General features: G+C 66.6%; 57 protein-coding genes and 1 pseudogene (1 of these 58 cut by a window edge). 25 read left to right on the top strand and 33 right to left on the bottom strand.

Features of this window, described 5'->3' with window-relative positions; genetic code table 11:
- Positions 1 to 1196, top strand: partial view of an exopolyphosphatase gene (gene ppx / locus EWH21_RS02615; RefSeq protein WP_037052866.1) — the 3' portion only. The gene continues 307 nt to the left of window position 1, outside the view; the window shows 1196 of its 1503 coding nt (coding positions 308–1503); the start codon falls outside the window, past its left edge; the stop codon is at positions 1194 to 1196.
- Positions 1197 to 1263: 67 nt separating this feature from the next.
- Here ppx and EWH21_RS02610 read toward each other — a convergent pair whose 3' ends face one another.
- The 3 genes from EWH21_RS02610 to EWH21_RS02600 form a co-directional block, all read right to left on the bottom strand.
- Positions 1264 to 2157, bottom strand: a complete 894-nt coding sequence (locus tag EWH21_RS02610) for an alpha/beta hydrolase-fold protein (protein ID WP_277699718.1) — start codon at positions 2155 to 2157, stop codon at positions 1264 to 1266.
- A complete protein-coding gene (locus EWH21_RS02605) occupies positions 2147 to 2446 on the bottom strand; it encodes a DUF2218 domain-containing protein (protein ID WP_150607565.1) in 300 nt (99 codons plus the stop codon). The genes EWH21_RS02610 and EWH21_RS02605 overlap by 11 nt, the downstream gene beginning before the upstream one ends.
- A gap of 288 nt (positions 2447 to 2734) precedes the next feature.
- A complete protein-coding gene (locus EWH21_RS02600; RefSeq protein WP_277699717.1) occupies positions 2735 to 4948 on the bottom strand; it encodes a TonB-dependent siderophore receptor in 2214 nt (737 codons plus the stop codon).
- Positions 4949 to 5106: 158 nt separating this feature from the next.
- Here EWH21_RS02600 and EWH21_RS02595 point away from each other — a divergent pair, with 158 nt between their 5' ends.
- Positions 5107 to 6075, top strand: a complete 969-nt coding sequence (locus EWH21_RS02595; protein ID WP_037052856.1) for an AraC family transcriptional regulator — start codon at positions 5107 to 5109, stop codon at positions 6073 to 6075.
- A gap of 85 nt (positions 6076 to 6160) precedes the next feature.
- Here EWH21_RS02595 and ppk1 read toward each other — a convergent pair whose 3' ends face one another.
- Both ppk1 and hemB read right to left on the bottom strand, forming a co-directional pair.
- Positions 6161 to 8347, bottom strand: a complete 2187-nt coding sequence (gene ppk1 / locus EWH21_RS02590; protein WP_175254410.1) for a polyphosphate kinase 1 — start codon at positions 8345 to 8347, stop codon at positions 6161 to 6163.
- 19 nt (positions 8348 to 8366) lie between these two features.
- Positions 8367 to 9380: a porphobilinogen synthase gene (gene hemB, locus EWH21_RS02585; RefSeq protein ID WP_037052854.1), complete on the bottom strand. Its 1014-nt coding sequence runs from the start codon at positions 9378 to 9380 to the stop codon at positions 8367 to 8369.
- A gap of 196 nt (positions 9381 to 9576) precedes the next feature.
- Between hemB and EWH21_RS02580 the strand changes: the two genes are divergently transcribed.
- Positions 9577 to 10131, top strand: a complete 555-nt coding sequence (locus EWH21_RS02580) for a DedA family protein (protein ID WP_047588833.1) — start codon at positions 9577 to 9579, stop codon at positions 10129 to 10131.
- Here the strand turns inward: EWH21_RS02580 and EWH21_RS02575 are convergent.
- Positions 10099 to 11343, bottom strand: coding sequence for a sterol desaturase family protein (locus EWH21_RS02575; protein ID WP_277699716.1), 1245 nt, complete (start codon positions 11341 to 11343; stop codon positions 10099 to 10101). The two genes, EWH21_RS02580 and EWH21_RS02575, sit on opposite strands and share 33 nt — an antisense overlap.
- Before the next feature lie 174 nt (positions 11344 to 11517).
- On the opposite strand from EWH21_RS02575, the gene elbB reads away from it, so the two are divergent.
- Both elbB and EWH21_RS02565 read left to right on the top strand, forming a co-directional pair.
- The gene (gene elbB / locus EWH21_RS02570) at positions 11518 to 12177 is read left to right on the top strand and encodes an isoprenoid biosynthesis glyoxalase ElbB (protein ID WP_152487593.1); all 660 of its coding nucleotides are present in this window, start codon (positions 11518 to 11520) and stop codon (positions 12175 to 12177) included.
- A 118-nt stretch (positions 12178 to 12295) separates the two neighbouring features.
- Positions 12296 to 12763: a thioesterase family protein gene (locus tag EWH21_RS02565; protein WP_037052841.1), complete on the top strand. Its 468-nt coding sequence runs from the start codon at positions 12296 to 12298 to the stop codon at positions 12761 to 12763.
- 42 nt (positions 12764 to 12805) lie between these two features.
- Here the strand turns inward: EWH21_RS02565 and EWH21_RS02560 are convergent, their stop codons facing one another.
- The 6 genes from EWH21_RS02560 to EWH21_RS02535 all read right to left on the bottom strand — a co-directional run bounded on the left by EWH21_RS02560 (position 12806) and on the right by EWH21_RS02535 (position 18941).
- A complete protein-coding gene (locus EWH21_RS02560) occupies positions 12806 to 13255 on the bottom strand; it encodes a YaiI/YqxD family protein (protein ID WP_004373364.1) in 450 nt (149 codons plus the stop codon).
- Between the two features lie 52 nt (positions 13256 to 13307).
- Entirely contained in the window at positions 13308 to 13643 is a 336-nt protein-coding gene (locus tag EWH21_RS02555; RefSeq protein WP_277699715.1) for an enhanced serine sensitivity protein SseB C-terminal domain-containing protein, read from the bottom strand.
- Between the two features lie 122 nt (positions 13644 to 13765).
- The gene (locus EWH21_RS02550) at positions 13766 to 15655 is read right to left on the bottom strand and encodes a cytochrome c/FTR1 family iron permease (protein ID WP_152487591.1); all 1890 of its coding nucleotides are present in this window, start codon (positions 15653 to 15655) and stop codon (positions 13766 to 13768) included.
- A 128-nt stretch (positions 15656 to 15783) separates the two neighbouring features.
- Positions 15784 to 16416, bottom strand: a complete 633-nt coding sequence (locus EWH21_RS02545; protein ID WP_277699714.1) for a LysE family transporter — start codon at positions 16414 to 16416, stop codon at positions 15784 to 15786.
- Between the two features lie 75 nt (positions 16417 to 16491).
- On the bottom strand, positions 16492 to 17031 hold the full coding sequence (locus EWH21_RS02540) for a mechanosensitive ion channel family protein (RefSeq protein WP_037052833.1): 540 nt from the start codon (positions 17029 to 17031) through the stop codon (positions 16492 to 16494).
- Positions 17031 to 18941, bottom strand: coding sequence for an ATP-binding cassette domain-containing protein (locus tag EWH21_RS02535; RefSeq protein WP_277699713.1), 1911 nt, complete (start codon positions 18939 to 18941; stop codon positions 17031 to 17033). Before EWH21_RS02535 ends, EWH21_RS02540 begins: the two co-directional genes overlap by 1 nt.
- A gap of 38 nt (positions 18942 to 18979) precedes the next feature.
- Here EWH21_RS02535 and EWH21_RS02530 point away from each other — a divergent pair, with 38 nt between their 5' ends.
- Positions 18980 to 19423: a TIGR02444 family protein gene (locus EWH21_RS02530; RefSeq protein ID WP_277699712.1), complete on the top strand. Its 444-nt coding sequence runs from the start codon at positions 18980 to 18982 to the stop codon at positions 19421 to 19423.
- Here EWH21_RS02530 and EWH21_RS02525 read toward each other — a convergent pair.
- Positions 19420 to 20412: an AlgP family protein gene (locus tag EWH21_RS02525; RefSeq protein WP_277699711.1), complete on the bottom strand. Its 993-nt coding sequence runs from the start codon at positions 20410 to 20412 to the stop codon at positions 19420 to 19422. The genes EWH21_RS02530 and EWH21_RS02525 overlap by 4 nt on opposite strands.
- A gap of 184 nt (positions 20413 to 20596) precedes the next feature.
- Here EWH21_RS02525 and EWH21_RS02520 point away from each other — a divergent pair, with 184 nt between their 5' ends.
- Positions 20597 to 21244, top strand: a complete 648-nt coding sequence (locus EWH21_RS02520; RefSeq protein ID WP_277699710.1) for an FKBP-type peptidyl-prolyl cis-trans isomerase — start codon at positions 20597 to 20599, stop codon at positions 21242 to 21244.
- Positions 21245 to 21292: 48 nt separating this feature from the next.
- Here the strand turns inward: EWH21_RS02520 and EWH21_RS02515 are convergent, their stop codons facing one another.
- The 9 genes from EWH21_RS02515 to EWH21_RS02475 form a co-directional block, all read right to left on the bottom strand.
- Positions 21293 to 21766: an Rsd/AlgQ family anti-sigma factor gene (locus tag EWH21_RS02515; RefSeq protein WP_037052822.1), complete on the bottom strand. Its 474-nt coding sequence runs from the start codon at positions 21764 to 21766 to the stop codon at positions 21293 to 21295.
- Positions 21767 to 21862: 96 nt separating this feature from the next.
- The gene (locus EWH21_RS02510) at positions 21863 to 22069 is read right to left on the bottom strand and encodes a hypothetical protein (RefSeq protein ID WP_134677865.1); all 207 of its coding nucleotides are present in this window, start codon (positions 22067 to 22069) and stop codon (positions 21863 to 21865) included.
- 2 nt (positions 22070 to 22071) lie between these two features.
- Complete coding sequence (locus EWH21_RS02505) at positions 22072 to 22563, bottom strand: disulfide bond formation protein B (protein WP_037052820.1); 492 nt, start codon at positions 22561 to 22563, stop codon at positions 22072 to 22074.
- A 151-nt stretch (positions 22564 to 22714) separates the two neighbouring features.
- Positions 22715 to 23962: a heme biosynthesis HemY N-terminal domain-containing protein gene (locus EWH21_RS02500; protein WP_037052818.1), complete on the bottom strand. Its 1248-nt coding sequence runs from the start codon at positions 23960 to 23962 to the stop codon at positions 22715 to 22717.
- Positions 23959 to 25089: a uroporphyrinogen-III C-methyltransferase gene (locus EWH21_RS02495; RefSeq protein WP_037052816.1), complete on the bottom strand. Its 1131-nt coding sequence runs from the start codon at positions 25087 to 25089 to the stop codon at positions 23959 to 23961. Before EWH21_RS02495 ends, EWH21_RS02500 begins: the two co-directional genes overlap by 4 nt.
- A gap of 12 nt (positions 25090 to 25101) precedes the next feature.
- Entirely contained in the window at positions 25102 to 25875 is a 774-nt protein-coding gene (locus tag EWH21_RS02490) for a uroporphyrinogen-III synthase (protein ID WP_150607547.1), read from the bottom strand.
- Positions 25872 to 26810, bottom strand: coding sequence for a hydroxymethylbilane synthase (hemC, locus tag EWH21_RS02485; RefSeq protein WP_037052811.1), 939 nt, complete (start codon positions 26808 to 26810; stop codon positions 25872 to 25874). Before hemC ends, EWH21_RS02490 begins: the two co-directional genes overlap by 4 nt.
- Positions 26811 to 26903: 93 nt before the next feature.
- A complete protein-coding gene (locus tag EWH21_RS02480) occupies positions 26904 to 27650 on the bottom strand; it encodes a LytTR family DNA-binding domain-containing protein (RefSeq protein ID WP_037052808.1) in 747 nt (248 codons plus the stop codon).
- Positions 27647 to 28729, bottom strand: a complete 1083-nt coding sequence (locus EWH21_RS02475; RefSeq protein WP_047584422.1) for a sensor histidine kinase — start codon at positions 28727 to 28729, stop codon at positions 27647 to 27649. The genes EWH21_RS02480 and EWH21_RS02475 overlap by 4 nt, the downstream gene beginning before the upstream one ends.
- A 233-nt stretch (positions 28730 to 28962) precedes the next feature.
- Between EWH21_RS02475 and argH the strand changes: the two genes are divergently transcribed.
- From argH to EWH21_RS02430, 9 genes are all read left to right on the top strand, one after another.
- Entirely contained in the window at positions 28963 to 30357 is a 1395-nt protein-coding gene (gene argH / locus EWH21_RS02470; protein WP_277699709.1) for an argininosuccinate lyase, read from the top strand.
- 27 nt (positions 30358 to 30384) lie between these two features.
- On the top strand, positions 30385 to 30627 hold the full coding sequence (locus EWH21_RS02465; protein ID WP_210390180.1) for a hypothetical protein: 243 nt from the start codon (positions 30385 to 30387) through the stop codon (positions 30625 to 30627).
- 61 nt (positions 30628 to 30688) lie between these two features.
- Positions 30689 to 31216: a shikimate kinase gene (locus EWH21_RS02460; RefSeq protein ID WP_277699708.1), complete on the top strand. Its 528-nt coding sequence runs from the start codon at positions 30689 to 30691 to the stop codon at positions 31214 to 31216.
- Between the two features lie 11 nt (positions 31217 to 31227).
- Positions 31228 to 31707: a GNAT family N-acetyltransferase gene (locus EWH21_RS02455; protein ID WP_037052794.1), complete on the top strand. Its 480-nt coding sequence runs from the start codon at positions 31228 to 31230 to the stop codon at positions 31705 to 31707.
- A gap of 73 nt (positions 31708 to 31780) precedes the next feature.
- Complete coding sequence (locus tag EWH21_RS02450) at positions 31781 to 32533, top strand: endo alpha-1,4 polygalactosaminidase (protein ID WP_277699707.1); 753 nt, start codon at positions 31781 to 31783, stop codon at positions 32531 to 32533.
- Between the two features lie 27 nt (positions 32534 to 32560).
- A complete protein-coding gene (locus tag EWH21_RS02445; RefSeq protein ID WP_037052791.1) occupies positions 32561 to 32836 on the top strand; it encodes a hypothetical protein in 276 nt (91 codons plus the stop codon).
- Between the two features lie 98 nt (positions 32837 to 32934).
- A complete protein-coding gene (locus EWH21_RS02440; RefSeq protein WP_230622659.1) occupies positions 32935 to 33741 on the top strand; it encodes a transporter substrate-binding domain-containing protein in 807 nt (268 codons plus the stop codon).
- Positions 33738 to 33992, top strand: a complete 255-nt coding sequence (locus tag EWH21_RS02435; protein WP_037052786.1) for a TIGR02647 family protein — start codon at positions 33738 to 33740, stop codon at positions 33990 to 33992. The genes EWH21_RS02440 and EWH21_RS02435 overlap by 4 nt, the downstream gene beginning before the upstream one ends.
- Before the next feature lie 175 nt (positions 33993 to 34167).
- Positions 34168 to 37026: a class I adenylate cyclase gene (locus EWH21_RS02430; RefSeq protein WP_277699706.1), complete on the top strand. Its 2859-nt coding sequence runs from the start codon at positions 34168 to 34170 to the stop codon at positions 37024 to 37026.
- Here EWH21_RS02430 and EWH21_RS02425 read toward each other — a convergent pair.
- The 5 genes from EWH21_RS02425 to EWH21_RS02405 form a co-directional block, all read right to left on the bottom strand.
- Positions 37023 to 37823, bottom strand: coding sequence for a lipase family protein (locus EWH21_RS02425; RefSeq protein WP_047584428.1), 801 nt, complete (start codon positions 37821 to 37823; stop codon positions 37023 to 37025). The two genes, EWH21_RS02430 and EWH21_RS02425, sit on opposite strands and share 4 nt — an antisense overlap.
- Before the next feature lie 58 nt (positions 37824 to 37881).
- On the bottom strand, positions 37882 to 38289 hold the full coding sequence (rnk, locus tag EWH21_RS02420; RefSeq protein WP_037052780.1) for a nucleoside diphosphate kinase regulator: 408 nt from the start codon (positions 38287 to 38289) through the stop codon (positions 37882 to 37884).
- Between the two features lie 119 nt (positions 38290 to 38408).
- Positions 38409 to 38606 (bottom strand): DUF1289 domain-containing protein, encoded by a 198-nt coding sequence (locus tag EWH21_RS02415; protein WP_037052778.1) that lies wholly within the window; start codon positions 38604 to 38606, stop codon positions 38409 to 38411.
- Positions 38596 to 38928: an iron donor protein CyaY gene (cyaY, locus tag EWH21_RS02410; RefSeq protein WP_037052776.1), complete on the bottom strand. Its 333-nt coding sequence runs from the start codon at positions 38926 to 38928 to the stop codon at positions 38596 to 38598. Before cyaY ends, EWH21_RS02415 begins: the two co-directional genes overlap by 11 nt.
- A gap of 67 nt (positions 38929 to 38995) precedes the next feature.
- Positions 38996 to 40033, bottom strand: coding sequence for an AraC family transcriptional regulator (locus tag EWH21_RS02405; RefSeq protein WP_277699705.1), 1038 nt, complete (start codon positions 40031 to 40033; stop codon positions 38996 to 38998).
- Between the two features lie 181 nt (positions 40034 to 40214).
- On the opposite strand from EWH21_RS02405, the gene EWH21_RS02400 reads away from it, so the two are divergent.
- The 6 genes from EWH21_RS02400 (at position 40215) to EWH21_RS02375 (ending at position 44807) form a co-directional block, all read left to right on the top strand.
- Positions 40215 to 40340: a lipoprotein gene (locus tag EWH21_RS02400; RefSeq protein WP_017361215.1), complete on the top strand. Its 126-nt coding sequence runs from the start codon at positions 40215 to 40217 to the stop codon at positions 40338 to 40340.
- Between the two features lie 12 nt (positions 40341 to 40352).
- Positions 40353 to 41600 carry a diaminopimelate decarboxylase gene (lysA, locus tag EWH21_RS02395; RefSeq protein WP_134677871.1) on the top strand — a complete coding sequence of 416 codons (1248 nt, stop codon included), beginning with the start codon at positions 40353 to 40355 and terminating at the stop codon, positions 41598 to 41600.
- Positions 41601 to 41610: 10 nt separating this feature from the next.
- Positions 41611 to 42441, top strand: a complete 831-nt coding sequence (gene dapF / locus EWH21_RS02390) for a diaminopimelate epimerase (RefSeq protein WP_277699704.1) — start codon at positions 41611 to 41613, stop codon at positions 42439 to 42441.
- A complete protein-coding gene (locus EWH21_RS02385) occupies positions 42438 to 43136 on the top strand; it encodes a DUF484 family protein (protein ID WP_277699703.1) in 699 nt (232 codons plus the stop codon). The genes dapF and EWH21_RS02385 overlap by 4 nt, the downstream gene beginning before the upstream one ends.
- A 73-nt stretch (positions 43137 to 43209) precedes the next feature.
- Positions 43210 to 44112: a tyrosine recombinase XerC gene (gene xerC / locus EWH21_RS02380; protein WP_152487578.1), complete on the top strand. Its 903-nt coding sequence runs from the start codon at positions 43210 to 43212 to the stop codon at positions 44110 to 44112.
- A complete protein-coding gene (locus EWH21_RS02375) occupies positions 44109 to 44807 on the top strand; it encodes an HAD-IA family hydrolase (RefSeq protein WP_277699702.1) in 699 nt (232 codons plus the stop codon). Before xerC ends, EWH21_RS02375 begins: the two co-directional genes overlap by 4 nt.
- A 52-nt stretch (positions 44808 to 44859) precedes the next feature.
- Here EWH21_RS02375 and sutA read toward each other — a convergent pair whose 3' ends face one another.
- The 4 genes from sutA to glnK all read right to left on the bottom strand — a co-directional run bounded on the left by sutA (position 44860) and on the right by glnK (position 47715).
- Positions 44860 to 45186, bottom strand: a complete 327-nt coding sequence (gene sutA / locus EWH21_RS02370; RefSeq protein WP_037052757.1) for a transcriptional regulator SutA — start codon at positions 45184 to 45186, stop codon at positions 44860 to 44862.
- A 77-nt stretch (positions 45187 to 45263) separates the two neighbouring features.
- Positions 45264 to 45689: a secondary thiamine-phosphate synthase enzyme YjbQ gene (locus tag EWH21_RS02365; protein ID WP_134678331.1), complete on the bottom strand. Its 426-nt coding sequence runs from the start codon at positions 45687 to 45689 to the stop codon at positions 45264 to 45266.
- Positions 45690 to 45787: 98 nt separating this feature from the next.
- Positions 45788 to 47041, bottom strand: a complete 1254-nt coding sequence (locus tag EWH21_RS02360) for an ammonium transporter (protein WP_037052751.1) — start codon at positions 47039 to 47041, stop codon at positions 45788 to 45790.
- A gap of 335 nt (positions 47042 to 47376) precedes the next feature.
- Positions 47377 to 47715: a P-II family nitrogen regulator gene (glnK, locus tag EWH21_RS02355; protein WP_003096476.1), complete on the bottom strand. Its 339-nt coding sequence runs from the start codon at positions 47713 to 47715 to the stop codon at positions 47377 to 47379.
- A gap of 409 nt (positions 47716 to 48124) precedes the next feature.
- Here glnK and EWH21_RS02350 point away from each other — a divergent pair, with 409 nt between their 5' ends.
- Together EWH21_RS02350 and EWH21_RS02345 are read left to right on the top strand one after the other, a co-directional pair.
- Complete coding sequence (locus tag EWH21_RS02350; RefSeq protein WP_037052746.1) at positions 48125 to 48385, top strand: accessory factor UbiK family protein; 261 nt, start codon at positions 48125 to 48127, stop codon at positions 48383 to 48385.
- Between the two features lie 70 nt (positions 48386 to 48455).
- On the top strand, positions 48456 to 49949 hold the full coding sequence (locus tag EWH21_RS02345) for a YifB family Mg chelatase-like AAA ATPase (RefSeq protein ID WP_277699695.1): 1494 nt from the start codon (positions 48456 to 48458) through the stop codon (positions 49947 to 49949).
- 7 nt (positions 49950 to 49956) lie between these two features.
- On the opposite strand, the gene EWH21_RS02340 is transcribed toward EWH21_RS02345, so the two are convergent.
- Positions 49957 to 51933 (bottom strand): methyl-accepting chemotaxis protein, encoded by a 1977-nt coding sequence (locus EWH21_RS02340; protein ID WP_277699694.1) that lies wholly within the window; start codon positions 51931 to 51933, stop codon positions 49957 to 49959.
- Between the two features lie 166 nt (positions 51934 to 52099).
- Positions 52100 to 53020 carry a LysR substrate-binding domain-containing protein gene (locus tag EWH21_RS02335; protein ID WP_037052738.1) on the bottom strand — a complete coding sequence of 307 codons (921 nt, stop codon included), beginning with the start codon at positions 53018 to 53020 and terminating at the stop codon, positions 52100 to 52102.
- 139 nt (positions 53021 to 53159) lie between these two features.
- Between EWH21_RS02335 and EWH21_RS02330 the strand changes: the two are divergent.
- A pseudogene (locus EWH21_RS02330) lies at positions 53160 to 54438 on the top strand (NorM family multidrug efflux MATE transporter); the annotation flags it as partial.

Here is a 54438-nt window from a genome sequence, read left to right as displayed (position 1 = left end):
GTGCCGAGGAGATTCTCGGCCACCAGGTCGAGGTGATTTCCGGGCGCGAGGAAGCGCGCCTGATCTACCTGGGCGTGTCCCACAGCATCGCCGACACGCCGGGCAAGCGCCTGGTCGCCGATATCGGCGGCGGCAGCACCGAATTCATCATCGGCCAGCGCTTCGAGCCACTGCTGCGTGAAAGCCTGCAGATGGGCTGCGTCAGCTTCACCCAGCGCTACTTCAAGGACGGCAAGATCACCCCGGCGCGCTACGCCCAGGCCTACACCGCTGCGCGCCTGGAGCTGATGGGCATCGAGCAGGGCCTGCGCCGCCTCGGCTGGGAGGACGCCGTGGGCGCTTCCGGCACCATCAAGGCCATCGGCCTGGCGACCAAGGCGGCCGGCCTGGGCAGTGGCGAAGTCACGCTCGAAGGCCTGGCCTGGCTCAAGCGCAAGCTGTTCAAGCTCGGCGAGGTGGAGAAGATCGACCTCGACGGCATCAAGCCGGATCGCCGTGGCATCTTCCCGGCCGGCCTGGCGATTCTCGAAGCCATCTTCGACGCCTGCGACATCCAGCGCATGACCCACTCCGAGGGCGCCCTGCGCGAAGGCGTGCTGTACGACCTGCTTGGCCGTCATCAGCACGAGGATGTACGCGAACGCACCCTGTCGGCCTTCATGGAGCGCTACCACGTCGACGTCGACCAGGCCGCACGGGTCGAGAGCAAGGCGCTCTCGGCGCTGGACAAGGTGGCCAGCGACTGGGGCCTGACCGACGACTGGCACCGCGAGCTGCTGAGCTGGGGCGCCAAGGTGCACGAGGTGGGCCTGGACATCGCCCACTACCAGTACCACAAGCACGGCGCCTACCTGATCGAACACTCCGACCTGGCCGGCTTCTCGCGCCAGGACCAGCAGATGCTGGCACTGCTGGTACGCGGCCACCGCCGCAACATCCCCAAGGACAAGTTCGCCGACTTCGGCGAGGAAGGTGTGCAGCTGATGCGCCTGTGCGTGCTGCTGCGCTTCGCCATTCTCTTCCACCACATCCGGGGCTCCCAGAGCATGCCCGAGGTGCAGTTCAAGATCGGCGACAACAGCCTGGAAATTCACTTCCCCGACGGCTGGCTGGCGGCCAACCCGCTGACCCAGGCCGACTTCGAGGCCGAAGCCGAGTGGCTCAAGCGCATCGACCTGGCGCTGAGCGTGCGCTGACCCTCCCCGACCTGAATCGCGACAGGGCGGGCCCCCTGCCAGCGTTACCTGGCGGGTTGCACCCGCCCTACGGCTGCAGCGCGAAGTCCAGCACCTGCACGCTGCTGACGAAGGCATTGCCGGCATGGTCGCGCCCCGGGGCCACCAGCAGCTCGTTGGGCAGGCCCAGCGCATTCAGGCGCTGATGGAATTCACGCGTGTTGTCCACCATGCGCCTTTCGGCCAGGTGCCGTTGCCGCGCATCCTTGAGCTGTGCACCGGCCGCAGGTTGTTCGCCACCTCCGACGCTGAGCAGCAGGCGCACCTGCGGTCGCTGCTCCTGCTCTGCGTGGGCCTGCAACAGGTCGAAGGCATAGCGCCGGTTCCACCACAGTGACGGACTGGAGGCGAAATAGCGCTGGAACGCCTGTGGACGGCTGAGCATCGTGTAGAGGGTGAACAGGCCGCCGTAGGAGTGGCCGAACAGCGTCTGCCGCTGCGGGTCGACCTTGTAGCGCGTGGCGACCAGTGGCTTGACCTCATCCTCGAGAAAGTCGAGGAAGCGCTCGGCGCCGCCCTGCCGGGTGGCCAGCCGATCACCGGTGTCGCGCATATCCGGCGCGGGCGGCGTGTAGTCCTCGGCACGCGCCGGGACATCGAAAGGCGCATCGCCCGGGTAGCCGATGCCCACCACCAGCACGGCCTCGCGACCGTCGCGGGAGGCATGCGGCTGATACATCAGCGCCTGCTGCGACAGCAGCGGGAAGAACAGGTTGGCATCGAGCACATAGACCACCGGGTAACCCTGCGGCGGCGCCTCGCCCTGCGGCCGGGACAGGTACAGGCGATAGGTGCGCCCGGTATGCCGGGACTGCAGCTCGCGCATTTCCGCCTGCGCCAGCGTCGCCGGCTGCCAGGGCTCGGCCTGCAGCGCAGGAGAGGACAGCAGCGCCAGCAGGCAGAGGACGACGCTAGCCCTCATCGGCGATGTCCTCGCTCCAGGTGATGCTCAGGTTTTCCCGGCGGGCGAAACGCACCAGGTGGTCGTCGAGCACGAAGCGGATGCGTGCGGCAGCCTCGTCGTCATCGGCCTGGCAGTCGAAGCGCAGGCTGTCCGCATCGGCCTGCATCAAGCAGCGCCCGAACGGGAAACGTGCATCGGCGCTGCGCTCATCGAACTCCACGGCGATCTTGTGGCGAAAGTGCTTGCACAGCTTGGTCATGTACAGCGACGCAGAGGCGGTAACCGCGGCGCCTTGGAATCGGATCATGCAGGAAGGCTCATCAGGTGGCGGCGGGTGGACCCGCTGTTATCGGGATTGGAGAGTGGATGACGCGCTTGCCATCCACCATCGTGCACATCAAGCGGTGGACGGGTGAAGCGTCGTCCACCCTACGTGAGACCGCGTGTTGCAGCCGTGGGGTGGATGACGCTCTTCTCATCCACCATCGCGTACACCGAACGGTGGACGGGTGAAGCGTCGTCCACCCTACGTGAGATCACGTGCTGCAGTCGTAGGGTGGATGACGCTCTTTTCATCCACCATTGGGCAAGGCTGTCAGAAGTTGGTGCTGAGGCTGGCGTAGAAGGTGCGCCCCGGCTCGTTGTAGGTGTAGGCGCCGGCCTCGCGGCTGTTGCCCTCGCGGTACAGGCGCTTGTCGAACAGGTTGCTGACGCCCGCGCCGATGCTCCAGTTCTTGTCGATAGCATAGGTGCCGCCGACCCCGACCAGCGCATAGGGGGCGATCTCCCGCCGTGCATCGCCACTCAGTACGTTGCCCTGGTAGTCGTACTTGCCCGGCGTCTGCCGGCCGTACCAGGTCACCGTGGTCTGCAGCGACAGCGGGTCGGTCACCTGCCAGTCGAGGGTGGAGTTGACGGTGAACTCGGGGATGATCGACAACGGCTCGCCGGTCTCCTTGTTCTTCGATTGCAGCATCCAGGTGAAGTTGGTGTTCCAGCTCAGGCTGCTGGCCAGCGGCATCTTCAGGTTGCCCTCGAAGCCTTCGACCACCGCACGCGGAATGTTGGTCCACTGGAACACATTGGCCACGCGCGTGCTGCTGCCCTGGGTGAAGTTGACCGAACCCACCGGTGTACGGCCCGCTTCGACCTTGTCGCGGTAATCGTTACGGAACCAGGTCAGGCTGGCATGGTAGTCGGCGGATTCGAACTCGATGCCCAGTTCCTTGTTGACGCTGGTTTCCGCTTCGAGATTCTCGTTACCCACCAGGAAGCAGCCCGGCCCGCCTGTGACGAAGTCCCAGCAGCCGAGGCCGTTGCTGTACAGCGCGTAGGACGCGTTGCTCTGGTACAGGTTGGGCACCTTGTAGGCCCGTGCGATACCGGCCTTGAGGGTGAAATGGTCGTCCAGGCGATGCGACAGGTTGAGCGACGGGCTCCAGTTGCCGCCGCTCAGGCTGTTGTGGTCGTAACGCAATCCGGGCGTGAGAACGGTGCCGGGACGCAGTTCGATGTTGTCCTCGACGAACAGCGATGCGGTACGCATGGCGATGTCGCCATCGAAGCGAGTCGGGTAACCGACGCTCTGGATCGCGGCGAGATCGGAGACGCCATCTTCCATGCGCTGCTCGTTCCACTCCGCCCCCAGCGTCACCACCTGCTCGAACACGGCCGAGATCGGCAGGCTCACTTCACTGTGCGCGGTCAGGCTCTCCAGCTCGATGGTGCCGAACTGATCACTGTAGATCGCCCCCTCCGGCCCACCGGCCAGGCCTTCCTTGAGCCGGTTGTTGCGCGTGCGCTCGTACTGCAGGTAGTTCATCGTGGTACCGAAATCCCAGTCGCCGTGGTGCGTGACGCCGTAGGTGTTGCGGTACATGCGGTTGGTTTCGCGGCCGATCCAGGCGCTGCGGTAGTTGTCGACCACGGCACTGCTGGACAGGTTGTTCATGCTGTCGCCGGTGTAGATGTTGCCCTGGCGGCTGAAGCCGGCCTGCAGCTCGAGGGTCTGCGACTCGTCGAGGCGCCAGGTCAGGGTGCCGTCCACGTCGCGGTTGCGCACCCCTTCACGACCGGCCAGGGCAGCATTGGAGGCGCTGACGGCACGGCCTTCGTTGATGTCCTCGTCGTCCGAATCGGTCTTGTTCAGGTTGCCGTACACGCGATACGAGAGGGTATCGGTCAACGGGCCGCTGAGCCCGAAGTTGAGGCGGCGGGTGGCGCCCTCCTCGCTGTGCTCGGGCATGTTGGCGTACAGGCTGAGGTTGCCGTGGTGCTCCAGGCCGGCCTTCTTGGTGATGATGTTGACCACGCCACCGGCGGCGCCGCTGCCATAGCGCGCGGCGGCGGGGCCACGCAGCACTTCGATGCGCTCGATCTGCTCGGCCGGCACCCAGTTGGTGTCGCCGCGCGTGTCGCGGTCACCGCGCCAGCCATAGCGCACGGCATTGCGCGAGCTGACCGGCTTGCCGTCGATCAGGATCAGGGTGTTCTCCGGGCCCATGCCACGGATATCGATCTGGCGATTGTTGCCGCGCGCACCCGAACCGCTGTTGCCGGTCAGGTTGACCCCCGGCTGCTTGCGGATGATCTCGGCGACGTCGTTCATCGGCGGCGCCTTCTGGATGTCCTCGGCGGTGATCACCGACACCCCGAGGGCCTGCTTGAGTTCTTCCTGGGCCGTACCGAGCACCTCGGTAGGCTGCAGCTCAAGCGGCTCTTCGGCGGCCATGCCGAGACCTGGCAGCGCCAGCAGCACGGCGATGGCCAATGGATTGAACGAGTGTTCACGACACGATTGCAGGTACATAACCCCTCCCCGGCGTGCCACCCAATCGGGCGGCACAACAACCAATGCGAATGATTTGCATCAATAAATGGCGAGGCGTAGTCTGCCACCCTGTTTGCAGCAAGAGGTTTGCGCGCCGAGATTTGTTCTTTGCGCCAGAAGCACGCAGAGGTGCCCCGATGACCAGCAGTACCCCCATCGTCCGCGCCGGAGAGCTGGCCCAGTTGTCCGGTGACGCCATCCGCCTGGTCGGTGGCGAGAGCCGTGCCGACCGCCTGTTCCAGGGCCACCTGAGCTGGCGCCGCCTGCGCAGCGGGCTATCGCTGCACTGCTCCGACTGCCTGGAACTGCAGGACTTCGCCACCCAGGCCGAGGCCCGTCCGCACCTGAACTTCATCCTCTTCCTGCAGGGGCGCAGCGAGGTCAGCTACGACGGCAAGCCATTCACCTTCGGTACCCCGCGCACGGGCTGCGAGGGAGTGACCATCGCCCTCAACGAACCGATGCTGTTCGCCCGCCGCGCGCGCCGTGGCCAGCACATCCGCAAGGTGTCGGTCAGCCTGACGCCGGAATGGTTCGAAGCGAGCGGTTTCGAGGCCCAGGCGGAGCTCAAGGCCTTGCTGCAGGGGGACTATCGGCCGCTCAACGTGCTGCGCTGGCAACCGTCGGCACGCCTGCTGACCCTGGCCGAGCAGGTGCTCCACCCGGGGTGCGGCAATCGCCTGCTGGAGAACCTGTACCTGGAAAGCCGCGCCCTGGAGATCGCCGGCGAGGCCCTGAGCCTGCTGACAGGACAGTCGGCCAGTGCACCGAGCAACCTGCGTCCGCACGAGCATCAACGCATTCGCCGCACCCTGGAGCTGCTGCACAGCGGTACGGCCGATGGCTGGTCACTGGAGGACATCGCCCAGGAGGTAGGTTGCTGCGCCAGCACCCTGCAACGGCAGTTCCAGGCAGCCAAGGGCACGTCGCTGTTCGAGTATCAGCGCCAGCGCAAGCTGCAGCAGGCGCGTGAAGCGCTGGAACAGCAAGGGGTGAGCGTCAGTCAGGCGGCCTGGATCGCCGGCTACGGCAGCGCCGCCAACTTCTCCACGGCGTTCAAGCGCGCCTTCGGCATCAGCCCCAAGCAGGTCCGCGCGCGCCTGTAGCGATCACCCGGCAAGCCGCGCACGGCGCGGGCGAGAAGCGTACGCCCCTCCCGCAAGCGGGAGAGGGTGTTGCGCGCAGCCGCCGTTACCGGGCGCTGATCACGGGGGCGGTGAGCTTTTCCAGCAGGCCGGCCTGCGCATTACGCGGATTCTGGTTGCCGGTGGGCTGCTGGCGCACGTAGCGACCGTCGGACTGCAGCACCCAGGCCTGGGTGTTGTCGGTCAGGTAGCTTTCCAGCTCCTTCTTGACCCGGGTGATGAGCTTCTTGCCCTCGACCGGGAAGCAGGTCTCCACGCGCTTGTCGAGGTTGCGCTCCATCCAGTCGGCACTGGACAGGTAGATCAGCTCGTCGCCGCCGTTGAGAAAGTAGTACACGCGGGTGTGTTCGAGGAAGCGACCGATGATCGAGCGCACCTGGATGTTGTGCGACACGCCCGGCACGCCCGGCCGCAGGCAGCACATGCCACGCACCACCAGGTCGATCTTCACCCCGGTCTGGCTGGCCTTGTACAGCGCGCGGATGACCTTCGGATCGGTCAGCGAGTTGAACTTGGCGATGATGTGCGCCGGCTTGCCCTCGGCCGCCGCGGCGGTTTCCTTGGCGATCAGGTCGAGCAGGGTCTTCTTCAGGGTGAAGGGCGCGTGCAGCAGCTTCTTCATGCGCAGGGTCTTGCCCATGCCGATCAGCTGGCTGAACAGCTTGGAGACGTCCTCGCCGAGCGCCACGTCGGCGGTCAGCAGGCTGTAGTCGGTGTACAGACGAGCGTTGCCGGCGTGGTAGTTGCCGGTACCCAGGTGCGCATAGCGACGAATCTCGCCGTTCTCGCGACGCAGGATCAGCATCATCTTGGAGTGGGTCTTGAAGCCGACCACCCCGTAGATCACCACCGCGCCAGCGGCCTGCAGACGGCTGGCGAGCTGCAGGTTGGACTCTTCGTCGAACCGCGCACGCAGCTCGATCACCGCCGTGACCTCCTTGCCGTTGCGCGCCGCCTCGACCAGTGCGTCGACGATCTCCGAATTGGCGCCGGAGCGGTACAGCGTCTGCTTGATGGCCAGCACGTGCGGGTCCTTGGCGGCCTGGCGCAGCAGGTCGACCACCGGGGTGAAGGACTCGAACGGGTGCAGCAGGAGGATGTCCTGCTTGCTGACCACGTTGAAGATGTTCTCCGAGTTCTGCAGCGGCTTGGGGATCACCGGGGTGAACGGTGCGTACTGCAGGTCCGGGTGGTTATCCAGGCCGGTGATGCTGAACAGGCGCGTCAGGTTGACCGGGCCGTTGACCTGGTACAGCTCGCCCTCGGTCAGGCCGAACTGCTTGAGCAGGTGATCGCGCAGGTGTTTCGGGCAGGTGTCGACCACCTCCAGGCGCACCGCATCGCCGTAGCGCCGGCTGAACAGCTCGCCGCGCAGGGCGCGGGCCAGGTCTTCGACGTCCTCCGTGTCCACCGACAGGTCGGCGTTACGGGTCAGGCGGAACTGGTAGCAACCCTTGACCTTCATGCCCTGGAACAGGTCGTCGGCATGGGCGTGGATCATCGACGAGAGGAACACGTAGTTGTCGCCGGGGCCACCGACCTCTTCCGGCACGCGGATGATCCGTGGCAGCAGGCGTGGCGCCGGGATGATGGCCAGACCGGAATCGCGACCGAAGGCATCGACGCCCTCCAGTTCGACGATGAAGTTCAGGCTCTTGTTCACCAGCAGCGGGAAGGGGTGCGTCGGGTCGAGCCCGATGGGCGTGATGATCGGCGCGATCTCGTCGCGGAAATAGCGGCGCACCCAGGTCTTGAGCTTGGCCGTCCAGTAGCGCCGACGAATGAAGTTGATGCCTTGCTTGGCCAGGGCCGGGAACAGCGTGTCGTTGAGGATCGCGTACTGGCGCTCGACCTGCTCGTGCACCAGCTCGCTGATGCGCGACAGCGCCTGATGCGGCTGCAGGCCGTCGGCGCCGGCCTGTTCGCGGGCGAAGTTGATCTGCTTCTTCAGGCCGGCGACGCGAATCTCGAAGAACTCGTCGAGGTTGCTGGAGAAGATCAGCAGGAACTTCAGGCGTTCCAGCAAGGGATAGGACTCATCCAGGGCCTGCTCCAGCACGCGGATGTTGAACTGCAGCTGGGACAGTTCACGGTGGATGTACAGGCTGCTGTCATCCAGGCTGGGGGGCGGCGGTGGCGGTGTTTCCACCACCGGTTGCTCAGCCACTACCTCGACCTGAGGTTGCGGCTGGGAGCCTTCGAGCGCTTCGCTGGTGAGTCCTTCGGTGTTCATCGCTGGGTTCCTGGGGGCGTCATTGCCCCTGTTTTAGCAGTTCTGCCGCACGTACGGCGAAATAGGTGAGGATGCCATCGGCACCGGCGCGTTTGAATGCGGTGAGCGATTCCATCATCGCTGCTTCGGTCAGCCAGCCGTTCTGGATCGCCGCCATGTGCATGGCGTACTCACCGCTGACCTGATAGACGAAGGTCGGCACCTTGAAGGTGTCCTTCACGCGCCACAGCACATCCAGGTACGGCATACCCGGCTTGACCATGACCATGTCGGCGCCCTCGGCGAGGTCGGCGGCGACTTCATGCAGCGCCTCGTCACCATTGGCCGGGTCCATCTGGTAGGTGAACTTGTTGCCCTTGCCCAGGTTGCCGGACGAGCCGATGGCATCGCGGAACGGCCCGTAGTAGGCGCTGGCGTACTTGGCCGAGTAGGCCATGATGCGGGTGTTGACGTGATCGCCCAGCTCCAGCGCCTCGCGGATCGCCTGCACCCGGCCGTCCATCATGTCCGACGGCGAGATGATGTGCGCGCCGGCCTCGGCGTGCGACAGCGACTGACGGACCAGCGCGTCGATGGTGATGTCGTTGAGCACGTAGCCATCGTCATCGATGATGCCGTCCTGGCCGTGCGTGGTGTAGGGGTCCAGCGCGACGTCGGTCATCACCCCGAGCTCCGGGAAGCGCTCGCGCAGCGCGCGGATGGCACGCTGGATCAGCCCGTCCGGGTTCCACGCCTCGGCGGCGTCGAGCGACTTGCGCTCGGTCGGGATGTACGGGAACAGGTCGATCAGCGGAATACCCAGCTCCACCCAGCGCTCGGCCTCGACCAGCAGCTGATCGATCGACAGGCGCTCGACGCCCGGCATCGACGCGATCGCCTCGCGACGGTTCTCGCCGTCGAGAATGAATACCGGCAGGATCAGGTCATCGACGCTCAGGCGGTTCTCGCGTACCAGGCGACGGGAAAAATCGTCGCGACGGTTGCGGCGCAGGCGGGTGGCGGGGAACAGGCGGTTGGCGGGGGTAACGCTCACGGCAGACTCCAGAGCCCGCAAGAACGGGCCAGTGTGACGGTTATAAGCGACCATTATGACCAAATGATGACGGTCGCATTACTTCGTGCGACTGCGCGTCGCACAGGCAGTCGCACATTGTGGCACGGCCTGCCACCTTCCGGGCCTTTCGCGGTCGGAGTAGTCTTCACCCCCCCATGATCCACGAGCGCAGCACATGCTCCAAGAGCTGATCCGCCAGTTCGGTTATCCGGCCCTGATCCTCGGCACCTTCCTCGAAGGCGAGGTGTCGCTGCTGCTGGCCGCCTACATGGCCGTGCGCAACGTGCTGCAGATCGAATGGGTGGCGCTGTGCGCCTTTCTCGGCACCTTCGCCAGCGACCAGCTGTGGTACTACCTCGGCCGTCGCCACGGTCGTGCCCTGCTGGCGCGCAAGCCGCGCTGGCAACCGCTGGGCGAGCGCGCCAGCGGGCTGATCAGGCGCTACCCGGACCTGTGGGTACTGTGCTTTCGCTTCCTCTACGGCCTGCGCACCGTGATGCCGCTGACCATCGGCCTGTCCGGCTATTCATGGCCGCGCTACCTGCTGCTCGACGCCATCGGCGCCGGCGTCTGGGCCGGCGGCATCAGCCTGCTGGCCTACAGCCTGGGCAACGCCATGGGCGGCCTGCTCGACGAGCTGCGCCACTACCAGATCCTGCTGCTCGCCGGCGTGGTGCTGCTGCTTGCGTTCGCCTGGCTATACCGGTGGAGTCAGCGCCGGCGCGGCTGAGCCACGCGCTAGCCAGATACCCAGCAGGCTAGCCAGGCTGTAGGCGGCGAGCCAGCCCCAGGCGCCGCCATCCAGGCTCAACGCACCCAGCGCACCCGCCAGCCACAACGCCGGGACGTTGAGCAGCAGGCGCAGGTACTCGAGCCTGGCGGCGCCTGGGCGATTCTCCAGCCACAGGCCGATGCTGCACAGGCCCAGGGCGACCCACAGGCAGGCCAGCAGCAGCGCCGCCAGGGCCAGCGACTCACCTTGCGCGAGCAGCCAGACACCGGCCAGCAGGTAACAGACGAACTGCAGCAGGGCATAGCACTGCGCACCGCGCCCCAGGGCGACGTCGAACTTGCGGAAATTGCCCAGGTCCGGCTTGGCCTGCGGATAGCGCGCCACCACATCGGCCGGGCGCCAGCCGGTGGGCATGAACCAGATGCGCAGCCGATCCCACCAGGAGGCGGCCCGCCGCGCATCGTTCCACAACCCGGCATAGACCTGCAGGTTGGCCCACAGCGGGTTCCAGCTGGCGAGCGGTACGGTGACGCCGAAGATCACCGGCTCCTCATCCAGCTCTTCCTGGAAGGTGCCGAAAATTCGGTCCCAGACGATGAACACACCGCCGTAATTGCGATCCATGTAGATAGGATTCTGTGCATGGTGCACCCGGTGGTTGGAGGGCGTGATGAACAGCCACTCGAACCAGCCCAGCTTGGGAATGTGCCGGGTGTGCACCCAGAACTGATAGAGCAGGTTCAGCGCCGCCACCGTGAGAAACACCAGCGGCGGCACACCGGCGATGGCCATCGGCAGGTAGAAGATCCAGCCGAAGATGAAACCGGTGCTGGTCTGCCGTAACGCCGTGGAGAGATTGTAGTCTTCACTTTGATGGTGCACCGCATGCGCGGCCCAGAGCACGTTGCGCTCATGGCCCAGGCGGTGGTTCCAGTAGTAGCAGAAGTCATAGAAGACGAAGGCGCTTATCCACACCCAGAGGCTGTTTGCGGAGAGCTCGAACAACGCCAGGTGCTCCCAGGCGAAGGCGTAGGTCAGCAGACCCACCACCTTGGTCAGCAGGCCGGTGGCCTGCGACAGCACGCCGGCGCTGAGGCTGTTCAGGGCGTCGGCCAGGCGGTAGGTGCGCATGCCGCGCCAGCGGTCGGCGAGCAGTTCCAGGCCGATCAGCAGGAAGAAGAAGGGCACTGCATAGAGAACGTAATTCATGACTGCGCCATAGCGTTGTACTTGTGCCGGGATTGGGCTGATGTTCATCCTATGCGCAGCCTCGCCAGGCTTCGCGGCGGCAGATGACAGCCCGAGCGGCATATGGCGACAGACCAACGATTGCCAACACCCACGTCCGCGCTGCGGGCGTGTTTTCCTCACCAGGAGTCGAGCATGAACAAGAAAGTGGCTGTGATTCTGTCCGGCTGTGGCGTCTACGACGGTGCCGAGATCCATGAAAGCGTGATCACCCTGTTGCGCCTCGACCAGCGCGGCGCCGAGGTGCAGTGCTTCGCCCCCGACGTGGCGCAGTTGCACGTGGTGGATCACTACAGCGGCGACGAGATGAACGAGACGCGCAACGTGCTGGTGGAGTCCGCACGCATCGCCCGTGGCCAGATCAAGGATGTCAGGGCGCTGCACGCGGCGGACTTCGATGCGCTGATCATGCCGGGCGGCTTCGGTGTGGCGAAGAACCTCTCCGACTTCGCCACCAATGGTGCGGGCTGCAGCGTGCAGCCGGACGTGCTGGCCGCGTGCAAGGCGTTCGCCGATGCCGGCAAGCCGGTCGGCATGATGTGCATCGCCCCGGCGCTGGCGGCCAAGATCTTCGGCGCCGGCGTGGCCTGCACCATCGGCACCGACCACGACACCGCCGCCGCCCTCACCCAGATGGGCGCCGAGCACCATGAGTGCGAGGTCAGCGAGATCATCGAGGACCGCCAGCGCAAGCTGGTGACCACCCCGGCCTACATGCTCGCCCAGTCCATCGCCGAAGCGGCCTCGGGCATCAACAAGATGGTCGACCGGGTGCTGGAGCTGGCCCACCACTGAGGACCAGCGAGCGCCCATCGCAGGGCGCTTCGGTCATAGGCCAGGGCACTCTGGCCGCCGCGCTGTTCAAGTCCATCGGGCTGCGGCAGCGTGGCGGCATGTCTTCATGGAGCGCCCCATGTCCCAGCCCTTCGTCCTCGACGCCGCCCTGCAGCAGGCGGTAGCCAGTTTCTTTCAACGCATCCCCTTCAACCAGGTGCTCGGCATCGAGCTGGATGAGCTGAGCCCCGAGCGGGTCACCATGCACCTGCCGATGAAACCCGAGCTGATCGGCAACTTCGTCCACGGCATCCTGCATGGCGGGGTGATCTCGTCCCTGCTCGACGTCTGCGGCGGCGCCATGGCATTGATCGGCGCCTCCGCCAACCACCAGCACCTGCCAGCCGCCGAACGCATGAGCAAGCTGTCCAAGCTCGGCACCATCGACCTGCGCATCGACTACCTGCGCCCAGGCCGTGGCCAGCGCTTCAGCGCAACCGCCACGCCGCTGCGCGCCGGCAACAAGGTCGCAGTGATCCGCATGGAGCTGCACAACGACGAAGGCGTACTGGTGGCAGTGGGCACCGGCACCTATCTGTGCGGCTAGCGCCACGAGAACCCTGTGTGGGCCTCGGCCCGTAGCCGACAGCTAGCGGCTCAAGCGCGTGAGAATCCGGTCCAGCGCATTGGCGAACGCCTGGCGGTCCTTCTCCGAATAGGGTGCCTGGCCACCGCCGACCTGGCCCTGCTCGCGCAGGTCGGTGAACAGATTGCGCACCGCCAGGCGCTCGCCCATGTTGCGCTCGTCGAACTCACGGCCACGCGGGTCGAGTGCCGCGACGCCCTTCTTCACCAGGCGGTCGGCCAGGGGCACGTCGCTGCAGATCACCAGTTCGCCAGGCACCGCGTGCTCGACCAGATGATCGTCGGCCGCGTCCGGGCCACTGGGCACCACGATCAGTTTCACGCAGGCGAAATTCGGCCGGGCGACGGCCTGGCCGGCCACCAGCACCACCTCGAAGCCTCGCTTGAGGGCGAACTTGACCACCTGATCCCGCGCCGCCCGAGGGCAGGCGTCAGCGTCGATCCATACACGCATGCAGCAACTTCCGCAGAGAAAACTGCGCCCAGTATGCCAGCAGGCGGGCGGCTCAGGCGTTGTAGAACGGCTCGCAGCGTTCGCGCACGGCGCGCGACAGGTTGTCGTCCGCCAGCTCGATCAGATCCAGTTCGACCTCGTCCGGCAGCAACTCGGCGACCAGCGCCGCCAGGCGCCGCTGGCCACGGATATCGGCACCGGACACCGCCAGCAGCAGGCGCGGCTGCGGGCCGATGGCCGGATCTCGCAACGCCGCCAGGAAGGCTTCGCGCACGGCGAGCTGGGCACAGGCAGCGGACAGCGCCTGTTCCAGCGGGGGATGACGCAGCGCGGCCAGCGCCAGATCCGGGCTGTCGGCGTAATGGGTGGAATGGATCGAGGAGGACATGCGTGCACTCGGCAAAGGAATTGGAACCAGCCTAGGTGCACTGAGACTCGCTGTCGTGGCAGCGGTTCACGCTATGAGGCAAAGAGGGCGAGCAAAGCCGCCCTCGTTCACGCCGCCTCCGTTCAGGCCTGCTCGGCCGTGCGCCGACGCTCGCCGAGCAGGCTGCGCCCATACAGCAGGGCGATGCCGGCCAGCGCCAGCGCTTGTGCCGAGAGGCTCCAGGCATCGGGGTGAATGCCCAGCCAGTCGAACTCGAAGAACGCCACCGGGCGCGTGCCCAGCACCCCGGCCTCCTGCAGCGCCGCCACGCCATGGCCGGCGAACACCACGGAGAGAATGCACAGCAGCACCGCGTTGACGCCGAAGAAGGTCGCCAGTGGCAGCTTGCGCGAACCGCGCAGAATCACCCAGGCCAGGCCGAGCAGCACCACCAGGGCGGCGCCGGCGCCAGCCAGCACGGCGCCATGTCCGGCCGGGCCGGCCTGCAGCCAGAGGGTTTCGTAGAACAGGATGACTTCGAACAGCTCGCGGTACACCGAGAAGAACGCCAGCACGGCGAAGCCGAAACGGCCACCGCCGCCGACCAGGCTGCTCTTGATGTAGTCCTGCCATGCGGCGGCGTGACGACGGTCGTGCATCCACACGCCGACCCACAGCAGCACCACGCTGGCGAACAGTGCGGTCGCCCCTTCGAGCAGTTCGCGCTGGGCGCCACTGACGTCGATGACGTAGGCAGCCACCGCCCAGGTCGCGACGCCGGCGAGCAGGGCCAGGCCCCAGCCGACGTGCACGCTGCGCGCGGCCTGCTGCTGACCGGTGTTGTTGAGGAAGGCGAGGATCGCCGCCAGCACCAGAATCGCTTCCAGGCCTTCACGCAGCAGGATCAGCATGCTGGAGAAGAAGCTCAGCGAGGCGTTCATCGCACCGCCCTCGAGCAAGGCGGCCGACTTGTCCAATTCGACCTTGGCCAGCTCCAGCGCCTGGGCGGCCTGGGCGACACTGGCGCCGTCCTGAACCGCCTGGCGGTAGGCCATCAGCGCCCTCTCGGTGGTCTTGCGCTGCACCGCGTCGAGGTTGTCCAGCGCGCTCTCGACCAGCTCGAAACCCTCCAGGTAGGCACCCACCGAGAGGTCGTAGGCTTGTTCGACATGGCCATCGCGGTAGGCCTGCAGGCTGTGCTCCAGGGTGCTGCGGGTATGCCCGATCAGTTGCTGCGGGCCGCGCTTCTCCACGGTCGGATGAGCACGCTGGGCGCGGAAGGCAGCGCCATCGCCCCCCTCCGCGATGATCTCCGCAGGCGTGCGCCCGGCCAGGTCGGCCATGCGGAACTGCGTGCCGCCCTGCGCCGGAGCGGCGCTGAAGCCGGCGATATAGCTGGCCAGGTCCCAGCGCTGGCGATCATCGAGCTGATCGGCGAAGGCCGGCATGTCGGTGCCCTCGATGCCCAGGCCGAGCGTGTTGTAGAGGTCGTAGAGGCTCAGCCGGTCCAGCCGTGCGGCATCGCGCAGATTGGCCGGCGGCGGCTCCAGGCCGATGCCCGCCGGGCCGTCGCCGGCGCCGGCATCGCCGTGGCAGACCGAGCAATGCTGCGCATACAGCGGCGCACCGCGCTCGGGGTCGGGGGTGATGGCCGGTGTCTGCGCCACCTGATACAGCTCGGCCAGGCGGGCACTGAGCTGACGCGCCTGGTGCGCAACGTCTGCACCGGGCTGACGCTGCTCGACGGCGTGCTTCAGCGCAGCGATGCCCTGTTCCAGTTCAGCGCGTTCGGCCTTGGCCGGCAGTGCGACCACCAGCCCCTGCAGGACCCCGATGAACTCCAGCTGCTCGCGGTACTCGCCCGCGTCGACCACCTGGCCGTCGGCCACCGTGGCCGGATAGTCGGCGCCAATGTAGCCGAGCATGTGCAGGGCCTGGGCGGCGCCATCGAGTGGCTCGGCCAGGGCAGCGAGGCTGCCGAGTGCCAGCAGCGGCAGCATCAGCCAGGAGAACAGGGAACGATAACGACTCATCAATGCATTCCGAAACGCGAATGGATGGCATTAAATTGTTGCCGGCCTGCCCTGCGCAGACAAGGAAAATATGAAATATTTGGTAACAACCCGCCGAGTGGCCGCCCGCAGGCGGCCGGGCATGGGCTTCAGACGGCCGCGCGTTTGACCGTGGCCAGCAGGCCCGCCGCTGCGGCGAACAGGGCGGCGAAGCTGCGATTCATCACGCGCTGCTGGCGGGGCGTGCGCAGCGCCCGCAGCACGCGCGAGGCCAGGCCGGTGTAGCCGGCCATGACGATCAGGTCGACCACGATCATGGTCGCACCCATGATCAGGTACTGGGCCAGCAGCGGCGCATGCGGGTCGAGGAACTGCGGCAGCACCGCCAGCATGAAGACGATGGCCTTGGGATTGCTGGCGTTGACCAGGAAACCGCGCAGCACCAGGGTCAGCGGCCGGCCAATCGGCCGCTCGACGGCGCCGCTATCCAGGTCACTGGGCAGGGCCACCCATTGCTTGTAGGCGAGGAACACCAGGTAGGCGACGCCGAACCATTTGATCACGCTGAAGGCCAGGGCTGAGGTCGCCAGGATGGCACCGACCCCGGCGGCGACGATGGCGATCTGCATCGCCAGGCCGAGCTGCAGGCCCAGCGCGTTCCAGTAGCCACGCCAGAAGCCATACTGCAGGCCAGCGGACATCGAGGCCACGGCGCCGGCACCTGGCGACAGGCTGATCACCCAGCAGGCAACGAAGAAGGCGAGCCAGGTTTCCAGTGCCATGATGCGTACCTCGAAAAGCTGAAATCAGGAGAAGGAGCTACAGCCTACTCCTGCGCCAGCGCCCAGACCAGCGGGTCAGCGCCAGCGGCGCACCGACTTCTGGAAGAACAGACTGTTGGGCACCTGCAACAGGGCGCCAGCGGCATCCTCGCTGAGGTCCTGCAGGGTGGTGTAGAACAGGTTGATAGCGATGACCCGGCCCTTCACACCTGGCTTGTCGGCGCTCTCGATGACCTCCACGGTGTCGCCCATGCGAAACGGGCCCATGGTGAAGATCAGCAGTGCGCAGAACATGTTCGACAGCACGCTCCAGATGGCGAAGAAGGCCACTGCAGCAACGGCGGTGAAGCCGGTCAGCGCCGTCCACAGTACCGTCGCCGACACGCCCAGGCGCTCCAGCACCATCAGCAGGGCACTGCCCATGATCACCCAGCGCACCAGGCCTCGCAGGGGCTGCAACACCTCCGGCGGCAGCAGGCTGTAGCGTGCGCCGAGACGGCTGATGGCGCGGGTCAGAATGCGCTGGGCGAGCCAGGCCAGCAGGATGATCAGCAACACCTGACCGGCACGCAGCAAGGGCTCGCGCCACGCCATCAGCAGTTCCAGCTGTTCCATCACTCCGCCTCCTCCAGTTGCTGTTGCAGGGCCTCCAGGGTTTCCAGCGCCAGCAACCAGGCCTCTTCCAGCTCCGCCTCGCGGGCCTTGAGCCGGGCCTGCTCGGCCAGGCGCTCGCGCAACTCGTCCTTGCGTGCCGCTTCGTACAGCGTGCTATCGCCCAGTTGCTGCTCCACCTCGGCAAGCTGCGCCTGCAGCTTGCCCAGCTCCTGCTCGAGCTTGTCGGCCTGTTTCTTGTGCGGCGCCAGCTGCTGGCGCAACGCGGCGGCAGCCTGGCGCTGGGCACGCTTGTCGGTCTTCTCGCCGCCGGCCAGCGGAGCCCCCGCTGGCAACTGGCGCGCGCGGAAGTCGACCAGCCAGCGCGCGTAGTCGTCGAGGTCACCCTCGAAGGGTTGAATACGCCCGTCGGCCACCAGCAGGAACTCGTCGGTGGTGCTCTTCAGCAGGTGACGATCGTGGGACACCACCAGGACCGCACCGGCGAAGTCCTGCAGGGCCATGGTCAGCGCCAGGCGCATTTCCAGGTCGAGGTGGTTGGTCGGTTCGTCGAGCAACAGCAGGTTGGGCTTCTGCCAGGCGATCAGCGCCAGGGCCAGGCGCGCCTTCTCGCCACCGGAGAAATTGACCACCACTTCGTCGCAACGCTCGCCACGGAAGTCGAAACCGCCGAGGAAATCGCGCAGGGTCTGCTCGCGCTCGCCCGGGGCGATGCGCTGCAGGTGCAGCAGCGGGCTGGCCTTGGCATCCAGCGAATCGAGCTGGTGCTGGGCGAAGTAACCGATGGCCAGGTTCTCGCCACGCGCCAGCTCACCACCGAGCACGGCGAGATCGCCGGCCAGGGTCTTGATCAGGGTCGACTTGCCCGCGCCATTGGGGCCGAGCAGGCCGATGCGCGCACCGGGCGCCAGGCTCAGCTTGACCTTCTCCAGCACCACCTTGTCGCCATAACCCAGGCGCACCTCGGAGAGGTTGAGCAGCGGGCTGGAGACCTTGTCCGCCTCGCGGAAGGCGAAGTCGAAGGGCGAGTCGACATGCGCCGGTGCCAGTTCTTCCAGGCGCTCCAGCGCCTTGATGCGGCTCTGCGCCTGGCGCGCCTTGCTGGCCTTGGCCTTGAAGCGGCGGATGAAGTCTTCCATGTGCGCACGCTGCGTCTGCTGCTTCTCGTACGCCTGCTGCTGCTGGGCCAGACGTTCGGCACGGGTGCGTTCGAAGGCCGAGTAGCCGCCCCGGTAGAGGGTCAGCTTCTGCTGCTCCAGGTGCGCCACGTGATCGACCACGGCATCGAGGAAATCGCGGTCGTGAGAGATCAGCAGCAGGGTGCCCGGGTAGCCCTTGAGCCACTCCTCCAGCCAGAGGATGGCATCGAGGTCGAGGTGGTTGGTCGGCTCGTCGAGCAGCAGCAACTCGGACGGGCACATCAGCGCCTGGGCCAGGTTCAGGCGCATGCGCCAGCCACCGGAAAAGTCGCCGACGCGCTTGTCCATCTGCTCGCCGGTGAAACCCAGCCCCGCCAGCAGCTTGCGGGCGCGAGCATCGGCGGTGTAGCCCTGGGCGTTGTCCAGTTCGGTGTGCAGACGGGCGATGGAGGCGCCGTCATGCGCCTGCTCGGCACGCGCCAGTTCGGCCTGGATCGCCCGCAGGTGCAGGTCGCCATCGAGCACGTAGTCCACCGCCAGGCGTTCGAGGTTGTCGACCTCCTGGCGCATGTGGGCGATGCGCCAGTCGGCGGGCAAGCGGCAGTCCCCGGCATCGGGGCCGAGTTCACCGCGCAGCAGCGCGAACAGGCTGGACTTGCCGGCGCCATTGGCACCGATCAGACCGACTTTCTGGCCGGCGTGCAGGGTCAGTTCCGCACCTTCGAGAAGGCGTTGCGGACCGCGCTGTAGAGTGAGGTTCTGGAGTCGGATCATAATGGCCGCGGAGTCTACCAAATCGCCCCGGAGGCCGCGTGCAGGATCTGTGGAATTTCGCGCTTGAACTCTACGCCAGACCCGGCGTGGAACACGCCTGCCTGGAGTTGCAGGAGGCAGGCTGCGATGTCTGCCTGCTTCTGACTGGTGCCTGGCTGCAACGCCGTGGCGTGCGCTGTCTGGATGAACGCCTGCGCGCCCTGCGGGACGTGGCGGTGCCCTGGCAACGCGAGGTGGTCTCGCCCTTGCGCCAGCTACGCCGCGACTGGCGCGGCGCCGCCAGCCAGGATGCAGCGCTGGCGAGCTTGCGCGAACAGATCAAGCAACTGGAATTGCACAGCGAGCGCGTGCTGCTCGAGCGCTTGCAGGCACTTGCCGAGCCCTGGCCGAGCGAAGCCGGCGACCATGACTGGCTGACGCACCTGGGAAGGCAGGACAGCGCCGCGCTGCATGTGCTGCGCGGCGCCATGGCTCAGCCTTAGGACGCGCTCGGCGTCTCTGCGGCGCTGGCCCCAGTGCTCGCCGCTGGAGCGGCGGGCGCGACGGGTGCCGCCGGCGCTGCGGGCTTGGCGGCGGCCGGCTTGGCCGGAGCCTTCTTCACGGGCGCCTTGGCAGCAGCCGGCTTCTTCGCGACCGCAGGCTTGCTGACGGGCTTCGCTGCTGGCTTGGCGGCCGGTTTCGCTGCGGCGGGCTTGGCTGCTGGTTTGGCTGCCGCCGGTTTGCTGGCCACGGCAGGCTTGGCCGGGGCCTTGGCTGCGACCGGCTTGGCAGCCGGTTTGGCGGCGGGTTTGGTTGCAGCGGGCTTGGCAGCCGCTTTCGGCGCTGCCGGCTTGGCTGCCGCAGGCTTGCGAGCGGCGGGCTTGGCCGCTGGCTTGCTGGCCGCTGCCGGTTTCGCTGCCGGCTTGCTGGCTGCCGCAGGCTTGGCGGCCGGCTTGGCAACGGGCTTGCTCACCGGTTTGGCGGCAGCCGCTTTGGCCGGAGCCTTCTTCACCGGTGCCTTGGCAACAGCAGGTTTCTTCGCCGCCGCCGGTTTGCTGGCTGGCTTGGCGGCCGGCGCGGCAGCCTTGGCGTCGCGCACGTCGAGCGCCTTGCCCGCGGCTTCTTTCACCTTGCCTACGCCCTGGGCCAGTTTCAGGCTCTCCTGAGCATCACGCTTGAGCTGGCCGATGTAGTTGCGGGTTTCGCTCTGCCGGGTCTTGAGCGAGTCGAGCAGTTCTTCCAGCTCGGCCACCGCGTCCTTGGCCTTGGCCTGGGCCTTGGCTTTTCCAGCGACGGCGGCGTCCTGCAGCTTGCTGCGCGCCTTGTGCAGTTTTTCCTGGGCCTTGCCGCGCTGTTTCTCCAGCTTGGCGAGGAGTTTCTCGGCATCGATCAGTGCTTGCGAGCAGGCATTTTCCAGGTGCTCGAGCAGACTGGCAGACAACTGGTGAAGCAGGTGCAACGGAGTGGTTACGGACTTCTTCTTGGCCGACATGGCACGCCTCCTGGCGGATGTGGATCCGCCCATACTAGACGCACGAGCGAGGCGTCGCCATAGGCCTTTCGGCGAGCACAGCAGATACACGCAGGCACTGGCATAATCGCCGGGATCCTGTGTCGCCTCCGGGCGAGCCACAGGAAATGCACACCAGCCCGCATCCTGATCCGGAGACAACGCCATGCGCCGCGCCGCACTCGCCACCCTTGCGCTCTGCTGCAGCCTGACCGTACAGGCCGACCAGCACCAGCAAGACCTGGCCTACAGCCTCGGCGCAAGGCTCGGCGAGCGACTGCATGCAGAGGTACCGGACCTGCCCCTGGACGCGCTGGTCGAGGGTTTGCGCCAGGCCTACGACGGCAAGCCGCTGCGCCTGGACAGCGCCCGTATCGAACAGCTGCTCGATGAGCACGAAGCGCGCATCGCGGCCTCGCCGCAACGCCATGCCAAGGCTATCGAAGCGGAACAGCGCTTTCTCGCCGAACAGCGCCAGCGCCCCGGCACCCGAGTGCTGGAGAACGGCGTGCTGGTGAGCGAGCTGGGCAGCGGCAGTGGCCCGACGCCCTCGGCACGTAGCCGGGTGCAGGTGAGCTATCGCGGTTCGCTGGCAGACGGCAGTGTCTTCGACGAGAGTGACACGCCACAGTGGTTTCGCCTGGACAGCCTGATCGCCGGCTGGCGCAGCGCACTGCTGCAGATGCCCAAGGGCGCGCACTGGCGCCTGGTGATTCCGTCGAGTCAGGCCTACGGCGAGGAAGGTGCGGGTGATCTGATCCCCCCCTACGCGCCGCTGGTGTTCGACCTGCGCCTGCTCGACGTCGCCGACTGAGCGGCAACGTGCGGCCCGGAATCTCCGGGCGCTATCGGCACCCGAGGTTCAGAGCGCTTCGGCGGCCTGTTCCTGATGGGCGGTGTGCAGCACCTCGATCAGGCAGTCTTCCAGCTCGAAGCGTTCATGCAGCAGCTGGCCCAGACGCTCGAGCTCTGCCACCAGCGAAGCGCTGTCGCGGCAGTCGCCGTTGTCACAGCGATCATTGAAGGCCAGCGCCACGGCGGTGATCGCCTCGAGACGCGGGTAGATGCGCTTGGCCAGCTCGAGGCCGCGCTGATCGTTGAAGGCCTTGGCCTCGCTGGTCAGCTGTTCGTAGACCTCGAAATGGCCTGCCGACACATAGTCCACCAGCAGCTCGCAGAAGCCCTGCAGAGACTCACCATTGATGGCCGGCGCCTGCGGTGCCTTGGTCAGGGCAGCGTAGGCCTGCACCAGTTCGCGCCGCTCACCCAGCCAGCGATCGATCAGCTGGTGAACCCCGCCCCAACGTTCCTGTGCGTTCCGACAACTCTCAAGCATGATGAACCTCGCTTCCCTTATCGATAAGGCCTGTTATACGTCCACTCCGGGACGTTCTTATGACCTGCGATCCTGGCGGCCACCCTTCGGGCGTCGCTACGCGACGTTGAAAATCATTCCCGACGATTTTTTGTCAATCGGTGCTTGTTCTTGGGAAGGCAACCGCAGAATGGCGTTTTTCCGACGATGCGTGCGAGCCAGATTATGCTCGTGGGCAGACACCATCAAGGCACTGCCACGAGAAATTTCATACGAGCGTTTGAGCAGCAAGCCACAGGCCTCGCGGCCTGCAGCAATACGCATTCTCAATCGCGACGCAGAAGCTGCAGCAGGCAGAAACCGATCATGCCGATGAAGCCGAGCAGGCTCCACTCGGGAATGCTCATGCCGAACAGCGTCCAGTTCACTTCGGCGCAATCGGCACTGCCCTGGAACACCAGGCGCACGATGTCCTGCAGCGGCAGCGCTTCCATCATGAACTCGAGGCTCGGCAGGCAGGCTTCGAGCTGGTCGGCCGGCACGCTCTGCAACCAGATCTGCCGACCTGCGGTGGCGGCACCGGCGACGGCGAACAGCAGCGCCAGCACGGCATAGACACGTCGGCCCAGACGACCCGGACCATGGAGCGAGGCGATCAGGCAGACCACACCGAACAGCACCACGCAGATACGTTGCAGGATGCACATCGGGCAGGGCTCGAGGCCCACGACATGTTCCAGATAGAGCGCAGCCGCCATCAGCAGTACGCAGCCGATGAATGCCAGGAAAAACAGGGGACGCGGACTGGCCAAGTGCATGGTGGCTCCGGGAAGGAAATCGAGGGCAGTACGGTAGAGGAAAGCGAGGGCGCCTTTCAAGGCGCCCGGCAACACGCAGCAGGCTATTCATCGCGCGGAAACGCCCCTCCGTCAGGGCGGCGCGCCTGCCGCGGCAATCGGCCGCAGCCGATCAGGCATTGGCCCCCTGCGGTTGCGGTAGCGGCGGCAGGCCCTGATGCAACAGGCCGAGACTTTCCAGCAACAGCTGGTTGCTGCGCTCCAGTTCGCCTAGTTGCGCCAGCAGGCGCGCCAGTTCGGCGCAGGTTTCCGGGTGCCGTTCCAGCTTCAGGCTGCTCTCGAAATAATCGCGGGCCTTGCCCCAGAGCTGGTTCTGCAGGCACAGCCGGCCCAGGGTCAGCAGCAGGGCCGGGTCCTGCGGATGCTGCTTGAGCCAGAGTTCGGCCGTCTGCAACTGACGCGCCGGATCAGCGCCACGCAGCACGCCATAGAAACGCGCCAGACGGCTGTCGTAGCCACGCTTGAGGGCACTGCGCAGGACTTCTTCGGCCTCTTCCTGGGCGCCGAGACGACGCAGTTGCTCGACGTAGGCGGCAATCAGCTCAGGCTCCTGGCGCAACGGCGCAGACAGCTGCTGCCAGGCCTGGGTCAGCGGTTGCAGCGCCGTTTCGCCCTGCCCCTGCCCGGCAAGCCCGGCTTCGCCCAGGCGCCCGCGCCAGGTTTCGCGCTCCAGTTCATCCAGCTCGGCGGCCGGCAGGGCTTTCTCCTTGCGCAGCTCCGGCAGCAGACCGAGCAGCGCCGACCAGTCCTGACGCTGCAGGTACAGGCGCTGCAACTGGCGCAACACCAGGTGATGCCCCGGGTGACGCTCGTGCATCGCCTGCAGTGTGTCCAGCGCAGCGTCCATGTCGCCACGGCTGCGCTGCAGCTCGGCGTGGGTCAGGGCGATGGCCAGCTCGGCCTGCGGCTGCCGGTTCAGGGCCTGCTCGAGCAGCGCATCGCTCTGTTCGTGCTGGCCGAGCTTGTTCGCAGCTCGCGCGGCGCCGAGGTAGAACATCAGCGGCTGGCTGTCGGCCTCTGCGGCACGGGTCAGCTGACGTTGCGCACGCGCCCAGCGACCCTCCGCCAGGTCGAGCATGCCCTGCTCGGAAGCCAGACGTACGCGCCGGTTGCGATGCAGGCGCGACCAGGGGTTGGCCAGGCGTGTCGAACTGAGCAGCAGGCGCAGCAGCCATTTGCCCAGGTAGTAGACCAGCACCACGGCCAGCAGCAAGCCGAGAAACGCCCACAGGCCGGACTGGTAACGGAAACCCTTGTAGGCAAACAGCACGTAGCCGCGGTCGGCCTCGATGGCCAGACTCAGCAGGTACAGCCCCACCGCGACGGCCAGCAACAGCAGGAGCCAGATCAGGCGTTTCATTGCGCCTCCCCGGCCGCTGCGGCCCCCTGCCGACGCTGCGCGTGCTTGCGCTGCAAGTAGGCTTGCAGGGCGTCGAGCGACTCGCTCAGGTCGGGCACCTTGACCTCGACGCGGGCATCGGCCAGTTCGCTGAAACGCTGGCGCAGCGCGCGGCTGTCCGGGTTATCCAGGTTGAAGTGCGCGTCGAGGATGTCCTCAGCCTGCTTCAGCGACTGCCGGTACACGCCGGCCTGGCCATGCAGGGCCGCCCATTGCGCCTGCTCCAGTGCCAGCGAGAGGCTCAGGCGTACCTGCGACAGGCTCTGCCCCGAGAGCAGTGGCCGCACGTTGCGGTCCGCGTCGAACTCGATACGGAAGTACTGCGACAGGTCTTTCAGCCAGTCACTCCACCAGGCGCTGCCGTCGTTCTCGGCAGCCAGTTCGGAGAGCACGTCACCCTGCCCGTCGAGGCTTGGCGCCAACGGGTTGAGCGTGGCCGCCTGCTCACGCAGGGCGCCCAGCTGCAGGAACAGGCCGACGCGATCGGGGCGCTCGGTGGTGCGCAGGGCTTCCAGGCTGCGACTGAGCTGTTCGCGGGCACCGAAGGCCGCGGGGTCATCCTGATCGCGGAGAATCTCGTCGGCGGTCTGCACCAGCGCTTCGGCGCTGGCGACATCCTGCAGGGCGGACAGACGCAGGGTGGCGAGGCGCAGCAGGTGCTCGGCCTCGTCCAGGCGCCAGTCCTGCCGGGTACCGTCGAGCACCGACTCCAGGCGCTGGCTCATGCGCTGCTGATCGGACTGCACATTGGCCAGAAGACGGCGACGCTCATCCAGTTCGGCCGCGCTGGGCAGGGCCGACAGGCGCGAGTCGAGGCGCTGGGCGAGCTCGTCGACCTTCTTCGCGCTGTCGTCTCGGGTGCGCTGCAGGTCCGCGGATTGCTGCTGTTCCCGGCCCTGTATCTGTTGCAGCTGCCAGAGGCTCCAGCCGCCGGCACCGGCGCCAGCCAGGCCGACCAGCAGGGCGAAGGCCGCGAGGCCGGTGCCACCGCCTTTGCCTGGGGTCTTCGCGGGGGGAGTGGCGGTGCTGTTCACGGCTGCGCTGGCCGGTTTTTCTTCTGGCGTATTCGGGGTGGATGCTTCGCTCACGTATCCGTCCTTTTAGAGGGCGGCAGCCGGAAACTGCTCCAGAGCTGCCTGCAAGGCCGCGGCACTGGCGCCACGACAGTCCACAACGATCTCCGCGCCCGCACGGCGTGCCTGCTCGGCGACACGCGGGCTGGGTACGAACAAGGGTAGCCGAGCCAGGCTCGGCCAGTCACCGCCGGCCAGCTGCAGCAGATGCTCGAACCCCTGCCCACTGCTGACCACCAGGCCGTTCAGGCGTTCCGCCCGCACCCTGCGGCCCAGCTCATCCGGCGCGTACTGCGGCAACGCGCGGCGGTACAGTGGCAGATAGTCGACTGTCACACCTTGGCCGCGCAAGCATTCGGCAAGAAATTCTCGGCCACCCTCGCCACGCAGGATCAGCACGCGCGGCGTGTCGGCGGCGGCAATGGCCTGCTGCAGCGCCGGCAACGCGAGCAGCGCCTCGCTGTCGTCGCCGGTCGGCGGGTAATGGCTGTCCAGGCCCGCTTCATCGAGCAGCGCAGCGGTCGCGGCGCCCACGGCGAACCAGGGTTGCGCCGGCGCAGGCTGCGGCCCATGCCGCTGCAGCAGGGCCAGGCCCAGGCGCGCCGCCGGCTTGCTGACCACGATCACCGCGCAGTAGCGCTGCAGATCGCGGAAGGTCTGTTGCTGCTCGACGCTCTCGGCCAGCGCCTCGATCGCCAGCAACGGCATGCAATGCCCGTACACGCCATGCGCTGCAAGCGTCCGCGCCAACGCGGCACAGTCATCGGTCGGACGCGTCAGCAGCAGGCGCCAGGCGCTCACGGGTGACCGGCCTCACCGTACACGGCCTTGAGAATCGCATCGGCGCCCTGTGCCAGCAGGGCCTCGGCGACGCGCACGCCCAGCGCCTCGGCATCGCTGCTGGCGGCGCGCTCCTCGGCACGCAGCAGCAGACCGCCATCGGGCTGGCCGACCAGGCCACGCAGCCACAGCTGGTCGCCTTCCAGCAGCGCATAACAGGCGATCGGCACCTGGCAACCGCCATTGAGGTGCTTGTTCAGCGCCCGCTCGGCCGTCACGCGCAGCGCCGTTTCAGGGTGATGCAGCGGTGCCAGCAGGGCATGCAGGTCGCTGTCGGCCGTGCGGCACTCGATGCCGACAGCGCCCTGGCCACCGGCGGGCAGGCTGTCTTCGGCACTGAGCGAACTGCGGATACGGGCTTCGAAACCCAGGCGGATCAGGCCGGCTGCGGCGAGGATGATGGCGTCGTACTCGCCGGCATCGAGCTTGGCCAGGCGGGTATTGACGTTGCCGCGCAGGAACTGGATCTTCAGGTCGGGACGCCGCGCCAGCAGCTGGGCCTGGCGCCGCAGGCTGGAGGTACCGACCACGCTGCCGGCGGGCAGCGCATCGAGGCTCGCGTAGGTGTTGGAGACGAAGGCGTCACGCGGGTCTTCCCGCTCGCAGATGCAGTACAGGCCCAGACCTGCCGGGAAGTCCATCGGCACGTCCTTCATCGAGTGCACGGCGATATCGGCCTCGTTCTCCAGCAGCGCGGTTTCCAGTTCCTTGACGAACAGCCCCTTGCCGCCGATCTTCGCCAGAGGTGCGTCGAGCAGCTTGTCGCCACGACTGACCATCGGCACCAGGCTGACCTTGAGGCCGGGGTGGGCCTGCTCCAGGCGGGCTTTGACATATTCGGCCTGCCACAGGGCCAGGGCGCTCTTACGGGTGGCGATGCGAATTTCGCGGGACATGGGGGCAATTCCAGAAAACGGATTGCCGCGAATCATAACAGGCTCGCCCAGTGCCGGCTGGAGGAGGCGGCCATCGGCCGCAGCCGGCGCCCGCTACAGCGACTGCATCAGCTTGCGCACACCGGCCACGTGGCGGCGACTGACCACCAGCGAATCACCGTCGAGCCCCTTGAGGTAGAGCTGGAAGTGTCCCAGCGGGGTGCGCTGCAGGCGCTCGATGCGCTCGCGGGCAACCAGTGCATTGCGGTGGATGCGCACGAAGCGGTCACCGAACTCGTCTTCCAGCGCCTTGAGCGGCTCGTCCAGCAGCACCTCGCCGCCCTCGTGGCGCAGCGTCACGTACTTGTGATCGGCGATGAAATAGACCACGTCATCCAGCGGGATCAGCTCGATGCCCTTGCGCGTGCGGGCACTGATGTGGGTGCGCGGGCCGCCACCGGTTTCTGCCGCTGGGCGTGTCAGCGCCGCCAGTTGCACGCGGTTGGGCCGTTCCGCCTTCTTCAAGGCTTCGCTGAGATTCTCGGCGCGCACCGGTTTCACCAGGTAGCCGACGGCACTGACCTGGAACGCCTCCAGGGCGAACTCGTCATGGGCCGTGCAGAAGATCACCGCTGGCGGCGCTTCGCGCTCGCACAGCCTGGCGGCCACCTGCAGGCCATCGAGGCCGGGCATGCGGATATCGAGCAGGACCACGTCCGGCTTCAGGCTATCGATCAGGGTCAGGGCTTCCTCACCGTTGCTCGCGGTGGGCTCCAGGACCCGATAACCCTCGAGCTCACCGACCATGCGGCTGAGGCGCTCGCGGGCAAGGGGTTCGTCATCGACGATCAGGACATTCATATTGCTCTGGCTTCCTGCGTGAGTCTCGCACAAGGATAGCGTAGACAGCTGTAATGACGGCCGTCACGGCGCTCCACGCTGAGACTCGCGCGCGACCCAAAAAGTGCCGCTAGACGCGCATCGATATTGCTCAGCGCCTGATGCGTTCCCCGTGACGGTTGCTGCTCGCCCCGCTCTTCATACGGATTGCTGACACACAAGCTGAACACACCATCCTGGTAATCCGCCTCGACCCGCACCAGCCCGCCTTCGATTCGCGGCTGGATGCCATAGATCAGCGCATTCTCCAACAGAGGCTGCAGGGTCAGCTGGGGAATCGGCAGATCCTCCGGCACGCCTTCGACCTCCCACTGCAACTGTAGACGCTCGCCGAGCCGATAGTGCTCGATCGACAGATATCGTTTTGCCAGTTCCAGTTCCTCCTTCCACGACACCAGGCTGCCGGGCTTGGCCAGACTGGCGCGAAACAGATCGGACAGATCCAGCACCGCCTGCTCGGCCTTGTGCGGATCGAGCGTGACCAGGCTGGCGATGCTGTTGAGGCTGTTGAACAGGAAGTGCGGACGGATCCGCGCCTGCAAGGACTCGATGCGGGCGCGCAACTCGGCCTGTTCCTGACGACGCCATTGGCTCTGCAGATAGAAATAGCGTAGCAGCAGTGCGGACATGATCAGGCTGATCAGGGCATGACGCAGGTACAGGTTCACCTCGCCATTGCGTGGCAGCGGTCCGCCCAGGTCGTAATAGTCGGCGACCGCCGTGCAGCTGAGGGTCAGCAGCACCACCAGCATGCAGCACAGGCTGCCCGCCAGCGCCGGGCGCAGGCGCGCCAGCAACGGCCGCAGGCGGCACATGACGGCGGCCGACAGCAGGACGATCCACTGCACGAACAGCGAGGTCAGTGCCAGGCGTACCCAGTCGAAGCCCGGCGTCATGGGTTCGGCCAGCACCAGGACCAGTACCAGCAGCTCGGCCAGCAGCACCATGCTCAGCAGTGCTTCCGGCTGGCACAGTTCGGGGACGAAGAAGTCGTCGACCGCGGCGTTGTGATTGTTCTTGGCAAACGATTGAGTGTGCATCGACGCAGTTTCCGTGTCGCCTCGCGGGCCGGCAAGACGGGCGGCTCCAGCCGGGCAAAATAAAGCACCGAAATGCCGTCTTCGGAACAAATTTGTGAAGCAGCCGACACCGCCGCTTCCTCGCCAAAGACGAACGTGGCCCGGCGAAACGCGCGCCGACCCTGTTATTATCGACGGACTTTGTCCGCCATGCTGGCCGTCGAAAGCGGCTTGCCCGATCCAGAGCCCGAACCATGAGCAGCGAAAAAACCAACCAATCCTGGGGCGGCCGCTTCAGCGAGCCCGTCGACGCCTTCGTCGCCCGTTTCACCGCCTCGGTCGAATTCGACAAGCGCCTCTATCGCCACGACATCATGGGCTCCGTCGCCCACGCCACGATGCTGGCCAAGGTCGGCGTGCTCAGCGCCGACGAGCGTGACGCCATCATCGACGGCCTCAAGCAGATCCAGGCCGAGATCGAAGCGGGTCAGTTCGACTGGCGCGTCGACCTGGAAGACGTGCACATGAACATCGAGGCGCGCCTGACCGATCGCATCGGCGTGACCGGCAAGAAGCTGCACACCGGCCGCTCGCGCAACGATCAGGTGGCCACCGATATCCGCCTGTGGCTGCGTGACGAAATCGACAGCATCCTGGCCGAGATCACCCGCCTGCAGCAGGGCCTGCTGGGCCTAGCCGAAGCCGAAGCGGACACCATCATGCCCGGTTTCACCCACCTGCAGACCGCCCAGCCGGTAACCTTCGGCCACCATCTGCTGGCCTGGTTCGAGATGCTTTCGCGCGACTACGAGCGCCTGGTCGACTGCCGCAAACGCACCAACCGCATGCCGCTGGGCAGCGCCGCACTGGCCGGCACCACCTACCCGATCGCCCGCGAGATCACTGCCGAACTGCTGGGCTTCGACGCCGTGGGCGGCAACTCGCTGGACGGCGTATCCGATCGCGACTTCGCCATCGAATTCTGCGCCGCCGCGTCGCTGGCGATGATGCACCTGTCGCGCTTCTCCGAAGAGCTGGTGCTGTGGACCTCCGCGCAATTCCAGTTCATCGACCTGCCGGATCGCTTCTGCACCGGTTCCTCGATCATGCCGCAGAAGAAGAACCCGGACGTCCCCGAGCTGGTGCGCGGCAAGACCGGCCGCGTGTTCGGTGCCCTGACCGGCCTGCTGACCCTGATGAAGGGCCAGCCGCTGGCCTACAACAAGGACAACCAGGAAGACAAGGAACCGCTGTTCGATGCCGCCGACACGCTGCGTGACAGCCTGCGCGCCTTTGCCGACATGGTCCCGGCGATCAAGCCGAAGAAGGACATGATGCGCGAAGCGGCGCTGCGCGGTTTCTCCACTGCCACCGACCTGGCCGACTACCTGGTACGCAAGGGCCTGCCGTTCCGTGACTGTCACGAGATCGTCGGCCACGCCGTGAAATACGGTGTGCAGACCGGCAAGGACCTGGCCGAAATGAGCCTGGACGAGCTGCGCCAGTTCAGCGACCAGATCGGCGACGACGTATTCGCCGTCCTGACTCTGGAAGGCTCGGTCGGCGCCCGCGACCATATCGGCGGCACCGCACCGAACCAGGTACGCGCTGCCGTGGTACGTGGCCGGGAAGTGCTGGCGAACCGCTAGACGTTTCCCAGGGAAAAGGACTTCCCCATGATCGAGCTGCTGCTACGCGGCCTGCTGGTGTTGGTCGAGCTGATAGCCGAAGTCATTGTCGACTACGTCCTCTATGGCACCGGCTGGCTGGTCCTGCGATTACTGACCCTGGGCCGCTACCCCGATCTACCGCTGCGTGTGGCCGACCCGATGGGCTCACGCAGCGCCTGGATCGCGGCGTTCGGTTTCCTCTGCCTGGTGGGCGCAGCGCTTGCCTGGCTGACACTCAGCCATGGTTGACCCCGTGCCACCGACTACCTGCCCGACAGGGCCTATCGCACCCGGCCGCCGAATCTCGGTGGTGGGTTGTTCGGGCGCCGGGAAGACCACGCTTTCCCGGCGCCTGGCTCGGCACCTGGGCTATCGCCACGTCGAACTCGACGCGCTGTACCACCAGCCCGACTGGCAGCCGCTCCCCGACGAGGAATTTCAGCGGGCCACGCACAAGGCGCTGCAAGGTGACGGCTGGGTGGTCGAAGGCAACTACTCGCTTGTGCGCCCGCAGGTGCTCGAACGCTCGGACATGGTGATCTGGCTGGACCTGCCCCGGCGCAAGGTGATGCGCCAGGTGATCTGGCGTACCCTGCGCCGCCTGGCAACGCGAGAAACGCTGTGGAATGGCAACCGCGAGCGCTGGAGCAACCTGTTCAAGCTGAACCCGCGCGCCTCCATCCTGGCCTGGGCCTGGACCCGCCATCCCGTCTACCGCCAGCGCTATGCCGAGGAAATGCGCAACGCACCGCCGTCGTGTCAGTATCTGCGCCTGGACTCCCGCCAGGCCATCAACCGCTTCCTGGCGAGTCTGCCGCCAGCCGAAGACCGCCCCTGAGAGTATTCGCCATGCCCCTGACCATCCGCCCCGCCACCCCTGACGACGCCGAGCTGATCCTGCGTTTCATCACCGACCTGGCCATCTACGAGAAGGCCGAGCAGGAGGTGAAGACCGACGCCGCCGGCATCCGCGACAGCCTGTTCGCCGAGGGCAGCACCGCCCATGGCCTGATCTGCGAGAACGCCGGCCAGCCGATCGGCTATGCCGTGTACTTCTTCAACTACTCCACCTGGCTGGGCAAGCACGGCCTGTACCTGGAAGACCTCTACGTCAGCCCCGAGGCCCGTGGCCTGGGCGCCGGCAAGGCCTTGCTGCGCCACCTCGCGCAGCTGGCCGTGGCACGCGACTGCGGTCGTTTCGAATGGTCGGTGCTGGACTGGAACACCCCGGCCATCGATTTCTACGAATCCTTCGGCGCCCGTCCACAGAGCGAATGGACCACTTATCGCCTGACCGGCCAGGCCCTGCTGGATTTCGCTGCCGGCTGACGGCAGCCCGCTGGCCGCGTCCCGCCCCCTGACCTATGGTGATTACATCTCCCGCCACCGAGTGCAGAGCATCATGCGTACCCTACTCGCTCTGATCAGCGTCCTCGCCCCTGCACTGTCCCCGGCGAGCCCCATTCCCATTCCGGCCAATGCATCCTGGCACATGCAGCTCGACGGCAAGCTGCAGACGCCGGACCGGCAGGTCTATGACATCGACCTGTACGACACGCCGACGCAGACCATCACCGCACTCAAGGGTGGCGGCCGCATCGTGATCTGCTACTTCAGCGCCGGCACCTGGGAAGACTGGCGCAGCGATGCCGCCAGCTATCCGCAGGAAGCCCTCGGCAACGAGCTGGCGGACTGGCCGGGCGAACGCTGGCTGGACCATCGCCGCGACGACGTGCGCCAGCTGCTGGCCAAGCGCCTGGACCTGGCCGCGGCCAAGGGCTGCGACGGCGTCGACCCGGACAACGTGGATGGCTACAGCAACGATAACGGTCTCGACCTGACCGAAGAGCAGCAGATCGACTTCAATCGCTGGCTGGCCGAACAGGCGCGCAGTCGCAACATGAACGTCGGGCTGAAGAATGCCGTGGAGCTGCTTCCCGTGCTCGGCGAGCATTTCGACTTCGCCATCAACGAGAGCTGCTACCGCTACAAGGAGTGCGACGGCTACGACCACATGCGCAGCCAGGGCAAGGCCATCTTCATCGCCGAGTACCGCACCTTCAACGACAACCTTTGCAGCAAGGCCGCCACCTCGGGTTTCCGTCTGCAATACTTCAAGCGCAGCCTCAAGACCGTCGGCATACCCTGCGACTGAGCCTGCCCACCCACACCAAGAGGCACCATGAGCGACAACATCGAGCAAGAAGACGAAGCCTTCGCCGAGGCCACGCTGGTCCAGGCCATCGAGAACCAGCTGGAGAACGGTGAGCCGGCGGCCGCCCAGGCGGTCTACAACAAGCTGACCCTGGTCGGCTACGAGCGCGAGGAGATTCTCGAGCTCATGGCCCTGGTGCTCGCCCATGAAGTCGACGCCATGCTGCGTGACGACCGCCCCTTCGATGGCGCCTGGTACGAGCAGGCCCTGCGTGCCCTGCCGACGCTGCCGGAAGAAAACTGAAGGCGGATTGATCCAGGCCACTGGTCGGGTTGGCAGGTAGATTGCTACTTTCACAGCCATTCCCGACCAGAAAGGCGCGCCCCGCGATGGTCTGCTCCTTGCCACGACTCGTCACCCTGCTTGTCCTGTCGCTCTGGCTGAGCGCCAGCGGCATCGCGCGCGCCGAAGTGGTGCGTATCGGCGCCGAAGATGACTGGTACCCCTACACCGCCTGGCGCGACGGCAAGATCGAGGGCATGTCCGCTGACATCGTCCGCGCCGCATTCGCGGTCAGCGAGACGCCTATCGAACTGATGCCATACCCCTACTCGCGCTGCATGGAGCTGACCCGCACCGGCGCCCTGCCCGCCTGCTTCAACACCACGCCGGACCCCGGCATCCGCGCCGCCTACCTGCTGCCGCAGCAGGCGCTGTTCAGCGACAACATCCTGCTCTGGGGCCCTGTCGGAGAAGCGCCCGTCGAGGACCTGTCGGCGCTGGTTGGCAAGCGCGTGGCCGTCACCATCGGCTACACCTACGGCGAGCACTTCGACAATTACCCGGGCATCCGCCGTATCGCGGTGCGACGCGACATCAATGGCTTCCTGATGCTGCAGCGTGGCCGGGTGGACTATGTCATCGCCTTTCGCGGCACCACCCAGGCACTGCTGCGAGAGCGCCCGGAGCTGGCCGGGCAGTTCGCGGCCCTGGCGACCGTCCATCGCCCGCAGCTGTACCTGACCTTCTCACGCCACAACGCCCAGGCCGCCAGCCTGCTGCAGCGATTCGACGAGGGCATGCTGCGCATCAGGCAGGACGGCACCTACCAGCGCATCCTGGAGAAATGGCAACTGGCCGACGGGCAGACCGGGCCGCAGGGCTCTACACTGCACGAACGCCATAACAACAAGACGGAGTCACCATGAAGTCATTCGACGCTGACCTGATCGACGAGCTGGAAATCCTTGCCCTGTACAACCTGGACAATCACCAGGAAGGGCTCAAGGTGCACAACAACGCTTCATTCAAGGCGCAGGGGGCGATCACCCGCCTGCATGAGAAAGGCCTGGTCAGCCAGGCCGATGGCGGCTACCTGACCAGCCTCGGCATCGACGCCGCCGAACACGCCCAAGCCCTGCTCACCATCCTCGCGAAGCGCCAGACGACCGCGGCCTGAGACGCACCCCGGCAGTCTCGCGGGTAGCCTGCTGCGCCCCACGACACGCCCCTCAGCTGGACCTGCCCGCCGGCCGCCCTCAAGAGGCATGCCCGGCGGGCGATATAGCGTCACAGGCACTGCACTGGCGAGCACGCCGCTGATAGGCTTGCACCATCTCCAGTAGAGTTCGAGCATGACGCGCACGCAGGAAATCCGCCCCGACATCGACGATGGCATCGACCGCAAGGTGCTGGCACAGCTGCGCGCGCGCTTCCTGCGGATCAACCAGGGCCGCCTGCAGCGCGCCATGGAGGCCCTGTCGACGCGCCAGCAACTGGTGCTCAAGCTGCTGCCGCTACTGCTGCACGTCAATCACCCGCTGTTACCCGGCTATGTCTCGGCCAGCACGCCTGCCGGCCTGAGCGGCTTCGAGCCGGATGACGGCAGCCTGGCCGAAGTCCAGCGCCTGACCCGCTCCTTCGTCTACAAGCCACGCCGTGGCCAGGGCTCCGCGCCGCTGCATGGCCTGTTCCTGATGGGCAGCCTGGGCACCGTGGCGCAGGCCGAACAGAGCGACATGGACCTGTGGCTGTGTCACGCGCCGAACCTGACGGCGCAGCAGCTGCAGGAACTGCGCAGGAAATGCGACCTGCTGGAGAGCTGGGCCGCCACCCAGGGCGCCGAGGTGCATGTCTTTCTGGTCGACCCGCAGCGCTTCACCCAGGGCGACCGCGAAGCGCAGCTGACCTCCGACGACTGCGGCACCACACAGCACTACCTGCTGCTCGACGAGTTCTACCGCACGGCGATCTGGCTCGGTGGGCGCACGCCGATCTGGTGGCTGGTACCGGTGTACGAGGAGGCGCGCTACCACGACTACTGCCGCACGCTGCTGAACAAGCGCTTCGTCCGCGCCGAGGACGTGCTCGACCTCGGCCACCTGGCGCGCATCCCGCCGGAGGAGTTCATCGGCGCTGGCATGTGGCAGCTGTTCAAGGGCATCGAGTCGCCCTACAAATCCGCGCTCAAGCTGTTGCTCACCGAGGTCTACGCCAGCGAGCACCCGCAGGTCGAATGCCTGGCGCTGCGCTTCAAGCAGGCGGTCTTCGAGGGACGCCTGGACCTGGACGAGCTCGATCCGTATATCGTCGTCTATCGCCGCCTGGAGGAATACCTGATCGCCCGGGCCGATCAGGAGCGCCTCGAACTGATCCGCCGCTGCCTGTATCTCAAGGTGAACAAGAAGATCAGCCGCCCGCCCACCCGTGGCCGCGCCAAGAGCTGGCAACGCCTGCTGCTCGAACGCCTCACCGGCGAATGGGGCTGGCAGACGCGCCAGCTCGCGGTGCTCGACAGCCGCAGCCAGTGGAAGGTGCGCCAGGTCGCCGCCGAGCGCCGCGTCCTGGTCAACGAGCTGACCTACAGCTATCGCTTCCTCTCGCAGTTCGCGCGCAGTGCGCAGGCGGGCAGCTCACTCAACAACCGCGACCTCAACGTGCTGGGGCGGCGCCTCTACGCCGCCTTCGAACGCAAGGCCGGCAAGGTCGAGTTCATCAACCCCGGCATCGCCCCGGATCTGGCAGAAGACACCCTGACGCTGGTGCAGCATTCCACGGCCGAGGCGCCGAACGAGCATCAGTGGGCGCTGTTCCCCGGCAGCCTGAACGCCCAGGAGTGGCCCGACTTCGCCCCGCTGAAGCGCTCCCGGGAGCTGATCGAACTGCTCGCCTGGTGCCATCGCAACAGTGTGATCGACAGCAGCACACGGCTGTCCCTGCACCCGGGCAGCAGCGACCTGAGCGACTTCGAGCTGTCCAACCTGATCGGCAGCCTGCAGCAGGCCTTCCCCCTGCCCCTGCCTGGCGTCGAGGAGCTGGCCCTGCTGCGCGCCAGCGTGCCCAGTCAGGTCCTGCTGCTGGTCAACGTCGGCGTCGACCCCTTGCCCCAGCACAGCCAGATGAACGTGCACATGACCTCAGGCCGCACCGACGCACTGGGCTACTCCGGAGTGCGCGAGAACCTGGTGCTGACCCTCGACCAGGTGGTGCTCAACAGCTGGAACGAACTGCAGGTCAGCCGCTATGACGGCAGCGACGCCCTGCTCGACTGCCTGCGCGACCTGCTCAACAGCCTGCCCACGGGCGGCCCGCAGCCCAGGGTGCAGGTGCGCTGCTACTGCCGCAACCGTGCGCCGGCGATTGCCGAACGCGTCGAAGAGCTGCTCAACGACCTGCTCGCCACCTACGCCGAAGGGCGTCAGTCGCGCTATCTGGTACAGATTCGCCAGCACTATCACGTGCTCCAGCTGACCCCCGGGCAGGTCAGCCATGCCGCGCTGGGCGACCTGCCGGCGCTGCTGGACCACCTGGGCAGCGAACAGGCGCGTTACAGCCCCCTGCACCTGGACCGTCACGCCCTCGACGGCGACGACCTGGCGCTGATCCTGCCGATGGGACGGCCGCAGTGCATCCAGCTGTTCTATCGCCTGCACGAAAGCAACGGCGAAGCCGAGCTGACCCTGCTCGACGAGCACAACGCGCTATGGCGCAGGCGCCTGCCGTTCCGCGACGAACAGAGCCTGCTGACGCCCCTGCAACGCTTCCTGCAGTCCTTGCTGTATCGGCGCAACGCCATGCTGCCGCTGGATGGCAGCGACAATCCGGCGCCGCTGGAGATGCTCTACTACGAGCTGCTGCCGGCGGCGCCGCTGCGCGCCCAGCGCCTGGAGCGCCGAACGGCCCCCGAGTCGCAGGTCAGCCACCCGTTCTACGACGTGCAGGCCATCGTCGAGCCCGGTGACGGGCGCCAGCACCATGTCACGCTGTACTGCAACCACCGCGAGTTCTCCGAGCTGGAGTACGGGCGCGAGCTGTACCGCGCCGTCGCCCAGCACATCCTCGCGCAACGCGCCGGTGGCGAGCGCTACCCCTGCTACATCACCGACCTCGACCTGTCCGCCGTGCTGGCCGGCCAGCAGGCGCAGACCGTGCACTACCTGCGCTACAAGAGCGAGCTGGAAGACGCCCTGAACGCCGCCCTGCAGCAGGCCTAGTCGCGCATCGGCGCCTGTGGGTGGTTCAAGGCGTAGAGGTAGCAGCCAGCCATGCTGTGATTGTCGGCGACCCCGCCATAGCTGGCGGTGAAGGTCACCGGCAGACCGAGGTGCTGGTACAGCCAGCGGTCGCTGTCCGCTGGCGGCACCTCGGGGACCAGGTCACTGTCGTTGACCAGGCGATAGGTCGGTACCCCCAGCCCGTTGTAGTAGCTGGCGAAGGCCGGGGACGCCAGGCGCGGACTGGCGAAGTTGTAGTGCTGCAGCGGCCGCGACGGCCAGCGTTCGCGCAGGTCCGCCACGGCCAGACTGCTCAGGGCGCAGCCCAGGCTGTGCCCGCACACCCAGAGCAGCCCCTGTGATTGCAGATCATCCAGCGCCAGCAGAGCCTGATCGCGCAGCGACGCATAAAGCTTGAGGAAGCCGTCGTGAACCAGCCCGGCGCCGGCCTGCCAGGGGTAGTCGCGCTGGTCCAGGTCGAGGTCGTCGAGCCAGTCCTGCACCGACTCGGTACCGCGAAACACCAGGTAACAATCACCCTGCGGATCACGCGCGGCAAAACCGAACGGCTCCGACTCGTTGAACAGGTGCCACTCGCTGAGCACGCTCCAGATCGGCGCTGACAGCGTCCAGCCCTCGAGTTGCGGCGCCTGCCAGTGAAAGTGCTGCGGCTTGCGCGGGCGCTGCTGCGCTAGCCACTGCTCGTACTGATCGTAGGCAGTCATCACCAGCTCGGCGCAGAGCAGGGCGCGCGAGAGCTGGTAGGTAGGCGGGAAATACAGGGGCAGGCTGGACATGACGGGGCCTCCTTGCCGTTAGCGGGAAACCTCACTCTAGACCAGCCAGGGCGGAGCGTCAGCGATCGTATTCGCCAGCCGCTTCGGGTTGATATTCGACCGCCAGCAGGGTCAGCTTGAGTACCTTGCCACCCGGCGCCGGCCAGTCGATGTGCTGACCGGCGGACAGGCCGAGCAACGCGCTGCCAACGGGCGCGAGAATGCTGACCTTGCCCTCGCCGCCGGCATCCTCCGGGTAGACCAGGGTCAGATGATAGTCCTTGCCGCTGCTCTCCTCGCGGCAATGCACCCGCGAATTCATGGTCACCACGCCTGCCGGCACTTCGTCGTGCCCCACCACTTCGGCACGATCCAGCTCGGCCTGCAACGCAGCAGCGCCAGGCCCGAACTCGTCCAGACTGTCGAGCAGACGCTCCAGACGCTGCAGATCGAGGCGGGTAACGGTGATGGTAGGTGTGCTGTTCATGATGCCGGGCGGTCTCCTTACGTAGGCCATAAAAAAGCAAAACCCCGCCCGAAGGCGGGGTTTAAGCTGACTGTCTGGTCGACCCTAACACAGCCGGGCAAATAAACAAGAGTGCCAGGTCAACGGGCCTGTCGACGCTGTTGCAGGCGTTGTTCGGCTGCCTGGCAGATCAGCCTGCGCCTGGCATTGTCGGCCGTTCCCCAGTCGAGAATTTCCTGCAGGGTGCGGCCACAGCCCAGGCACTGGTCATGCTCGTCGAGGCAGCACTGGCGCCGACACGGCGACTGCGGCGGCCGCTCCGTGGGCTCAGAGCTCATCGAACTCCAGCTCGGTGCCCGACTGCTCGAGCGTGATGCGTACCAGCATCTCGCCGAGCTGCTCGTCGCTGGTGTCGCAGATCCAGCGCCCGTCGGCCTCGTCGTAGTCGAAGTGGAAACCACCGGAACGCGCCGCCAGCCACAGCTGACGAATCGGCTCCTGGCGACTGAAGATCAGCTGGCTACCGTTATCGAAGCGCACGGTCAGCACGCCGCCGCTGTTCTCCAGATCGACGTCCAGGCCGCTGTCGTCGAAGATGTCTTCCACCGCCTGCTGGGTGGCATCGACCAGGTCGTGAAAGCGGGCTTCGCTCAGGCTCATCGGGGTATCCTCACAAGGTGCAGCACGTGCAAAAAATAGGCGAAAACCTCAGGCCGCAACAGCCAGCCTAGGCGCAAAGGTGGCGACGGTACTCGCCCGGACTCTGTCCCGTCCAGCGGCGAAACGCTCGCGCCAGCGAACCCGGCTCGCTGAAGCCGACCAGAAAGGCGACCTCGGCCAGCTCCAGCGCCGGATCTCGCAGGTAATGCAGCACCAGCTGCTGCCGCGTCTCGTCGACCAGCTGGCTGAACGATAGCCCGCCTTCGCGCAGGCGCCGCTGCAGGGTCCTCGGGCTCAGCGCCAGGGCAGCGGCGATACCCTCGAGATCCGGCCCGCGTTCGGGCAACTGACGCGCCAGTTCGACCCGCGCGCGGTCGAGCACGCTGTTGCCCTGGTTGAGTTCGCTCAGCAGGCGATCGGCATAGGCGTCGAGCATCCCGCGCACCTGCGCGTCGGCCTGGCCCAGGGGCACGGCGAGCAGGCGCTTGGGAAAGACCAGCGCGTTGTCGGCCTGATCGAACAGCACCGGGCAACGAAAGATGCGCTCATGCTCGCGGGTATCGGCCGGTGCCGAATGCTGGAACCGGACCTCGGTCGGGGCGATGTCCAGGCCGCTGATCCAGCGCCCGAAGCTGACCCAACCGGCCAGGGTCTCCTCGCTCAGCTGACGCTGCTGTTGCGCCAGCAGGGGCTGCCAGCTGTGTGCGACCAGCGGCTCGCAGCCCTGTCGCGGCGGCTCGTCCTCGAGCAGCACCAGGCCCAGGTTACCCACCAGCGAGGCGTAGCGCGCCTGCCGGTGCAGGGCATCGGCAAGGGTCGCGCAGCTCATGATCAGGTAGCCGAGCACGCCGTAGTAGCCGGGACGCACCGACTCCCCCAGATGCAGGCCCAGGCAGGGGTCATCGCTCAGCCGCATGCCCTCGCCCAGCAGGGTGAGATAGGCGCTGGCGGCGATACGCTGATCGCGCTGGTTGAGCGCCTCCGGACCGAGCTGGGCATACGCGAGCAGCACCTCGGGGGCGATGCCCAGGCGCTGCAGGTGTTCGACCAGACCTTGCAGGTAGGCCACGGAGACCGAGCCGGCCAGAATTGCGGGATTGTCCATCGAGCCTCCTCGTTACTTGGCGCATGCTAACCCACGCGGCCGCGAAAGCCCTCCAGACCGGCGCCAGGCGGGCAGGCCGATTGGGCCAGCGCCCCGCCAGGCGGGCGCCTGGCGCATAGGCAAGGTGGCGGGGGGTCGGTATACTCCGGCGCAATTCACGCTTATTTTCAAGGACTGCCCCATGAAGCGACTGACCCTCGCGCTCCTCGCCGCCGTTTGCCTGCTGGCCGGCTGCGGTCAGAAAGGCCCGCTGTACCTGCCGGGCGACGACAACGCCGGTAACAGCCGAGACCGTTTCGAACTCTGACAGGAGCCTGCCATGGAAGCCTTCAACTACCGCGACGGTGAGCTGTTCGCGGAAGGCGTCGCCTTGTCCGCGCTGGCCCAGCGCTTCGGCACGCCCACCTACGTCTACTCGCGCGCCCATATCGAAGGGCAGTACCGCGCCTATGCCGACGCCCTGAGCGGCATGCCGCACCTGGTCTGCTTCGCGGTCAAGGCCAACTCCAACATCGGCGTGCTGAATGTGCTGGCCCGCCTTGGCGCCGGCTTCGACATCGTCTCCAGCGGCGAGCTGGAGCGTGTGCTGGCCGCCGGTGGCGACCCCAGCCGCATCGTCTTCTCCGGCGTCGGCAAGAGCCGTGACGACATGCGTCGCGCCCTGGAAGTCGGCGTGCACTGCTTCAACGTCGAATCCAGCGTCGAGCTGGAGCGCCTGCAGAAGGTCGCCGCCGAGCTGGACGTCAAGGCGCCGGTTTCGCTGCGGGTCAACCCGGACGTGGACGCCGGTACCCACCCATACATTTCCACCGGCCTCAAGGAAAACAAGTTCGGCATCGACATCGAGCAGGCCGAGGCGGTCTACGCCCGTGCCGCCGAGCTGCCGAACCTGGAAGTGATCGGCGTCGATTGCCACATCGGCTCGCAGCTGACCACCCTCGAACCCTTCCTCGACGCCCTGGACCGCCTGCTGCTGCTGGTCGACAGGCTGGCCGCACGCGGCATCACCATCAGGCACCTGGACCTCGGGGGCGGCCTCGGCGTGCAGTATCGCGACGAGCAGCCACCGCTGGCCGGCGACTACATCGCCGCCGTGCGCAAGCGCCTGACAGGGCGTGACCTGTCGCTGGTGTTCGAGCCGGGCCGCTTCATCGTGGCCAACGCCGGCGTGCTGCTGACCCAGGTCGAGTACCTCAAGCACACCGAGCACAAGGACTTCGCCATCATCGACGCGGCGATGAACGACCTGATCCGCCCGGCGCTGTACCAGGCCTGGATGGATGTGTCGGCAGTGCAGCCACGCGCAGGCGAGGCGCGCAACTACGACCTGGTCGGGCCGATCTGCGAGACCGGCGACTTCCTCGCCAAGGACCGCCAGCTGGTGCTGGCCGAGGGCGACCTGCTGGCCGTGCGCTCGGCAGGTGCCTACGGCTTCGTCATGAGCTCCAACTACAACACCCGCGGTCGTGCCGCCGAGGTGCTGGTGGATGGCGAGCAGGCATTCGAAGTGCGCCGTCGCGAAACCGTCCAAGAGCTCTACGCCGGCGAAAGCCTGCTGCCGGCCTGAGGGCGACGCCATGCTATTGCGCTTTACCAAGATGCACGGCCTGGGCAATGACTTCATGGTCCTCGACCTGATCAGCCAGCACGCCCACGTGCAACCCAAGCATGCCAAGCAGTGGGGCGATCGCCACACCGGCGTCGGTTTCGACCAGCTGCTGATCGTCGAGCCGCCGAGCCATCCGGACGTCGACTTTCGCTACCGCATCTTCAACGCCGACGGCTCCGAGGTGGAGCAGTGCGGCAACGGTGCGCGCTGCTTCGCCCGCTTCGTGCTGGACAAGCGCCTGACCACCAAGAAGGTCATTCGCGTCGAGACCAAGAGCGGCGTGATCGAGCTGCGCGTGCAGAACGACGGCCAGGTCTGCGTGAACATGGGCGCACCGCGCCTGCAGCCCGAGCAGGTGCCCTTCCAGGCCGAGCAGGCCGCGCTCAGCTATCGCGTCGATGTCGACGGCCAGGGCGTCGAGCTGGCGGCCCTGTCGATGGGCAACCCGCACGCCGTGCTGCGCGTCGACAGCGTCGACGATGCCCCGGTGCACGCACTCGGGCCGAAGCTGGAACACCATGCGCGCTTCCCGCAGCGGGTCAACGTCGGCTTCCTGCAGGTGCAGAACCGCAGGCAGGCGCGCCTGCGCGTGTGGGAGCGCGGCGCGGGTGAGACCCAGGCCTGCGGCACCGGCGCCTGCGCCGCAGCGGTCGCGGCCATTCGCCAGGGCTGGATGGATTCGCCCGTGCAACTGGAACTGCCAGGCGGCAAACTGTCCATCGAATGGGCAGGCGAAGGTCAGCCGGTTATGATGACCGGACCCGCTGCCCGCGTATACGAAGGACAGGTTCGCCTATGACCGACCAGCAGGATTCGCCCAAACCGCTCGACTCGGAAACGGTCGCCGCCTACCTGCGCCTGCACCCGGAGTTCTTCATCGACCATGAAGAACTGATTCCCGAACTGCGCATTCCGCACCAGCCCGGCAACGCCGTGTCGCTGGTGGAGCGCCAGGTCAAGCTGCTGCGCGAGCGCAACATCGAGATGCGCCACCGCCTCGGCCAGTTGATGGACGTGGCCCGCGACAACGATCGCCTGTTCGACAAGACCCGCCGTCTGGTGCTCGACCTGCTCGATGCCGGCAGCCTGGAAGAAGTGGTCGGCATCGTCGAAGACAGCCTGCGCCACGAGTTCCAGGTGCCGTTCGTGGGCCTGATCCTGTTCAGCGACAACAAGCTGCCGGTGGGCCGCTCGGTCAACTCGGCCGAGGCCCATCAGCAGATCGGCGGCCTGCTCAGCGGCGGCAAGACCATCTGCGGCGTGCTGCGCCCGCATGAACTGGAGTTCCTCTTCGGCAAGGAGGACGCGGCCCAGGTCGGCTCCGCCGCCGTGGTCGGCCTCACCCACCAGGGCCTGCATGGCGTGCTGGCCATCGGCAGTGTCGATCCACAGCACTACAAGAGCTCGCTGGGCACCCTGTTCCTGGGCTACATCGCCGAAGTCCTGGCGCGCGTGCTGCCCAGCTTCTCGACGCCGCTGCGCTCGGTGCGCTAGAAGCAGCCATAAGCCGCACGCTTCAAGCTGCACGAGACAGGCAGACCGAACGCTTTCACTTGGAGCTTGCAGCTTGAAGCTTGAAGCCCACCTCGACGCCTACCTCGAACACCTGCGCCGCGAGCGCCAGGTGTCGGCGCACACCCTCGACGGCTATCGTCGCGACCTCGGCAAGCTGCAGGCCTTCTGTGAAGCCGAAGGCCTGCACGCCTGGAGCGAGCTGGACACGCGCAACCTGCGTCGCCTGATCGCCCGCCTGCATCAGCAGGGGCTCTCCAGCCGCAGCCTGGCGCGCCTGCTCTCGGCCACGCGCGGCCTCTATCAGTACCTGCTGCGCGAAGGCCTGTGTCGCCATGACCCGGCCACTGGCCTGAGCCCGCCCAAGCGCGAACGGCGCCTGCCACGCACCCTGGATGCCGACCGCAGTGCACAGCTGCTCGACGGCGCGGTGGAGGACGATTTCATCGCCCGCCGCGATCAGGCGATGCTCGAACTGTTCTATTCCTCCGGCCTGCGCCTGTCCGAGCTGGTCGGCCTCGATCTCGATGGCCTCGACCTGAATGCCGGCCTGGTGCGCGTACGCGGCAAGGGCAACAAGGTGCGCGAGCTGCCAGTGGGCAGCCTGGCACGCCAGGCACTGGAGCAGTGGCTGGCACTGCGCGCACTGGCCAGGCCGAGCGACGGCGCGGTCTTCATCAGCCAGCAGGGGCGCCGTCTCGGCGCGCGCGCGGTACAGCTGCGGGTCCGCCAGGCCGGCGTCCGCGAGCTGGGCCAGCACCTGCACCCGCACATGCTGCGTCACAGCTTCGCCAGCCACATGCTGGAGTCCTCGCAGGACCTGCGTGCGGTGCAGGAGCTGCTGGGCCATGCCGACATCGCCACCACGCAGATCTACACCCACCTGGACTTCCAGCACCTGGCCAGCGTCTACGACCAGGCCCATCCACGCGCCAAGCGCAAAGGCGGTTGCGAATGAGCATTGAACTGATCACTTTCGACCTCGACGACACCCTGTGGGACGTCACGCCGGTCATGCAGGACGCCGAGGCGGCCCTGCGCAACTGGCTGGCCCTGCACGCGCCACGCCTCGGCGCGGTGCCGGTCGAACACCTGTGGGCGGTGCGCAGCCGCCTGCTCGATGCCGAGCCGATGCTCAAGCACCGCCTCAGCGAGCTGCGCCGGCGCATCCTGTTCCACGCGCTGGAAGATGCCGGCTACGCTCACGGCGAGGCGCAGACGCTGGCCGAGGCCAGCTTTCAGGTCTTTCTCAGTGCGCGTCACCAGGTCGAGCTGTTCACCGATGTGCATCCGACCCTGGAGGCACTGGCCGAGCGCTTCCGTCTCGCGGTGATCACCAACGGCAATGCCGACGTGCGCCGCCTCGGTCTGTCCGAATACTTCCAGTTCGCGCTCTGCGCCGAGGAACTGGGGGTCGGCAAGCCCGACCCGAAACCCTTCCTCGAAGCCCTCGGGCGGGCCGGCGTGGCTGCCGAGCGCGCGGTGCACATCGGCGATCACCCGAGCGACGATATCGCCGGGGCCAAGGCCGCCGGCCTGCGCGCCATCTGGTTCAACCCGCAGGGGCGGGTGTGGGAGGGCGAAACCACGCCGGACGCACAGATCGCCAGCCTGGCCGAGCTGCCGGCACTGCTGGGCAGCTGGACACGCTAGACGCCGGGCACAAAAAACCGCCACGAGGGCGGTTTCTTGTTACGCAGCGTCGTCAGATAGGACGGCTACCGTACTTGCTGTCGGGCTTCTTGGGCGGATCGGCGACCACATTGGGCTCGACTTCCTGCACCTTGCCGCCACGCGCCAGGAATTCCTCCATGGCCTGGGCCAGAGCGTCGCGCTCTTTCTGCTTGGCCTCGACGCTGGGCATCTCGTCGACTTCAACGGCTTTGGCCTTGCTCTTCTTGCTGCTGCTGGCTACGACCTCGCCGTCGCCATCATCGCCGCTGTCACCGTCATCGGCCGCAGCAGCCAGCTCCTCACCGTCGTCCTCGTCAGCCCCGTCCAGATCGTCTTGTTCCAGGTCTTCGTCGCTCATGTTCAACCTCATGACTTGCGAAAAGCAGGTTAGTTATAGCCCAGTCGTGCGGCGCGTACCGCCCGACCGGGAAAAATTCAAATGACCTCGCCGTGCAGGGTCGCCACCAGTCGCCGAGCCCCACCATGATCGCGATGCTCGCCCAGGTAGATGCCCTGCCAGGTCCCCAGCGCCAGCTGTCCATCCTGTATCGGCAGCTGGAGCTGAAAGCCCAGCAGACTGCCCTTGAAGTGCGCCGGCAGATCATCCGGCCCTTCGTAATCGTGCTCGTAGCCCGTCTCGCCCTGCGGCACCAAACGGTTGAAGAAACGCTCGAAATCGCGGCGCACCGCGGGGTCGGCGTTCTCGTTGACCGTCAGCGAAGCCGAGGTGTGCTGCAGCCACAGGTGCAACAGACCGACACGCATCCGCGCCAGTTCCGGCAGTGCCGCCAGTACTTCTTCCGTCACCAGATGAAAACCGCGCTCACGCGGACGCAGACTGATGATGCGTTGCTGCCACATGCCGTTCTCGCTCTCGATGGCTCCAGCGCGCGCATTCTAGCGTGCTGCCAGAAAAAACAAAGGGCGCCAAAAGGCGCCCTTGTCATTTCCACCGACGCTTACTTCTTGCCGGTGAACTCCGGGTAGGCTTCCATACCGCACTCGGCGATATCCACACCCTCGTACTCTTCTTCTTCGCTGACGCGCAGGCCGATCACCGCCTTGATGACGCCCCAGACGATCAGGCTGGCGATGAACACCCAGGCGAAGATGCTGGCGATACCCAGCAGCTGCGCACCCAGGGAAGCGTCGCTGTTGGTCAGGCAGACGGCCAGCAGGCCCCAGATGCCGACCACGCCGTGCACGGAGATGGCACCGACCGGATCGTCGATCTTGATCTTGTCCAGGCCGAGGATGGAGAACACCACCAGCACGCCACCGACGCCGCCGATCAGGGTGGCCTGCAGGGCGCTCGGGGTCAGCGGCTCAGCGGTGATGGCAACCAGGCCAGCCAGGGCACCGTTCAGCGCCATGGTCAGGTCGGCCTTGCCGAACAGGATGCGGGCGACGATCAGTGCGGCGATCAGACCACCGGCGGCGGCCATGTTGGTGTTGGTGAACACCTGGGCAACGGCGTTGGCGTCTTCGATGGTGCTCATCTTCAGCTGCGAGCCGCCGTTGAAGCCGAACCAGCCCATCCACAGGATGAAGGTACCCAGGGTCGCCAGCGGCAGGTTGCAGCCCGGAATGGCGTTGACCTGGCCATTGGCGCCGTACTTGCCCTTGCGGGCACCCAGCAGCAGCACGCCAGCCAGAGCGGCGGCAGCACCAGCCATGTGCACGACACCGGAACCGGCGAAGTCCAGGAAGCCGGCTTCGTTGAGGAAGCCCGAACCCCATTTCCAGAAGCCCTGTACCGGGTAGATGAAGCCGGTCATGACCACGGCGAAGGCCAGGAAGGCCCACAGCTTCATGCGCTCGGCAACGGCACCGGAGACGATCGACATGCAGGTCGCGGCGAACACCACCTGGAAGAAGAAGTCCGAACGGGCCGAGTAGTACGGCGCATCGTCGCCACCCGCGAGAACGGCTTCGGCGGTGTTCTCGTCACCGATCAGGAAGCCCAGGCTCGGGAAGATGCCGCCTTCCGGGCTGGAATACATGATGTGGTAGCCGATCACCAGGTACATGACGCTGGCAACGGCGTACAGGGCGACGTTCTTGGTCAGGATCTCGGTAGTGTTCTTGGCGCGAACCAGGCCGGATTCGAGCATGGCGAAACCAGCCGCCATCCACATCACCAGGGCACCACAGATCAGAAAGTAGAAGGTATCGAAGCCGTACTGCAATGCAGTCAATGCTGTGTTATCCATGTTTCACCTCTTGCCGGCGCTTTCGTTGTGCGCTGTTCGGTTAGAACGTCCAGGTTGGCGCCGGACGCGTTCCGTATGCTTTACAAGTCTTTGTCACGCTTGCCCTGGATGACCGGGCCCCCTTGCACCGCAAGGCGATCAGGCATTCCCATCACTAGGCAGCGCGCAAGACCCGAGAGGATCTGGCACGGCAGAGCGGCGAGGACCTCGCCAGCTCCGGCATTCGCCCTCGAAATCGGCGCAAGAGCAGAATTCGAGGACAAAAGGGCTCCTAGCCCTGCGAAAGTTCGCAGAGTCATGGGTTTCACTCCTGGGGCGTGGGGTTCGGAGGCGGTTTAGATCGCGTCGGTATCGGTTTCGCCGGTACGGATGCGAATCGCCTGTTCCAGGTTGACTACGAAAATCTTGCCGTCACCGATCTTGCCGGTGTTGGCCGCCTTGGTGATGGCTTCGATCACGCGGTCCAGCTGGTCGTCAGCGATGGCCACGTCGATCTTCACCTTGGGCAGGAAGTCGACCACGTACTCGGCACCGCGATACAGCTCGGTATGGCCTTTCTGGCGGCCGAAGCCCTTGACCTCGGTGACGGTAATGCCCTGCACGCCGATCTCCGACAGCGACTCGCGCACGTCGTCGAGCTTGAACGGCTTGATGATGGCAGTGACTAGCTTCATGAAACTCTCTCCCGTGTAAGGTGGACTTGCCCCAGGAATTACGAACCCGGTTCAAGTCTAAGCGCAGTGTCTGGCTTTTGTAATGCATCGACCGCCCCAGCCTGGCGTGGTCGATACCCACCAACCGCTCCCGACGAAACACTCCCCCGCTTCGTCCGACACACCGGTACTGCATCGGTGCATGCGTCGCTGGGGTCTAAGCAGAAAGCTTGCCATCTCCATAAAATCGCCATCTTTCAGGGCCTTACCGTCACCCTGGGGCCACGGGCCATGACCCAGGCGGAAGCGGACGCACAAAATTGGTGCAGAGACGCGCCTGACGGCGCTCTCAAATCGTGCAGCCGCTCGCCAAACGCCCTGCCAGCACCTGCGTGGTACACTGCCGGCCACCTGCACCCGGAACCTGACCATGCTGCCGCCCAAAGCCCTGCTCGACACTCTCAGTAGCCACGCCTCGCGCCTGTTCAGCGGCGACAGCCCGCTGCCGCGCGCAGAACTGGAAGCGCAGTTCAAGGCCCTGCTGCAAAGCGGCTTCAGCAAGCTGGAGCTGGTCAGCCGGGAAGAGTTCGATAGCCAGATGGTGGTTCTGGCCCGCACCCGCGCACGCCTGGAGGCGCTGGAAGCCAAGGTCGCCGAGCTGGAAGCCAAGCTGAACCCACCCGCCGATTGAGCCGCCGGGCAGCGAAGACGCAGGTCGTTTTCAATGCCCCTGCCAGGTGGGTCCTGATCAAGGAGAGATCATGTCCCTGGCCATCGTTCACAGCCGTGCCCAGATCGGTGTCGAAGCGCCCGCCGTGACCATCGAGGCCCATCTGGCCAATGGTCTGCCCGCCCTGACCCTGGTCGGCTTGCCGGAAGCTGCGGTCAAGGAAAGCAAGGACCGCGTGCGCAGCGCCATTCTCAACTCGGCCTTCGACTACCCGAACAGGCGCATCACCCTCAACCTGGCACCCGCCGACCTGCCGAAGGATGGCGGCCGCTTCGACCTGGCCATCGCGCTGGGCATTCTCGCCGCCAGCGACCAGGTGCCCTGCGCGTCCGTCGCCGACTACGAATGCCTCGGCGAGCTGGCGCTGTCCGGCGCCGTGCGCCCCGTCCAGGGCGTGCTGCCTGCGGCGCTGGCCGCGCGCGATGCCGGGCGCACCCTGCTGGTGCCACAGGCCAACGCCGAAGAGGCCAGCCTGGCGTCGGGCCTCAAGGTGATTGCCGTCGAGCACCTGCTGCAGGTCGCCGCGCACCTGAATGGCAGCGCCCCGCTGCAACCCTATGTGGCGCAGGGCCTGCTGCGGCAGACCCTGCCCTACCCGGACCTGGCGGAGGTCCAGGGCCAGTTGGCTGCCAAGCGCGCCCTGCTGGTGGCGGCAGCCGGCTCGCACAACCTGCTGCTCAGCGGCCCGCCCGGTACCGGCAAGACCCTGCTGGCCAGCCGCCTACCCGGGCTGCTGCCCCCGCTGGACGAAAGCGAAGCGCTGCAGGTCGCCGCGATCCATTCGGTGGCCAGCCATGCGCCGCTGCAGCACTGGCCGCAGCGACCCTTCCGCACCCCGCACCACAGCGCTTCCGGGCCGGCGCTGGTGGGCGGTGGCAGTCGCCCGCAACCGGGCGAGATCACCCTGGCGCACATGGGCGTGCTGTTCCTCGATGAATTGCCGGAGTTCGACAGGAAGGTGCTCGAAGTCCTGCGCGAGCCGCTGGAGAGTGGCCATATCGTCATCGCCCGGGCGCGGGACAAGGTGCGCTTCCCCGCACGGTTCCAGCTCGTCGCCGCCATGAACCCATGCCCCTGTGGCTATCTCGGCGACCCGAGCAACCGTTGCCGCTGCACCCCGGAACAGATTCAGCGCTATCGCGGCAGGCTCTCCGGGCCGCTGCTGGACCGCATCGACCTGCACCTCACGGTCGCCCGTGAAAGCACCGCGCTGGAGGTGGCCCCGCAGGACGGCGAGAGCACGGCACAGGCTGCCGCCAAGGTGGCCATGGCCCGTGACCGGCAACTGCAGCGCCAGGGCGTGGCCAACGCCTTTCTCGACCTGCCGGGTCTGCGCCAGCACTGCGCGCTACAGCCTACGGACCGCCAGTGGCTGGAAAACGCCTGCGAGCGCCTGGGCCTGTCCCTGCGCGCGGCCCACCGCATGCTGAAGGTGGCCCGCACCCTGGCCGACCTGGCGCAGGAACCGCAGATCAGCCGCGCCCACCTGGCCGAAGCGCTGCAGTATCGGCCCAGCGTCGGCTAGCTGGCGGTCAGCGAAAGCGCTCGACTTCCTGGCGCAGCTGCACCGCCAGGCGGTCCAGCTCGCGCGCGGTGTCCGCCAGGTTGGCGACCACTTCGCGCTGCTCGCCGTTGGCCTGGGCGATGCTCTGCAGGTTGCTGCTGAGGACGTTGGCGGTGCTGCTCTGCTCGCTGGTCGCCGTGGTGATGGCGGCGAACTGCTCACCCGCCGCCTCGCTCTGCTCGCTGATCTGCGCCAACGCGGCCGCCACCTTGGCATTGCGCTCGAGACCGTCCTGCATCAGCTGGCGGCCCTGCTCCATGGTGGCGATGGCGCTGTTGGTCTCGCTCTGGATGCTGCCGATCATCGTCGAGATTTCATTGGTCGCTTCGCGGGTACGTCCGGCCAGGCTGCGCACCTCGTCGGCGACCACGGCGAAGCCCCGCCCCTGCTCGCCGGCGCGGGCCGCCTCGATGGCGGCGTTGAGCGCCAGCAGGTTGGTCTGATCGGCAATCGCGGTGATCACACTGACGATGCCGCCGATTTCCTGCGAACGCTGGCCAAGGCCGTTGATGACCGTCGAGGTCTGCTCCAGGGCTTCGGCGATCTGCACCAGCGCTTCCGATGCCTGATCCATCGAGGTGCGACCGATACGCGTCTGTTGCGCATTCTCGCTGGCCAGACGCTCGGTGTTGCGCATGTTGTCGGCGATGTTCTGCGAGGTGGCGCTGAACTCCTCAACCGCACCGGCCATGCTGCTGATCTCGCCGGATTGCTGATCGATCCCCTGGTAGGCGTCGCGCGAGAGCGTCGACAGCGCCTGGGAACGCGAACTGACGTCCTGGGCCGCGACGCGGATACCCGCCACCATGGTCGCCAGTGCCTCGCCCATGCGGTTGAAGCTGCGCGCCAGCTCGCCGATTTCGTCCTCGCTGGACTGCGTCATCCGCGCACCGAGGTCGCCGGCACCGAGGGCCTGGGCCTGCTGGACCAGGTCGCCGAGCGGGCGCAGCTTGCGCCGCAGCAGCAGGACCACGGCAATCACCGCCAGCAGCAGGGTGAGCGCGCTGCCGATGGCCAGTTGCGTGCCGACACGCCAGGTCACGGCCTGGATCTCCTCGCGCGGCATGCTCGCCAGCACCGTCCAGGGTCCGCCAGCGAACGGCATCGCGACGCTGTAGAACTCATCCTGGCCGTCACTCCAGAAACCACCCGTACCGGTGTTGGCGACCCGTTCGCTGAGCCCTGCCGGCAGGCTGCTCATGGCCGCGGCACCGGCGGGCGCCACCAGCCACTTGCCCTGCTCGTCGAGAATCGCCAGCGAGCCGGTGCTGCCGATACGGAAGTCGGTGAGGTTGCGCATCTGCAGCTTCTGCGCGTCGGTGTAGTCGAAGCCGACGAAGAGCACCGCGATGACCCGCCCGCCGGTATCGCGAACCGGGGTGTACTGGGTCATGTAGAAACGGTCGAACAGCAACGCACGCCCGACATAGCCCTGGCCGGCCAGCAGCTTCTGGTAGGCCGGATGCTGATGGTCGAGCACGGTGCCCAGCGCACGCGTACCGTCCTGCTTGGTGAGGGAGGTGGTGATGCGCACGAACTCATCGCCATCACGCACGAATACCGTCGCCACACCGGCGGTCATGCGGGTGAAGTCATCGACCTCGGTGAACTCGTTGTTGAGCCGGGTCGCGCCGAGATAAAGCGCTGGCGCCTGCAGGCTGCCGACCGTCACGCGCTCGTCGCTGCGCAGTTGCACACCGCCGCTAAAACGCTGCTCGAACAGACCGGCAAGGCGTTGCGTGCTGTCACGCAGGCTGCCGTGAAAGGTGGCCAGTTGGTCCGCCAGCAGGCGGGCTTCACTGCCCAGGTGCTCGGCGCGGGTGACCAGGTTGGCGTTGTCCAGCGAACGCAGCGCGAACACCGTGCTGAGGCTGATCAACAGGACCAGCATCGACGCCAGGGCGATGGCCAACTGCAGTGCGATACGAGAGCGTGGAGGGGTCATGGAGGCCTCTCTGAGCCTGGCGCGAGGTGGCAGGCGACAAGAAATGAACAGGCAAGGTCATCGTACGACCTCGTGGAGGGCGCAGGAGGATACCTGAGTATTATGCTTGGTCAATCGACAGGCTGCCGAATGGCCATCATTTGTTATCAAAACCCTGTATCGGCCGCTAAAGCATTCTCTCCACCTGCGGCAGCTGCATCGCCGCCACCTCCGCCAGCAGGTAGTCGCGCAAGCGCTGCAAACGCGCCTGGGCGCGATGCTCACGCGGCCACACCAGATAATAGCTGTCGCCACTGAACACCGCCGTCGGCCAGGGCAAGCCGAGGCGCCCCGCGTTGACGTCTTCGGCCACCATCAGCAGGTCACCGATGGAGACGCCATAGCCGCGTGCCGCCGCGACGATGCCCAGTTCGAGCATGTCGAACAGCTGGCCGGTCTTCAGCGGCACCTGCTCGCCGAGGCCGGTGGCCTGCAGCCAGCGCCGCCAGTCGCGGCGGTCCGGTGTCGGGTGCAGCTGCTCGGCCGCCTGCAGGCGCGCCAGCGGCCAGCCGCCGGCCTCGCTGTCCGCAGCGGCGCAGACCGGGATCAGCCACTCCTCGAACAGCAGAACGCTGTCCCACTCCTCGGGGAACTGGCCGTCGGACAGCAGCACGGCGCAGTCGAAGGGCTCATGGCGGAAATCGACCTTGTCGACGTCCATCCAGGCACTGGTCAGCTGCACCTCGCTGTCCGGGTTGGCCAGGCGAAAGTGCGACAGCCGCGCCAGCAGCCAGCGCATGGTCAGGGTCGACGGCGCCTTCAGGCGCAGTACCTGGTCATCGACACGCAAGGCGCCACTGGCACGCTCCAGGGCATCGAAGCCCTCGCTCAGGCCGGGCAGCAGGGCACGTGCAGGGTCGGTCAGCTGCAGGCTGCGCCCGCGCCGCTCGAACAGACGACAGCTGAAGTAGCCCTCGAGCGTACGGATATGACGGCTTACCGCGCTCTGGGTGATGGCCAGTTCCTCGGCGGCGCGGGTGAAGGAGGCGTGACGCGCAGCAGCCTCGAAGGCACGCAGCGCATAGAGCGGAGGCAGGCGCCGGCTCACGGCATCGATCCATGAGTTTGAGTCATGTCATTCATGGCTATTTTCCTTTTGCTGGCCATGGGACGAAACCACAGAATAGCTGTCATTGCGACTCTCCAGACAGCCTGGAGGGGCTTATCCTGCCGAAGTTTTACTCATCATGAAGAATGTTCTTGGCCACGAGCTGGGCGCCCTGCTGCGCCTGGCCGGCCCACTAGTCTCCGCCCAACTGGCACACGCGCTGATGATCTTCACCGACACGCTGATGATGGCGATGCTCGGCCCTCAGCAACTGGCCGGCGGCGCGCTGGGCGCCACCTGCTATTTCATCTTCTCGATCTTCTGCACCGGGGTGGTCGCCGCCGTCGGCAGCCTGGTCGCCATTCGCCATGGCGCAGGTGATCCCGAGGGCGTCACCCGCCTGACCCAGAACGGCCTGTGGCTCGCCGTGGCCCTGGCCGTCGCCAGCGCGCTGTGCCTGAATGCACTGGGGCCGCTGCTGCCCCACCTGGGCCAGGACCCCGCCGCCGCCAGCCAGGCCATGGCCTTTCTCCACCCGCTGTCGCTGGCCCTGCCCGGCTACCTGTGCTTCATGGTCCTGCGCGGCTTCACCAGCGCCATCGGCCATCCCGGCCCGGTGATGACCATCAGCGTGATCGGCACGGCAGCCAACTTCGTCATCAACTATGCGCTGATCAAGGGCTGGTTCGGCTTGCCCGACCTCGGCCTGGGCGGCATCGGCATGACCACCGCGCTGGTCAGCAGCAGCATGGCGCTGGCCCTGGCGCTGTACATCAAGCTCGCCCCGACCTACCGCCCCTACCCGCTGCGCGCCGGCCTTGGCCGCCCGCAGCGCGGGGAGATGCGTGCCCTGCTGCGCCTGGGCCTGCCCATCGGCGGCACCTACGCCGCCGAGCAAGGGCTGTTCACCTTCGCCACGCTGTGCATGGGCGCCCTCGGCAGCGTGCAACTGGCGGCCCACCAGATCGCCATGCAGACGGTGGCGCTGGCCTTCATCGTGCCGCAGGGGCTGTCCTACGCTGTGACCTTCCGCGTCGGCCTGCACTACGGCGCCGAACGCCTGCACCTGTCACGCCTGAGCGGCCATCTGGGCATGGCCCTCGGCGCCGGGCTGATGCTGATGTTCGCCCTGCTGTTCTGGTTCTTGCCGGAATGGATCATCGGCCTGTTCCTCGACCGTCACGACCCGGCGTTCGCCGAGATCGTCACCCTGGCCGTGAGCCTGCTGGCGATCGCCGCCTGGTTCGAACTATTCGACGGCCTGCAGAGCATCGCCATGGGCGCGATACGCGGGCTGAACGACGGCAGGACCACATTGCTGATCGGCCTGGCCGGTTACTGGTGCGTGGGCGCGCCGCTGGCCTGGCTGCTCGCCTTCCCGCTGGGCTGGGGGGCATCCGGGGTCTGGTGGGGGCTGG

It is taken from the genome of Pseudomonas sp. REST10 (assembly GCF_029542605.1).
GTDB lineage: Bacteria > Pseudomonadota > Gammaproteobacteria > Pseudomonadales > Pseudomonadaceae > Aquipseudomonas > Aquipseudomonas khazarica.
This window is presented reverse-complemented; position numbering and strand designations above follow the sequence as displayed.

What these genes read in the sequence shown, in the direction of transcription:
- EWH21_RS02610 (WP_277699718.1), bottom strand. Translation starts at nt 2,157, where the DNA reads ATGAGGGCTAGCGTCGTCCTCTGCCTGCTGGCGCTGCTGTCCTCTCCT.
- EWH21_RS02605 (WP_150607565.1), bottom strand. Translation starts at nt 2,446, where the DNA reads ATGATCCGATTCCAAGGCGCCGCGGTTACCGCCTCTGCGTCGCTGTAC.
- EWH21_RS02600 (WP_277699717.1), bottom strand. Translation starts at nt 4,948, where the DNA reads ATGTACCTGCAATCGTGTCGTGAACACTCGTTCAATCCATTGGCCATC.
- EWH21_RS02595 (WP_037052856.1), top strand. Translation starts at nt 5,107, where the DNA reads ATGACCAGCAGTACCCCCATCGTCCGCGCCGGAGAGCTGGCCCAGTTG.
- ppk1 (WP_175254410.1), bottom strand. Translation starts at nt 8,347, where the DNA reads ATGAACACCGAAGGACTCACCAGCGAAGCGCTCGAAGGCTCCCAGCCG.
- EWH21_RS02580 (WP_047588833.1), top strand. Translation starts at nt 9,577, where the DNA reads ATGCTCCAAGAGCTGATCCGCCAGTTCGGTTATCCGGCCCTGATCCTC.
- EWH21_RS02575 (WP_277699716.1), bottom strand. Translation starts at nt 11,343, where the DNA reads ATGAATTACGTTCTCTATGCAGTGCCCTTCTTCTTCCTGCTGATCGGC.
- elbB (WP_152487593.1), top strand. Translation starts at nt 11,518, where the DNA reads ATGAACAAGAAAGTGGCTGTGATTCTGTCCGGCTGTGGCGTCTACGAC.
- EWH21_RS02565 (WP_037052841.1), top strand. Translation starts at nt 12,296, where the DNA reads ATGTCCCAGCCCTTCGTCCTCGACGCCGCCCTGCAGCAGGCGGTAGCC.
- EWH21_RS02560 (WP_004373364.1), bottom strand. Translation starts at nt 13,255, where the DNA reads ATGCGTGTATGGATCGACGCTGACGCCTGCCCTCGGGCGGCGCGGGAT.
- EWH21_RS02555 (WP_277699715.1), bottom strand. Translation starts at nt 13,643, where the DNA reads ATGTCCTCCTCGATCCATTCCACCCATTACGCCGACAGCCCGGATCTG.
- EWH21_RS02550 (WP_152487591.1), bottom strand. Translation starts at nt 15,655, where the DNA reads ATGAGTCGTTATCGTTCCCTGTTCTCCTGGCTGATGCTGCCGCTGCTG.
- EWH21_RS02545 (WP_277699714.1), bottom strand. Translation starts at nt 16,416, where the DNA reads ATGGCACTGGAAACCTGGCTCGCCTTCTTCGTTGCCTGCTGGGTGATC.
- EWH21_RS02540 (WP_037052833.1), bottom strand. Translation starts at nt 17,031, where the DNA reads ATGGAACAGCTGGAACTGCTGATGGCGTGGCGCGAGCCCTTGCTGCGT.
- EWH21_RS02535 (WP_277699713.1), bottom strand. Translation starts at nt 18,941, where the DNA reads ATGATCCGACTCCAGAACCTCACTCTACAGCGCGGTCCGCAACGCCTT.
- EWH21_RS02525 (WP_277699711.1), bottom strand. Translation starts at nt 20,412, where the DNA reads ATGTCGGCCAAGAAGAAGTCCGTAACCACTCCGTTGCACCTGCTTCAC.
- EWH21_RS02520 (WP_277699710.1), top strand. Translation starts at nt 20,597, where the DNA reads ATGCGCCGCGCCGCACTCGCCACCCTTGCGCTCTGCTGCAGCCTGACC.
- EWH21_RS02515 (WP_037052822.1), bottom strand. Translation starts at nt 21,766, where the DNA reads ATGCTTGAGAGTTGTCGGAACGCACAGGAACGTTGGGGCGGGGTTCAC.
- EWH21_RS02510 (WP_134677865.1), bottom strand. Translation starts at nt 22,069, where the DNA reads ATGCGTATTGCTGCAGGCCGCGAGGCCTGTGGCTTGCTGCTCAAACGC.
- EWH21_RS02505 (WP_037052820.1), bottom strand. Translation starts at nt 22,563, where the DNA reads ATGCACTTGGCCAGTCCGCGTCCCCTGTTTTTCCTGGCATTCATCGGC.
- EWH21_RS02500 (WP_037052818.1), bottom strand. Translation starts at nt 23,962, where the DNA reads ATGAAACGCCTGATCTGGCTCCTGCTGTTGCTGGCCGTCGCGGTGGGG.
- hemC (WP_037052811.1), bottom strand. Translation starts at nt 26,810, where the DNA reads ATGTCCCGCGAAATTCGCATCGCCACCCGTAAGAGCGCCCTGGCCCTG.
- EWH21_RS02480 (WP_037052808.1), bottom strand. Translation starts at nt 27,650, where the DNA reads ATGAATGTCCTGATCGTCGATGACGAACCCCTTGCCCGCGAGCGCCTC.
- EWH21_RS02475 (WP_047584422.1), bottom strand. Translation starts at nt 28,729, where the DNA reads ATGCACACTCAATCGTTTGCCAAGAACAATCACAACGCCGCGGTCGAC.
- argH (WP_277699709.1), top strand. Translation starts at nt 28,963, where the DNA reads ATGAGCAGCGAAAAAACCAACCAATCCTGGGGCGGCCGCTTCAGCGAG.
- EWH21_RS02465 (WP_210390180.1), top strand. Translation starts at nt 30,385, where the DNA reads ATGATCGAGCTGCTGCTACGCGGCCTGCTGGTGTTGGTCGAGCTGATA.
- EWH21_RS02455 (WP_037052794.1), top strand. Translation starts at nt 31,228, where the DNA reads ATGCCCCTGACCATCCGCCCCGCCACCCCTGACGACGCCGAGCTGATC.
- EWH21_RS02450 (WP_277699707.1), top strand. Translation starts at nt 31,781, where the DNA reads ATGCGTACCCTACTCGCTCTGATCAGCGTCCTCGCCCCTGCACTGTCC.
- EWH21_RS02445 (WP_037052791.1), top strand. Translation starts at nt 32,561, where the DNA reads ATGAGCGACAACATCGAGCAAGAAGACGAAGCCTTCGCCGAGGCCACG.
- EWH21_RS02435 (WP_037052786.1), top strand. Translation starts at nt 33,738, where the DNA reads ATGAAGTCATTCGACGCTGACCTGATCGACGAGCTGGAAATCCTTGCC.
- EWH21_RS02430 (WP_277699706.1), top strand. Translation starts at nt 34,168, where the DNA reads ATGACGCGCACGCAGGAAATCCGCCCCGACATCGACGATGGCATCGAC.
- EWH21_RS02425 (WP_047584428.1), bottom strand. Translation starts at nt 37,823, where the DNA reads ATGTCCAGCCTGCCCCTGTATTTCCCGCCTACCTACCAGCTCTCGCGC.
- rnk (WP_037052780.1), bottom strand. Translation starts at nt 38,289, where the DNA reads ATGAACAGCACACCTACCATCACCGTTACCCGCCTCGATCTGCAGCGT.
- EWH21_RS02415 (WP_037052778.1), bottom strand. Translation starts at nt 38,606, where the DNA reads ATGAGCTCTGAGCCCACGGAGCGGCCGCCGCAGTCGCCGTGTCGGCGC.
- cyaY (WP_037052776.1), bottom strand. Translation starts at nt 38,928, where the DNA reads ATGAGCCTGAGCGAAGCCCGCTTTCACGACCTGGTCGATGCCACCCAG.
- EWH21_RS02405 (WP_277699705.1), bottom strand. Translation starts at nt 40,033, where the DNA reads ATGGACAATCCCGCAATTCTGGCCGGCTCGGTCTCCGTGGCCTACCTG.
- EWH21_RS02400 (WP_017361215.1), top strand. Translation starts at nt 40,215, where the DNA reads ATGAAGCGACTGACCCTCGCGCTCCTCGCCGCCGTTTGCCTGCTGGCC.
- lysA (WP_134677871.1), top strand. Translation starts at nt 40,353, where the DNA reads ATGGAAGCCTTCAACTACCGCGACGGTGAGCTGTTCGCGGAAGGCGTC.
- dapF (WP_277699704.1), top strand. Translation starts at nt 41,611, where the DNA reads ATGCTATTGCGCTTTACCAAGATGCACGGCCTGGGCAATGACTTCATG.
- EWH21_RS02385 (WP_277699703.1), top strand. Translation starts at nt 42,438, where the DNA reads ATGACCGACCAGCAGGATTCGCCCAAACCGCTCGACTCGGAAACGGTC.
- EWH21_RS02375 (WP_277699702.1), top strand. Translation starts at nt 44,109, where the DNA reads ATGAGCATTGAACTGATCACTTTCGACCTCGACGACACCCTGTGGGAC.
- sutA (WP_037052757.1), bottom strand. Translation starts at nt 45,186, where the DNA reads ATGAGCGACGAAGACCTGGAACAAGACGATCTGGACGGGGCTGACGAG.
- EWH21_RS02365 (WP_134678331.1), bottom strand. Translation starts at nt 45,689, where the DNA reads ATGTGGCAGCAACGCATCATCAGTCTGCGTCCGCGTGAGCGCGGTTTT.
- EWH21_RS02360 (WP_037052751.1), bottom strand. Translation starts at nt 47,041, where the DNA reads ATGGATAACACAGCATTGACTGCATTGCAGTACGGCTTCGATACCTTC.
- glnK (WP_003096476.1), bottom strand. Translation starts at nt 47,715, where the DNA reads ATGAAGCTAGTCACTGCCATCATCAAGCCGTTCAAGCTCGACGACGTG.
- EWH21_RS02350 (WP_037052746.1), top strand. Translation starts at nt 48,125, where the DNA reads ATGCTGCCGCCCAAAGCCCTGCTCGACACTCTCAGTAGCCACGCCTCG.
- EWH21_RS02345 (WP_277699695.1), top strand. Translation starts at nt 48,456, where the DNA reads ATGTCCCTGGCCATCGTTCACAGCCGTGCCCAGATCGGTGTCGAAGCG.
- EWH21_RS02340 (WP_277699694.1), bottom strand. Translation starts at nt 51,933, where the DNA reads ATGACCCCTCCACGCTCTCGTATCGCACTGCAGTTGGCCATCGCCCTG.